The sequence below is a fragment of the Achromobacter sp. 1014246743 genome (assembly GCF_059760725.1).
The window spans coordinates 1-54,667 of record NZ_JCBANA010000004.1 but is presented as its reverse complement, the minus strand read 5'-3'; the positions used below and the strand labels follow the sequence as shown (position 1 = coordinate 54,667).

Sequence of the window (54,667 nt, the reverse complement as noted above, 5' to 3'; positions counted from 1 at the left end):
AAGATAATTACCCTGATTTTGCTAACATAATTTCATTTACTTTAATAATCGGGGCCGGGTATGGATCGCTTTCAGGAAATGCAGGTGTTCGTGCGCATTGCCGAGCGGCGCAGTTTTTCCCAGGCGTCGGAAGACCTGCAGATTCCCCGCGCCACGGTGACCAACCTGATCAAGCGCATGGAAAGGCGGCTGGGGGCGCGGCTGCTGGAACGCACCACCCGCCAGGTACGGCTGACGCACGACGGCGAGGCCTATTACCGCCGCTGCGTGCGCCTGCTGGCCGACCTGGAAGAGGCGGACGGGGCCTTTCTGAACACGGCGCCCAAGGGGCTGTTGCGGGTGAATGTGCAGGGCACGCTGGCGCGGGTGTTCGTGGTGCCGGCGCTGCCGGCTTTCCTGGCGCGCCACCCGGACATCGTGCTGCACCTGGGCGAAGACGATCGCCTGGTGGACCTGGTGCGCGAAGGGGTGGATTGCGTGCTGCGCGCGGGCACCTTGCAGGATTCGTCGCTGGTGGGACGGCAGATTGCGCTGATGCCGCAGGTGACGGTGGCCAGTCCCGCCTATCTGGCGCGCCATGGCGAACCGCGCAGCCTGGACGATCTGGAAGGCCACCAGGCGGTGGACTACCTGTCATCGGCCACGGGGCGCAGCCTGCCGCTGGATTTCATGGTGGATGGGCGCAATGTACTGGTGCGCCCGGCGGCGGTGGTCAGCGTGACGGGCGCCGAGCTTTATGCCAGCGCGGCGCTGGCCGGCCTGGGGCTGGCGCAGGTGCCGCGCTACCGCGTGGCCGATGAACTGGCCAGCGGGCGGCTGAAGGTGGTGCTGCCCGATTGCCCGCCCGCGCCGATGCCGGTGTCGGTGCTGTCCCCGCAGAACCGCCAGGTGTCGGCGCGGGTGCGGGTGTTCAGCCAGTGGCTGGCCGAGATTTTCGGCCAGGCGTTTGGTCAGACGATGCCGGTCAGGTAGTACACCGCAATCACCAGGAAGACGGACAGCGTCGAGATCAGGGTGATGGCGAAGATGTCGCCATACGACTGGCGGTGGGTCAGGCCGGTGACGGCCAGCAGGGTGATGACGGCGCCGTTGTGGGGCAGGGTGTCCATGCCGCCGCTGGCCATGGCGGCGACGCGGTGCAGCACCTCCATGGGGATGCCGGCGGCGTGGGCGCTGTCGATGAAGGTCTGCGCCATGGCCGCCAGCGCGATGCTCATGCCGCCCGAGGCCGACCCGGTGATGCCCGCCAGCGACGTGACCGCCACGGCTTCGCCCACCAGCGGGTCGGGAATGGCCTTGAGCGCACTGGCCACCATCAAAAAGCCGGGCAGCGCGGCGATGACGCCGCCAAAGCCGTATTCGGCGGCGGTGTTCATGGACGCCAGCAGGGCGCCCGACACGGCGCTTTTGCTGCCTTCGGCGAAATGCGCCTTGATGCTGGCAAACGAGAAAAGCAGGATGGTGACGATGCCGGCGATCAGCGCGCCCATCACCGCCCACAGCGCGACCTGGTCGTCGGCGTTGACGGGCATGGGCTGGGCCAGGCCGGGCAGGTCGACCTGCGAACCGGCGGGGTACCAGCCGGGAATCCAGCGCGTCAGCAGGTAGTTGGCCACGCCCACGACCACCAGCGGCAGCAGGGCGATCAGCGGGTGATGCTCGCGGCCGCCGGCCGGGGTGTCGGGCTCGTTGCGCAGATCGGTGCCGTAGGTTTCACCGGCGGCCGCGGCGCGCTTGCGGCGCCATTCCAGGTAGCTGATGCCGGCCGTCAGCGTGAAGAGTGCGCCGATCAGCCCCAGCCAGGGCGCGGCCCAGGTGGTGGTCTCGAAGAACGTGGTGGGGATGATGTTCTGGATCTGCGGCGTGCCGGGCAGCGCCGTCATGGTGAAGGTGAACGCGCCCAGCGCGATGGCGCCGGGCATCAGCCGCTTGGGGATGCCGCCCTGGCGGAACATCTCGGCCGCGAAGGGGTACACGGCGAACACCACGACGAACAGCGATACGCCGCCGTAGGTCAGCACGGCGCAGACCAGCACGATGGCCATGATGGCGCGCTCGGCGCCGATCAGGCGCAGCACGGCCTGCACGATGGCGCGCGAAAAGCCCGACAGTTCGATCAGCTTGCCGAACACGGCGCCCAGCAGGAAGACGGGGAAGTAGAGCTTGGCGAAGCCCGCCATGCGCTCCATGAAGATGCCCGAGAACACGGGCGCCAGCGCCGACGGGTCGGTCAACAGCACCGCGCCCATGGCTGCGATGGGCGCGCACAGAATCACGCTGTAGCCTCGATACGCCGCCAGCATCAGGAATGCCAACGCCGCCACCACGATAAACAATCCGGTCATCCGGTACTCCTGGAATGAGAGGTCAAGGGGTGTGGGGCTACACCTTAACAAATCGATCCCGGCAGCCGTTTGACAGCGGACAGGCCCGCGCCGCCGCGGGCCTGGGGCGCTCAGTAGGTGGCGCGCAGCGTCAGCATCACGTTGCGCGGTTCGCCATAGATGCCGTAGTAGCTGGACGGCACGCGGGCGTAGTAGCTGCGGTCAAAGACGTTGTTCAGCGTCAGCGAGGCGTCCAGGTTGCGGTTGATCTTGTAGCCGACCTGCGCGTCGACGACGGCGTAGCCGCCTTGCCACGAGACGTTGTTGCGGCTGGTGCGGCTTTGCGTGCGCACCCCGCCGCCCACGCGCCAGCCCGGCAGCACGTCGGGGGTGAAGCGGTAGGTGGTCCAGACCTTGAACAGGTGCTTGGGCGTTTCGGGGTCGACGATCTGGCCTTCCTGCGTGGGGTCCGACAGGTAGCGGGTCTGCAGGTAGGTGTAGCCGGCGTACAGGTCCCAGTTGGGCAGCAGGCGGCCGGTGATTTCGGCTTCCACCCCCTGGCTCTGGGCTTCGCCCTGGGCCAGGTAGCGGCCGGGGTTGGCATCGTCCGCCACGGCGCGGTTCTTGTCGCGGATGCGGAACAGCGCCAGCGAGGCGTTGGCGGCGCCGTCCAGGAATTCGCCTTTCAGGCCGACTTCGTACTGCTTGCCGGTGCGCGGCTTGAGCGGCTTGCCGTCGGCCGTCATCTGCCAGGCTTCCGAGAACGCGTAGACGTCCGAATAGCTGGCATAGGCGGACAGCCACGAATTCAGCTGCGCCACCGCGCCGTAGTAGGGCACGAACTTGCGCACCTCGGGGTCGCGCCGGGTGTCGCCCGGCGTGGGCAGCACCGCCTGCGTGGCATTGCGATACCAGCTCTGGCGCCCGCCCACGATCAGCGTCAGCGGGTCGGCGACGTTCAGGCTCAACTGGCCGTAGATGCCCATCTGGCTGGACTTGGACTTGTCGCCCGAGGTGTAGGGCAGGTCCGGGTGGGGCACGTCGATGTCGTCGATCGACACGTTGGTGTAGTTGGCGCCGCCCGAGCGGCTGTCCTGGTTGCGCTCGGCGTAGTTGGCGCCGATCATGGCCTGATGGGTGCGGCCGAAGAGTTCGAACGGGCCTGTGGCATGGGTGTCCATGCCCAGCCAGCGGATCTGGTCTTTCTGCACTTGCAGGCGGTAGCCGGCGCGGTCGTTGGCGGGGTTGACCGGGCCGTTGATGTAGCCGTAGCGGCTGTCCAGGTCGGTCGAGCGGTAGTTCATGGACACCTGGCCGGTCCAGCCATTGGCAAAGCGGTGGCTCAGTTCGGTATAGATTTCGGACAAGGTGGTGTCGCCGCGCGCCCAGTCGGTGCCGTAGAAGCCCTTGCGCGGCGAATCGACGAACTTGCCGTTCGAGTAGATCGACAGGCCGTAGTCGAACGGCGCCATGCGCTGGCGCTGGTAGGCGGCGGACAGGGTCAGCGTGGTGTTGGCCGTCAGGTCGAATTCCAGCGCGCCGTAGACCAGGCCCTGGCGGGTGTTGGCCTTGTCGAAGAAATAATCGCGGTCCTGTGCGGCGAAACCGGCGCGGGCGCGCACGCGGCCGTCCTCGGTGATCGGGCCGGTGGCATCCAGCTCGGTGCGATAGTTGTTCCAGGATCCCGCCATGACCGCGCCGGTCAGGCTGAAGGCGTCCTGCGGGCGCTTGCGCACCAGGTTGACGGTGCCGGCGGGGCTGCCAAAGCCTTGCAGCAGGCCGGCCGGGCCGCGCAGCACTTCCACGCGGTCGTACAGGGCCAGGTCGAACTGCGGCAGGTATTGCAGGGCGCCGTTGGCCGGGATGCCGTCGAACTGCACGTCGGCCTCGTAGCCGCGCGCGGTGAAGTAGGCGGTGCCGTCGCCGTAGGTCATGGCGCTGACGCCGGTGGTCTGGCGCAGGGCATCTTCCACGGTGACCATGTTCTGGTCGTCCATGCGCTGGCGCGTCACGATCGACACCGAATTGGGAATGTTGCGCACGTCGGCGCCGGTCTTGCTGACGGTGGCCTTGTTGGCGGTGTAGGACGGCACGCCTTCGGTCTGGCCGGGGTCCGACATCCTGTCAGCCGAACCGGTGACGCGCACCGGGCTCAGTTGCGGCACGGCGTCGTCGGCGCGGGCCAGGGCGGGCAGGCACGCCTGGGCCAGGAGGGCGGCGGCCACGGTCAGGCGCAGGCGGCGGGGTGCGGGTTGGGGGAAGGCAGCGGGGCGTGGGCCAAAAGCGACAGGGAGGCGTGCGGCGGGGGTCATTTTCTTTTGAAAACAATGGGAATCATTTGCATTAATGATAAAAAGCAAGTTCCCCGAACGCCGGACAGAAAATGTCGAAAAACGGACATAACTGTCTGCCTGCGCGTCGTTTGATCCATTGCTATCGAAAAACCGTCAATGCGAGAGTTTCCCGTCGAGGCGCCACCCGTGGTGGCACGCTCGTTTCACTATGAAGACGGCCAGCGCCAGGAGCCGCATTCGCACGAACGCATCCAGCTGATGTATTCGCCCACCGGCATCATGCGCGTCATGACCGAAGACGGCGCCTGGCTGCTGGCGCCGATGCGCGCGCTGTGGATTCCGCCGGGCGTGGCCCACGAGGTGCGCATGGTGGGCCAGGTCACCATGCGCTCGGCCTTCATCGCGCCGGACGCGGCGCCCTGGCTCTGGAAAGACACCTGCGCGCTGGACGTGGCGCCGCTGATGCGCGAACTGATCCTGGCGCTGAACCAGCCGGTCGCGCGTCACGGCCCGGTGCAGCGCCTGAGCGCCGAACTGCTGCTCAACCTGCTGGCCGGCACCGAGCGCCAGCACCGCCAGCTGCCGCTGCCGTTCGATCGCCGCCTGCGCAAGGTCTGCGCCGCCGTGCTGCAAACGCCGGGCAATGACGACACGCTGGAACAGTGGGGCGAGCGCATGGGGGCCAGCGCCCGCACGCTGGCACGCCGCATGAAGGACGAGACGGGCATGACGTTTCACCACTGGCGTTTGCAGGTGCGCATCGACGAAGGCATCTGCCGGCTGTTGCAGGGCCAGTCGGTGGTGAGCGTGGCGCGCGCGCTGGGCTATGCCAGCGCCAGCGCGTTCGTGTATATGTTCCGCAACCTGATGGGGGTGTCGCCCACGCGCTATCTGGAGCAGATTGCGCCAACATAGCGGGGTGGGCCGGGGCGTGGCTGGCCGGGGCCTGGCCTGCCGATCTTCGTGGCGCGAACCCGCTAGCCTTCCAGCAGCGCCAGCGCTTGCGCGGCGATGTTCAGGTCGATGGCCGCATCGTCGCCGTCGCCCAGGAACCACGCGGCCGACAGGCCGCACCAGGCCACCACCCATTGCAGCAGGCGGCGGCGGTCCAGGCCCGATTCGTCGACCATGATGTCCAGGCGCCGCTCGAAGCAGCCCGGCACGATGGCGACCGCCGGGTTCGGGTCGGCCAGGTCGGGGTTGCAGAACACGTTGGCGTAGTCGAACCCGCGTTCGCCATAGAGCCGCTTGGGGTCGATGACCAGCCAGCCGCGCTCGCCGAAATCCAGGATGTTGTCGTGATGCACGTCGCCGTGCAACACGACCTGGTCTTGCGGATCGTCGAGCAGCGCGCGGGCGTGGCGGGCACTGTGGGCCAGAAGGCCGCCACGCGCCTGCGCCATCGGCCACAGCTCGACGAACCATTCGCGCAGGGGCCGCAGCGGCGGCAGCGGCTTGGCGCGCGGCGCGTGCAGATCGCGCAGCACGCCGCAGATGATGCGGGTGGCGTCGTCGTCGCGCCCGGTGCGGGCATAGGCGGCCAGCGAACGCGTGCCGGTGGCGCGTTCGAGCAGGATGGCATCCGCGTCATGCGCCAGCACCCGGGCCGCGCCCTGGCCGTCCCACCAGGTCATCAGCACACCGCCCTGGCGCTCGTCTTCCTCGACCGACACCTTCAGCATGGCGGGCACGCCGGCCTGGCGTACCGGCAGCAGCCGCGCGGCGGGCGTGGTGATGGGCGCGCCGTCGGGCACGAGGTTCCAGCGGGACAGGTAGGGGTCGAACATGGGCGTGGATCGCTTGTTTGGCAGTAGGACGGGAAGGCCAGGATGGGGGCGCCAGCGCTAGCGCGCCTTGCCGGCCTGGGCCATCAGCGCCGCGGCCTTGTGCGCAATCGCCGCCACGCCGAAGCTGGTCGCCAGCGCCTGGCCGTCCAGGTCGGCCAGCGGCACCCAGCGCGCATCCTGCGCGTCGTCGGCTGCCACGGGTTCGCCGGACTGCCATTGGCACAGCACCGCAATCAGGATGTAGTGCCGGCGCAGCGCGCCGCGGTCGTCGTGGTCGAACACGTCGACGGCGTCGAACACCCTCAACGGCTTGGCGCGCACGCCGCATTCTTCGAACAGCTCGCGCGCGGCCGCGTCTTCCAGGCGTTCGCCGGCATCGATCTTGCCGCCGGGAAAAGCCCAGCGATGCTGGTCGGGCGGGTTGGCGCGCTGCACCAGCAGCACGTGGCCGTCGCGGATGACGGCGGCGATGGTGGCGGCGATGGGGCGTTGGGGGGAGGGTTGCATGGGAACTCCAGAATGCGTGGGGCGCGGGGGCGGCGACGGGCGGGTCGTTGGGGGGGGGCAGCCCGGGCAGGATCGTCGGGCAGGCCTAGCCCGGCGCCAGCCCGTCCAGCATCATCGCCAGGCCGAATTCGAAGGTGGCGTCGGGGCCTTGCTTGTCCAGCGCCTTCATGGCGCGGGCCAGGGCCGGCGGCGGGCTGGGCGGTTGGGCGCGATCGGGCGCGGCGGCGTCAAAGGCCTGCTGCTCCATCACCGAACCCACCACGTAGTGGCCGATCACCTGCAGCGCATTGGCCGCGCGCAGCGGTGTGAAGCCGGCATCGCACAACAGGTTCAGCTGGGCTTGCACGCGTTCGTACTGCGGTTCGGCGGGCCGGGTGCCGGCGTGAATGCGGGCGCCGTCGCGGTGGGCCAGCAGTGCGCGGCGAAAGCTGCGCGCGTTGGCCAGCAGGAATTCCTTCCAGGGGCCGCCGGGCGTCGGCATGGCTTGCATGTGGTCGCGCAGCATGGCCTCGGCCAGCGCGTCCAGCAGCGCCTGCTTGCTCTTGAAATGCCAATACAGCGCCGGCTGCTGCACCCCCAGGCGCTCGGCCAGCTTGCGGGTGGTGAGGCCATCCACGCCCACCTCGTCCAGCAGTTCCAGCGCGCTGGCGATGACGGCGTCACGTTGCAATTTGGCCATGCGGGGCTCCTTGTCGAGTCCGACAATTTATCACCGATCAATGGAAATCCCGATAGTGGCGCCGCGTGCCTTGGGGCACACTGTCAGCCGCGCCGTCTCGAGCGCAATCGATAAAGACGAGGCTTGCCGCAGGGCCTCGCAGGGGAAAGCATGGACCGCCAACTACGTTATTTCTTGCGGATCGCGGAATTGAAGTCGCTGTCGCGCGCGGCCGAAGACCTGGACCAGACGCAATCGGGCCTGAGCCGCCAGCTGGCCGCGCTGGAAGCGCACGTGGGCAAGCCGCTGTTCGTGCGCACGGGCCGCGGGGTCGAGCTGACCGAAGCCGGCACGCGCCTGCTGGACGGCATCGTGCCCGCCTATCGCAGCATCGACCAGACGCTGGAGGCCGTGCGCCAGCGCGAAGGCGTGACGCAGGGCTCGGTGCGGCTGGCCACGGTGCATACGCTCAGCTACTACTTCATGGCCGAGGTCGTGGCGCAGTTCGTCAGCAGCCGCGAGCACGTCAACCTGTCGGTCATGGGCCGCAGCTCGCCCGAGGTGGTGGCGCTGGTGGAAAGCGGCAAGGCCGACATCGGCTTTGTCTATGACGCCGCGGTGGCCTCCGATGCGCTGGCGTCCACGCCGCTGTTCGACGACGACATGTGCCTGATCGTGCGGCGTGGCGTGGACGTGGCCGACAGCGTCGACCTGGGCGCCATGGCCCTGCGGCTGGTGGGTTTTCCGCCGCACTATGCGCTGCGCAAGATGATCCACAGCGCCGGCCTGCAACCGGAATTCGTGGCCGAAGCCGAGACCATCGACGCCATGCTCAAGCTGGTGTCGTCGGGGGTGGGGGCCTGTATCCTGCCGTCGCGCATTCCCGAAAAACTGCTGGCCGACTATGAATTGCGCAAGGTGGCCATTGCCAGCCCGGTGCTGCGCCGCCGGGTGGTGGCCATCACCCTGGCCCAGCGCGAACCGTTGCCGCTGGTGGGTGAACTGCTGGCCTGCGCGCGCCGCATCGCGCGGGGGTAGGGTGGCGGGGGCAGACCCTGCCGCTGGCCGGCCCTCGACGGCCGCCGAATACCTGCTATGACCCACGCTGCATGGCTTGATGCCGCCAAGGTTTCCATACTGCTTCCCATGGCGCGGGGTCCGTCCGCGCCGTCCGCCATGACAGGAGACAGCATGGACAACGCCTTGCGCGAAAAAGCCTATTTCGACACCCGCGCCACCCAAGAGATGGCTCAGCACCTGCGCGCCGTGCCGCGCACCCCCCAGGAGACCATGGCCTACGCCTGCCGCATCCTGGCGATGACCGAGCAGGAAGCCGGCCTGGCCGGCCAGATCAGCGTGCGGTCCGAGCGCCCGGGCGCCTACTGGACGCTGCGCTTCGGCCTGGGGTTCGACGAGGCCACCCCCGCCGACTTCATCGAGGTCGACCGCGACCTGAATACGCTGACCGGCGATGGCATGGCCAATCCGGCCACGCGCTTTCACCTGTGGGTGTACGAGGCCCGGCCCGACGTGCGCTCGATCATCCACACGCATTCGCCGTGGGCCTCGGCGCTGGCGGCGGCGCGCCAGCCGCTGGTGATCTCGCAGATGGACATGACGCCGCTGCACGACGACTGCGCGTTCCTGGGCGAGTGGCCCGGGGTGCCCATCGCCGACCAGGAAGGCGTGATCATCTCGGCCGCGCTGGGCGCCAAGCGCGCCATCATCCTGGCGCACCACGGCTACCTGACGGCGGGCGCCAGCTGTGAGGAAGCGACCTATCTGTCGGTCTACCTGGAACGTGCGGCGCGCATGCAGATCCGGGCGCAGGCCTTCGGCCCGCTGACGCCGGTGGACGACGCCTTGGCGCGCGAAGCGCACGACTATCTGCTCAAACCGTCCATCGTGCGCGCCACGTTCGACTACTGGTGCCGCCAGACGCACGGCATTGCGCCGTTGCCGCTGCCCGGCCGTTAAGCGCTGTTTTCCATACGAACATTTCAAGGGGAGTCACGAAGATGACGTCCAAGACACCACGCGCGCGCTCACGCCGCGACTACGTCACGGCCGGCCTGGCCAGCATGATGGGCACCACCATCGAGTGGTACGACTTTTTCCTGTACGGCACGGCCGCCGCGCTGATCTTCAACAAGATCTTCTTTCCGTCGTTCGACCCGTTGACGGGCACGCTGGCGGCCTTTGCCACCTATTCGGTGGGCTTTTTCGCGCGGCCGCTGGGCGGCGTCATCTTTGGCCATTACGGCGACAGGATCGGGCGCAAGTCCATGCTGCTGATCACGCTGCTGCTGATGGGCGTGCCCACCATCCTGATCGGGCTGATTCCGTCGTACGAGCAGATCGGCTACTGGGCCGCGGTGCTGCTGGTGCTGATGCGTTTCCTGCAGGGCATCGCGGTGGGCGGCGAGTGGGGCGGGGCGGTGCTGATGGCCGTCGAGCATGCGCCCGAAGGCAAGAAGGGCTTTTTCGGCAGCCTGCCGCAGGCGGGCGTGGCGCCGGGGCTGATCCTGTCGTCGCTGGCGATGGGGGCGGTGGCCGCGCTGCCCGAAGCCGACATGCTGGCCTGGGGCTGGCGCCTGCCGTTCCTGGCCAGCGTGGTGCTGTTGCTGGTGGGCTGGTTCATCCGCGTCAAGGTGGCCGAGTCGCCGGACTTCGAGCAGATGCGCGAGCAGGGCGCCAAGGTGGAAGTGCCGGTGGCCGTGGTGCTCAAGCACCACCGGCGCGCGCTGCTGACGGTGGTGGGCGCCCGGCTGGCCGAAGTGACCTGGTTCTACACGGTGGTGACGTTTTCGCTGGCCTATGCCACGGGCACGCTGGGCATTGCACGTTCCGTGATGCTGGACGCCACCATCTGGGGGGCGGCGCTGGCGCTGTTCACCATGCCGTTGTTCGGCGTGCTGGGCGACAAGATCGGCCACAAATGGGTCTTCATGGCGGGCGCCGTGGGCATCCTGGCCTGCGCGCCGCTGTTCTTCCAGCTGCTGGCCACAGGCCAGACCGCCTGGATCATCACGGCGGTATGCCTGGCGGTGGGATTGGTCTACGCTTGCCTGTACGGCCCGGAGGGCACGCTGTTTTCCAGCCAGTTCCCGGCCGAGGTGCGCTACACGGGCATTTCGCTGGCGGTGCAGGTGTCGGGCGCCATCGGCGGGGGCCTGGCGCCCATCGTCGCGACCTGGCTGCTGGCCAAGGCGGGCGGCGATCCGAAGTACGTGGTGGCCTACCTGAGCGTGCTGGGGGTCATCGCCGTGTTCAGCGCCTGGCGCATGCGAGGCGATACGCCGGCGCGGCTGGCGCGGGCCGTTCCGACCGGCGTGCGAACCTGAGGACGACATGAAGACGATCGACTATTACTTCTGGATGAATTCCGACTGGGCCTACCTGGGTGCCGACCGGCTCGAAGCCCTGGCCGCGCGTCACCAGGCGCGCATCCGCTACCTGCCGGTGGACCTGCCCGACGTGTATTCGCGCACCGGCGGCGTGCTGCTGGGGCAGCGTTCGCCTGAACGCCAGGCCTACCGCGTGGCCGAACTGGCGCGCTGGTGCCGCAGGCTGGGCATTGCCGTCAACCCCAAGCCGGCGTTCATGTGCCCGGACGCGGGGCTGGCCTCGCGCATCGTCATCGCGGCGGATCGCGCCGGGTTGCCGGTGGCGGCGCTGTACAAGGCCATCCTGAAGGCCGAATGGTGTGATGAGCAGGACATTTCGTCGCCGGCCACGCTGCATGCGATCGTCGTGCAGCAGGGGCTGGATGCCGACGCGCTGCTGGCCGCGGCCGAGCGGCCCGACGCCGGGCAGATCTACCGCCAGAATACCGATGCCGCGGTGGCGGCGGGCGTGTTCGGCTCGCCGTCGTACGTGTATCGCGGCGAGCTGTTCTGGGGGCAGGACCGGCTGGACATGCTGGAAGAGGCGGTGGCCGCGCCGGCATGACGCGCTGCCTGATCGGGCCGGCCAGGCGTGACGCGCTGCGGTCCGGCCCGGCCCGCGCGACCGCGCGGACCGGGCCAACGCGCCGGCTACTTCGCCGCCGCCTTCACCAGCGGGCAGGTGGACTTGGACAGCGGCATGAAGGCCTCGTCGCCCGGCACCGTGGCCACCAGCTTGTAGTAGTCCCAGGGCCGTTTGGATTCAGACGGCTTTTTCACTTCGAACAGGTACATGTCGTGCACCATGCGGCCGTCTTCGCGGATGCGGCCGTTGGTGGCGAAGAAGTCGTTGATGGGCATGGCCTTCATCTGCTTCATCACGGCGTCCGGCGCGTCCGTGCCGGCGGCCTGCACCGCCTTCAGGTAGTGCATCACTGACGAATAAGTGCCGGCCTGGCTCATGTTGGGCATCTTCTTGAGCTTGTCGTAATAGCGCTGCGACCAGGCGCGGGTCTGGTCGTTCATGTCCCAGTAGAAGGCCTCGGTCAGCATCAGGCCGCTGGCCGCGTCCAGGCCGATGGCATGGATGTCGTTGATGTACAGCAGCAGGCCGGCCATCTTCTGGCCGCCCTGGGTCAGGCCGAATTCGCTGGCCGCCTTGATGGCGTTGACCGTGTCGCCGCCCGCGTTGGCCAGGCCCACCACCTGGGCGCGGCTGGACTGCGCCTGCAACAGGTACGAGGCAAAGTCGCTGGACCCCAGCGGATGCCGCGCGGCGCCCAGCACGGTGCCGCCGCGGGCCTTGACCACTTCGGTGGCCGAGGCCTGCAGCGTATGGCCGAAGGCGTAGTCCGCCGTCAGGAAGTACCAGCTCTTGCCGCCTCGGTCGACGATGGCGCGGGCCGTGGTGTTGGCCAGCGACCAGGTGTCGTAGGTGTAGTGCACCGAATACGGCGAGCACAGGTCGTTGGTGATGCGTTCGGTGCCGGGGCCGCTGAAGACCACGATCTTCTTTTTCTCGCGCGCCACTTCCAGCACCGCCAGCGCCGGTGCCGAGCCGGCCACGTCCAACACGGCGTCGACCTTCTGCGTGTCGTACCACTCGCGGGCGCGGGCCGCGGCGATGTCGGCCTTGTTCTGGTGGTCAGCCACCAGCAGGTCGATCTTCTTGCCCAGCACCGTGCCGCCGAAGTCGTCGATGGCCATCTGCGCGGCGGTGGCGCTGCCCTTGCCGGTCACGTCGGCGTAGACGCCGCTCATGTCCAGGATCAGGCCCAGCCGGACGATGTCGTCCGAGATGGCGGGGGCGGACGGGGCCTGGGCGGCAGTCGGTCCGGCCCAGGCCAGGGCCGCGGCCAGCAGGGCCGCTGAAGGGGCAAGCCGCGCCAACAGGCGGCGCGGCGGGGTGCTGCGTTGCTGCGAAATCCGGGGCATCGGGATCATGGTTGTCTCCATTTATGGTTATGCCGGATACGTGCGGGGGCTGGCAGGCGCTTGGGCTAAGCCGCGCCTTTTTGAATGGGGGGCGCGCGGCTAGCGCTGCGTCAGCAGGTCGAACTCCATTCGGACCTTGCGGAACGGAAACTCCAGCCGCGCGAAATACACCACGCGGCCGTCGATACAGGCGTAGCGGCGCAGTTCGGCGACGGGGGACGACACGGGAATCTGCAGCGATTCCGCCGATTCCTGGCCCGCCTCGATCACGTTCAGGACCTGGCGCGCCTCGCTGATGCGGGCGCCGTAGAACTGGTCCAGCACCGGTGCCACGGTGCTTTTCTGGATGCGGGCGCGGTGCTTGCGAAACAGGCTGCTTTCCAGGAACACCTCGCTGTAGCAGAAGGGGCCGGCATCGGTGGTATGCACGCGCCGCAGGTACTGGAAGCGGCCACCGCGGTCGGCCTCGCACGGCATGCCCAGGGTGTCCGGCAACGGCGAATCGGCGCTGGATTCCACCAGCGACACGGTGCCCAGCTGGTTGCTCAGTTCCACGGTTTCGGCCCAGGTCTTGGGAATCAGCAGCGTGGGGGTTTCGGGCAGCGCGGCATTGACGAAGGTGCCCGACCCGCGCGAACGCCGGATCAGGCCGTCCTGTTCCAGAAGGCCGAACGCCTGGCGGATGGTGGCCCGCGAAATGCCGTAGGTGTCCATCAGCGATTCCAGCGGCGGAATCTGCTGGCCGGGCCGCCAGGTGCGGTTCTGGATGTGGCTGCGAAATAGCGCGGCCGCCTGCAGGTACAGGGGCTGGGGACTGTGCGAGAAAAGCTTGCGCGCGGGCATGGGTCGGCGGAATCAAGGGGAAAGAGGGGCGGCGAGCAGGGCATCGGCCATGTCGCGCAATCGGTGTTTCTGGATTTTCACCGAATTGGCGCTTTCCACCGACGGAAAGGCGTCCAGGGCGGTAAAGCCCACGGGCACCTTGAAACCGGCCATTGCCTGCTTGCAGGCGGCAGTCCAGCCGGCCGCATCGGCCGCCGCGCCGGGGTGCAGCAGCACGAAGGCGTAGGGCACGGTCTTGCCGTCGCGGCTGGCGCCGACCACCTGGCAGGCGCGCACGCCCGGCAGCGTTTCCACGACCTGTTCGATTTCCACCGGGTTCACCAGAAAGCCCGACAGCCGCAGCGAGTCGCCCATGCGGGTCTGGAACACGAACTGGCGCGGATTCAGCGTGTAGCCCAGGTCGCCCGTCTTGAAGTAGCCGTCTTCGGTAGCGGCGCGGGCCGTGGCGGCGGGGTTGTCCAGGTAGCCCTGCATCAGGCTGGGCGACAGGATTTCCAGTTCGCCCGATTCGCCGTGCGGCAGCACCTTGCCGCTGGCCGGGTCGCGTGCCCGCACCCGGGCGTCGGGGTAGACCAGCGTGCCCCCGGGCTGGTGGCGGGCCGACACGTCGCCGTCGGCGGCCTCGCGCGGCTGGCCGGCCACCAGGGCGATCAGTTCGCTGGAGCCGTACAGGCCGGTCAAGGGCACGCCGGCCTCGCGGGCCAGGTCCAGCATGTGGTCCAGCGCGGGGGTGAAGCTGGCAAAGCCGAACAGCCGCGCCGAGGCGAAGCCGCCGGGCGCGGCGGCGCGCATCATGGCGACCAGCGCCTCGTTGTTGGCATAGGTATGCGTGACCTGGTGGCGCTGTACCGCGGCAGCGGATTCGGCGGCATCGAATACCGGTGCGCACACCACCGGCGCGCCTTGCGCCAGGCCGCCCACCAGGGTGGCAAAGCCGAAGGCGCCGCAGAACGGCGCGCTGGCCAGGATGCAGGTGCGGGCGTCGTAGCCGAAGGCGCGGGCCACCGCCGCGCCGTGGCGCAGCAGCGTCGTCTGGTCGTGCAGCACGAACTTGGGCTGCGAGGTGGTGCCGGACGTGGTGAAGCACAGCACGCCGGCATTGGGTTGGGCGGGCGGCGGGGTGTCGGGGCAGGCCAGGAGTTCGGCGTAGGCGTGGCGGGGCCGGCCGTCCAGGGGCGCCTGGTTGGATGCGTCGTCCGGCCCGGCGTCCTCGGCCACCGCCACCACGCCGCGCAGGCGGGCCAGGTGCTCGGGCGCGACGTCGTTCAGGATGCCCTGGAAGTCGATGCCCTTGAAGCCCGGCCAGAACACCAGCCAGTCGGCGCGGCCGCGGCCCAGGATGTCGGCCACTTCCAGCGCGCGAAAGCGTGTGTTCACCGCCAGCACCAGCGCCCCCAGGTGGGCGGCGGCCAGGAAGGTCTCGACCCAGGCGGCGCAATTGGGCAGCCAGACCGCCACGCGGTCGCCGGGCCGCACGCCGGCGCGCGCCAGGCCGGCGGCCAGGGCGCGGCTGCGGGCGAGCAGTTGCGCGTGGCTGACGGGCCGGTCGCGGTCGATCAGCGCGGGGGCATCGGGCTGGCGCGCGGCCAGGGCGTCCAGGTGCTGCGAAAACGTGGCGGAGAGCGGGGGCAGGCGCGGCGCGGCGGGTGTGACGATGGACTTGGCGGCGGACGGGGCTGTGAACGGGGCCGGGGCAACAGGCTGCGTCATGGCTTACACCGTGGCGATGGGAGTGACGGGCGAACCGACGGCGCCGGGCATGCGTAGCGGCGGCGCGGTCAAGAGAAAGCGGTTGCGGCCCTGCGTATGCAGCCAGTCGGCCAGCGCCTTCAGGTACCACAGCTCGGCCAGCGGCACGCCCAGCTTGAACAGGCAGTGATGGTGCAGCGGCAGGATCGAATGGCCGGGCCCCGAGGTGCGTGCCGGATAGGCTTCCACCGCGTAGTTGTCGGCGCAGATGGCCGCCACGCCGCTGTCGGTGATCCAGCCCAGCAGCGCCGGGTCGGCGCCGTCCAGCACCGCGCCGGTCTGCTCCAGCCGGTGCGGATCGGGCTGGCCGTTCATTTCCACCAGCGTCTCGGCAAAGCCGGTGCGCAGCACCAGCATGTCCCCCGGTTCGACCACCACCTGCTGTTCGCGCATCGCCGCCTGCAGCTGGGTGTGGCCGATGAGCGTACGGCCGGGGCCGAAGGCGCGCGCCAGGTCGACCAGCACGCCGCGACCCTGCATGCCTTTTTCGGCGTAGCGGTGGATGCCGAGCTTGCGCGCATACGAACCGCCGGGCGGGCAGCAGTCGCCCGGGGCGGCATCGTCGCCGCCGAACACGTCCACGCCGGCCGCGTAGCCGTTGTAGTAGACGCGGCGGGCCTCGCCATCGCCCTGGATGTCGAACTGCGCGCCGACGTGGCACAGGCCGTCCCATTGGGTCGAATACTGCATGCTGAGCGTGACCTGGTCGTCCGACAGCACATCCACGGCCTCGGGCTGCAGACGCGACATGGCGAAGTTCAGGTAGGGCGCGCCGTCGCGGAAGGTGGGCTTGAGCACCGGTGGGTGGCGGCGCGGGTTCAGCACGTTGCCGCCGGGCAGGTCCAGCGGCAGCGACAGGCAGAACACCTTGCCCGTGCGGACCTCGCGCACGGCTTGCAGCACCTTTTCCTCGGTCAGGAGGTTCAGCCGGCCGATCTCGTCGTCGGGGCCGAAATCGCCCCAGGTGGAACCTTCGGGCCGTTGCGTCCAGCGTTTCATGGGCATGTCTCCGGTCTGTTTTTCGTGTGCTTGTGAATATAGTCCGTATTTACGTACTATAGGAAGCACCTGTCGGCCGCGCGTGCCGCCCGTCATGCCGGACCGCAGGAAAAAAAGGCAATCCGCCGCCGGCGGAGCCAATAGAAATCCGCGATCAGCGGATTCGCGAGGAGACAGATCCATGACGCATTCCCTGCATCGCCGTGCCGGGCGGCGGGCGCTGGCTGCGGCCGCCCTGGCTGCGCTGGTCCTGTCCGCGGCGCACGCCGCGGGCTATCCGGAGCATCCCGTCACCGTGGTCGTGCCGTATCCACCGGGCGGCGGCGCGGACCTCTTCGGCCGCGCCATCGCCAACGCGCTGCAGCCGGGCCTGAAGCAGACGGTGCTGGTCGAGAACAAGCCCGGCGCCGGCGGCAACATCGGCATGGCCTACGTGGCCCGCGCCAAGCCCGACGGCTATACGCTGGGCCTGGGCACCATCGGCACGCAAAGCATCAACCCGTTCCTGTACGCCAACATGACGTTCGACCCCGAGCGCGACCTGGTGCCGATCGCGCTGGTGTCCACCACGCCCAACGTCATTGCCGTCAGCGCCAAGTCGCCCTACAAGACCGTGGCCGACGTGATCCAGGCGGCCCGGCAATCCAAAGACAGGAAGCTGACCTATGCCTCGCCCGGCATCGGCTCGTCGGTGCACCTGACGGGCGCCTATTTCGAGGCGATGGCGGGGGTGACGATGCTGCACGTGCCGTTCAAGGGCACGTCGGCGTCGCTGCCGGCGGTGGCGGGCGGACAGGTCGACCTGCTGTTCGACAACCTGCCGGGCGCGCTGGCGCAGATCAAGGACGGCAACCTGGTGCGCGGCGTGGCCGTCACCTCGGCCACGCGCGACCCGTCGCTGCCCGACCTGCCCACCGTGGCCGAGTCCGGCCTGCCGGGCTTTGACGTCACGGCCTGGTTCGCGCTGTATGCGCCGCGCGGCACGCCGGAAGCGGTCGTCAAGCAACTGATCGAGGCCGCGCGTACGGGCCTGGCCACACCAGCCATTGCCGCCAATTTCGCCACCCTGGGCGCCCGGCCGGGTACCCTGTTCGGCCCCGATCTGGCCGCCTTCGAGCGCGACGAGCGCAAGAAATGGGGCAGCCTCATCAAAGACAAAGGAATCACCGCGCAATGACCCCCCCTATTGCATTGGTCACCGGCGGCAGCCGGGGTATTGGCCGCGCCATCGTTGCGCGCTTGTTGCAGGACGGCTTTCGGGTCGTCAACTTCAGCCGCCGCGCACCCGACGAAACCCTGCCCGGCGAGACCTTCCAGTCCGTCGACCTGGGCGATGCCGCGGCCACCATCGCGGCGGCCGGCGCGCTGGTCGCCGCGCAGCCCGTGCTGCACCTGGTCAACAACGCCGGCATGATCCAGGTCGCCGATATCGAGGCCGTTACCCAGGAAGACCTGGCGCGCACCGTGGCGTTGAACCTGACCGCGCCGCTGCTGCTGATGCAGGCGCTGCTGCCGGGCATGCGCCAGGCGGGCTACGGCCGGGTGGTCAACATCGGCAGCCGTGCGGCGCTGGGCAAGCCGGGGCGCTCGGTCTATGGCGCGACCAAGTCCGGCCTGGTCGGCATGACCCGCACCTGGGCGCTGGAACTGGGCAAGGCCGGCGTCACCGTGAACACGGTGGCGCCCGGGCCCATCGCCACCGAGCTGTTCGATCAGTCCAACCCGCCGGGCGAGCCGAAGACCGTGGCGCTGGAAGCGTCCATTCCCGTAGGGCGGATCGGCCGGCCCGACGACGTGGCGCACGCAGTGGCCGGTTTCCTGGACCCGCGCGCGGGCTTCATCACCGGGCAGGTGCTGTACGTGTGCGGGGGGATGTCGGTGGGGTTGGCGGGGTAGGGGCCGGGCGGCGGCGGCCTGTCAGCCGGTGCCGTCGCTGCCGTCCAGCGGCCACGGAAAGTCCGGCGTGATGCGCAATTCCAACCCTGCCTGCGACAGCAATTGGTGCAGCCGGATCACTTCATGCGCCAGCTGGTCTTCGGCTACCGGCAGGTTTTGCGTGATCAGGTCGCGCGCCCGCTTGACGCCGATGCCCAGCGCCACCGACAGGCGGGCGATGGCGGTGGCCGTGCCCAGCGCGCCGGGCGTCGCCCACAGCGTGTAGGGCGTACGGTCGTGGAAGGGATGGTTGGGGTTGGTCGTGGCCACCATCCAGCCGCACGCCGTGCAACGCGCGATCAGGCTCAGGCCCTGTTCGGCCACGATTTGGGGCTGGCCGCATTCGGGGCAGGGCGATTGCGTGATGCGTTCGGTCATGGCGCCAGCCCCATGACGTGGCGCAGCGTCTTGCCGGACACCTTGCCCGAGGCCTGCAACGCCACGGCGCGTTCCTGCCGCAGCCGGCGCAGCACTTCGGCCGGCGTCACGCCGAAGTGGGCGGCGAACTTGCGCTGGAAGGTGCGGCGCGACATATGGCAGGCATCCGCCATGTCGTCCACCGACCAGCGCGCCGACAGGCTGGCTTCGATCTTTTCCACCAGGTCGCGAAACGGCGCGGCCATGCGGTCCTGCAGCCGCAATGACTGGCTGTACTGGCGCTGGTCGCCATTTCTGCGCATGAACACGACCAGGCGCCGCGCCACGTCTTGCGCCACCTGGGCGCCGACGTCGCGTTCGATCAGGGCCAGCGCCAGGTCGATGCCGGCGGTTACGCCTGCCGAGGTCCAGATGGCGCCGCTTTCGATGTAGATGCGGTCGTCTTCCACCCGCAGGCCGGGATGCAATTGGCGCAACCGGTCAGCCGAACGCCAGTGCGTGGTCACGCGGCGGCCCTCCAGCAGGCCGGCCGAGGCCAGCAGGAAGGCGCCGGTGCAGACGCTGCACGTGCGGCGCGCCTGCGGGCTGCGGCGGCGCAGCCAGGCCAGTGTTTCGCCGTGGGCGCTGGCCTGGTCGATGCCGGGGCCGCCGGGCACGAACAGCATGTCGATCGGCGAATCGTCATCATGGCCGAGGGTGGCGTCGGCCTGCATGCGCAGGCCCTGGTCCCAGGTGGATACCACCGGCGCGGCGGCCACGGTGGCCAATTGGTAATAGGGGGCGCCGCCTTCTTCGTTGGCGGCGCTGAAGGCCTGCCAGGGGCCGGCCAGGTCCAGCGGCTGGAAACCGTCGTACAGCAGGAACACAATGCGCTTTGGCGCGATCGCGGGTGCATTTGGCGCACGCTCGCCGGCGCGTCCGCCTACCCTGGCGTTTCCATTCTGCGAAGGAGCATCGTCATGCATGTGAATATTCTCTTGTTCGAAGGGCTGACCCAGCTGGATATGACGGGGCCGTACGAGGTGCTGGCCGCCGCGCCTGGCTTTACCGTGGATTTTGTCGCAAAAACGCTTGCGCCGGTGCGCAGTGATCGCGGCCTGCGGTTCGTGCCCACCCAGACGCTGGCATCCGCGCCGCCGTGCGACTTGCTGGTGGTGCCGGGCGGGCCGGGCACGGATGATGCCATCGTTGATCCGGACTGGGTAGCCTTTACCCGCCGCCAGGGGTTGGCGGCGGGGCACGTGTTCGGCATCTGCACGGGGTCGCTGCTGTTGGGCGCGGCGGGCCTGCTGCGCGGCAAGCACGCGTCCAGCCACTGGCGGGCGCGCGAGCTGCTGGCGCATTTCGGCGCGATCCCCACCGATGAGCGCCTGTGCGTGGACGGCAAGTTCTTCACGGCGGGCGGCGTCACGTCCGGCATCGACATGGCCCTGAAAGTGGTGGCCACGCTGTGCGGCGACGCCGTGGCCAAGCAGATCCAGCTGCAGATCGAATACGACCCCAAGCCGCCGTTTCCGGGCGGCACGCCCAAGACGTCGGAACCGGCCATCGTGCAGCGCTATCTGGACATGTCCCAGGCGCGTTTCGAGACGCGTCGCGCGGCGGTCGAGCGCGCCGCGGCGGCGATGCCGCGGGATTAGGGCCTGTGCGAGGTTTCTTTTAGTGTTGCAGGCCCTGGGCGGCTTGTGGCGCCAGCGGGCGCTTGAGGCCCGCCAGCAGGTGCGGCCGAGGCGGTTGTGCGCCTAGCGCCCCAGATGATCCAGCGGCAACGGGCCGTGCGGCTTGACGGTCTGGATCGCGAAGTTGCTGCGGATGTCCTTCACGCCGGTCAGTTTCAGCAAGGTGCCCAGCAGGAAGGTCTCGTAGGCGCGCAGGTCCGGCACCACCACCTGCAACAGGAAGTCGGACTCGCCCGACACCAGGTGCGCGGCCACCACTTCGGGCAAGGCGCTGACTTCCTTGCGGAACTGGGCGGCATCGCGCTCGTGATGGCGCTCGACCTTGACGCCCACGAACACGGTCAGGCCCAGGCCCACCTCGTCGGGCGCCAGCCGCGCCTCGTAGCCCTGGATCACGCCGGCTTCTTCCATCAGGCGCACCCGCCGCAGGCAAGGCGACGGCGACAGGCCGATCTGCTCGGCCAGCTCCACGTTGGTCAGGCGGCCGTTCTTCTGCAAGGCTTCCAGAATGCGGCGGTCGAAGGCGTCCAATTCGCGTTTTGGCATGGAATTTATGTACGTTGATATTTATTGGTGAAATATGCCAATAATGCTACTCCAAGTGGCATGAATAGAAGGCACATGCCGATGCCTATTCCCTAGAATGACCGCATTCCAAGTCGTTGAAATGAGGGTGGTCATGGCCGATATGGCGTTGTTCCTGGGGGCGTTGCTGGTGGTCTATGTGGTGCCCGGGCCGGACATGATCCTGCTGCTCGAAACCGGCGCCTTGCGCGGCCGGGCACCGGCCCTGGCCGTGGCAGTGGGCCTGGCGATAGCCCGCGCCGCCCACGTGACGCTGGCCGCGCTGGGGTTGGCGGCGCTGTTCAAGACGCATCCGTGGGCGTTCGACGCGGCGCGCACGGTGGGCGGCTGCTACCTGGTGTGGCTGGGCGTGCGTCTGCTGCGCGCCGGGCCGCTGTCGTATGACGTGGCGACCCAGGCGCAGGCCGCCGCGCGCGGCAAGGGCCTGGCCGCGGCGCTGCTGAGCGGCGTGCTGACCAATGTGCTCAATCCCAAGGCGTTGCTGTTCTGCTCGGTGCTGCTGCCGCAGTTCGTGTCGCCGGCCCAAGGCAGCATCGGCCAGCAGTTCGCGGTGCTGGGCGTGGTGCTGGTGAGCCTGGGGCTGACCTTCGACGTGCTGTGCGCGCTGGCCGGCGGCGCGCTGGGCCGCTGGCTGGCGGCGCGGCCGCGGGTCCGCAAGTGGCAGGGCGCGGTGTTCGGCACCGCGCTGATCGGGTTCGGCTTGAAGCTGACCTTGAGCCGGTAGGCGCAGGGGGCGGCTCGGCCAAATAAAACGGACCAGACGAATGGGCTTGATGAATAGGCCAAAAAAAGCCTGAAACTCAGGCCAAAAAAATGGGCCTGACATACGTCAGGCCCATTTGTCATCTGCGGCGTTGCCGGCGCATTACTTGCCGAAGGCAAAGGACGTTTCGTCCTGGTCCTCGGCCTCGCCATCCGTTTTCACGGGCGTGGGCTGGGCGCCATCGGCCAGCATTTCCGCCTGCGTCAGGCCCTTGGTCAGTTCCAGGGCCTGGCGCTCGAACAGGCGCCGGTACAAGCCGCCCTTCAAACGGATCAGCTGGTCATGGCTGCCTTCTTCGATGATGCGGCCACGGTCCATCACCAGCAGGCGATCCAGCGCGCGCACGGTCGACAGGCGGTGCGCGACCACCAGCGTGGTGCGGCCGACCATCAGGCGTTCCATGGCCTGCTGGATGAGCACTTCGCTTTCGCTGTCCAGGCTTGAGGTGGCCTCGTCCAGGATCAGGATGGGCGCGTCCGCCAGGAACGCCCGCGCAATCGCCACGCGCTGGCGCTCGCCGCCCGACAGCTTCACGCCGCGTTCGCCGACCAGCGTTTCGTAGCCTTTGGGCAGCGCCATGATGAAGTCATGCGCGCTGGCCAGCCGTGCGGCCTTTTCGATATCGGCCTGCGTGGCGCCGGGACGGGCGTAGGCGATGTTCTCGGCCAGGGTGCGGTGGAACAGCACCGGTTCCTGCTGCACGATCGCGATCTGGCTGCGCAGCGACGACTGCTTCACCTGGGCGATGTCCTGCCCGTCGATGGTGATGCGGCCGCCATTGACGTCATACAGGCGCTGGATCAGCTTGATGAAGGTGGTCTTGCCCGAGCCGGAATGGCCGACCAGCCCGACGCGTTCGCCCGGGGCGATGCGCGCCGAAAAATGGTCGTACAGCGCGGTGTCGTGCCGGCCGTAGCGGAACGTGACGTCTTCGAAGCGGATCTCGCCCGCGCCGATGCGGATCGCGCCCGCGCCAGGACGATCGTCCACCCCCAGGGGGTGCCTGTCCATCGCCACCAGTTCTTCCATGTCGTTGACCGAGCGCTGCAGGTTGCGGATGTGCATGCCGACGTCGCGCAGATGGCCCTGCAGCATGAAGAACATGGTCAGCGCGAAGGTGATGTCACCGACGCTGGCCTGGTTGCGCGACCACAGGAACAGCGATGCGCCCAGGATGCCGGCCTGCATTGCCACGAGCATCGCGCCCTGGACTCCACCGTTGATAGTGGCGCGGACCCAGGTGCGGCGCGTGCGGCGGCGCCACTTGTCGACGACGCGGCCCAGCCGGGTTTCTTCGCGCGTTTCGGCGCCGAAGGCCTTGACGACCGGGTTGCAACTGACGGCATCGGCCAGGGCGCCGCCCATGCGCGTATCCCAGGCGTTGCCCAGCCGCGCGGCCGGCGCGACGTAGCCCAGGGACAGCGTGGCGGTGACGGCGATGTACAGCACCGACCCCAGGCCGACGACCAGGCCCATGATGGGCCAGTGCACGCCGAGCAGGGCGGTGGCGCCGACGAGCATGACGACGGACGGCAGCAGGGCCACCAGCAAGGTGTCGTTCAGGACGTCGACGGCCCACATGCCGCGAGTGATCTTGCGCACGGTCGAGCCGGCAAAGCTGTTGGCATGCCAGTCGGTGGAAAAGCGCTGGACCCGGTAGAAGGCGTTGGACACCATTTCATTCATCATCTTCAGGGTGAAGGTGATGATGTTCTGGAAGACACCCTGGCGCAGCAGGGTGCCGCCGATGCCCAGGGCGATCAGCAACCAGAACGAGGTGATGGCCGCGCCCCAGATCATGTCGTCGGCCGCGGCGCCGGAGGCGACGGCGTCGACCAGGCGGCCGGCGTACAGCGGGGTGAGGACGTCGGCCAATGCGGAGAGCAATGCCAGGCCGATGATGACGGCGGTGCGCCAGGGCTGGGCGCGCCAATAGCGGAAGGTAAAGCCGAGGACGTCCTTGAAGGCTTGTCCTCGCAGATCGATTTTTGTTCGATTCATTGCGATTGGCCGGCAACGCGGGGATGCCGGATTCCTTTTGGGAAAGGGGGTGATACGACCTGCGCAGCGAGGCGCGGGCATTGCGTTCAAGGGTTTGGGGCGGGCACGGAGGACCAGTCGCCAAATAGCATGGCGATGGGTCCGCGCGGGCGACGACTACTTAATGGCGTCGCGGAGATACGCGCGGGATGGCGGTATGCGGATTTGTCATCTTGCGCCTCCCAGGTGTAGGTGAAGGGGAAAAACATGGGCGTAGGCCCGGATTGATGATTCTATAGAAATGGTGTAGGGGAATCAACCCGGGGGCTGGCGGCCTGTGGGGTTTTTCTAACGGTTGCCGGTAACGGTTGCCGGTGTTTGCTGGCCGGGGCCGCGTTCTGAAGACGCCCGTCGCGGCGGGGATGGGGGAGCGCGGGGCTACGATTGCGGGCGTTGGGGCGGGTGGTTTGCCTGGCGTTTTGTTGAGGGGCTTGCCCGTCTTCTGAGGGTCTTGCGGGGTCGCCCAAATCGGCCGCGCGGGCGGCCTTCTTGGGCGCAGGGGTGTCGGTGCGTCGGGAGGGGGACGCACTGTCTTGGTGGTGGTGAGTTACGTTGGTATCGACGCCGCGTTGCCCGTGTTGCGATCCTGCGCGTACGCGCCCTGGTGGCTGGCGAGTTTGGCGTAGGCGCCTTGTCTGCGCAGCAGTTGGTCGTGGGTGCCGGCTTCGGCGAGGGTGCCGTTTTCCAGGACCAGGATCAGGTCGGCGTCGCGGATGGTGGAGAGACGGTGGGCGATGACCAGGGTGGTGCGGTGGCGCATCAGGAGGTCGAGGGCGCCGCGGACCTGCATTTCGGACAGGGTGTCCAGGTGCGAGGTGGCTTCGTCCAGGATCAGGACGGGGGCGTTTTTCAGGAAGGCGCGGGCGATGGAGATGCGTTGGCGTTGGCCGCCGGACAGTTGCATGCCGCGTTCGCCGACGCGGGTGGCCAGGCCGTCGGGCAGGGTGGCGACGAAGGACGTGAGCGCGGCCTGGTCCAGGGCGCGGGCAAGGTCTTCGCGGCTGGCGTCGGGGCGGGCCAGGCGGATGTTGCCTTCGAGGGTGTCGTTGAAGAGGTAGGTGTCTTGGGTCACCAGGGCGACGCGTTCGCGCAGGCCGTCGAGGTTGAGCTGGCGGACGTCGACGCCGTCGAGTCTGACGGTGCCCTGGCGTGGGTCCCAGAAACGCAGGAGCAGGCTGGCGACGGTGCTTTTGCCGGCGCCGGAGGCGCCGACGATGGCGACGGTGGCGCCGGCGGGGACGGTGAAGGTCAGGTCGCGCAGGGTGTCCTGTTGCTTGCCGGGGTAGGCGAAGTGGACGTGGTCGAAGGCGAGGGACAGGCCGTGGGGGGCGATGGGCGGAGGCAGGGGGCCGTCGGTGACGGGCTCGGGTTCGTTGTTGACGACGTGCAGGCGGCGCGTGGCGGCGATGGTGTCGGCCAGCTGGCGGCTGACCTGCGAGATTTCGGAGACGGGCAGGAAGGTGGCCAGGGCAATGAGGACCAGCAGGGGCAGCATGCTGGCGGACAGGGCGCCGGCGGACACTTGCAGGGCGCCGACGACGGCGACGGCCAGGCCGCCCAGGCCCATGGCGACTTCGAACCAGGCGGTCTGGCGCGAGAGGTCGCGCAGGATGTCCAGGCGGCGGCCGCGGTATTGGTGGGCGACCTTGAGGAATTCGTCGCGGCGCCGGCCGGTGGCCTGGAAGGCGGTGAGGTCGGCCAGGCCCTGGATGGTGTCGGTGGTGTGGGCGCTCATTTCGCCCAGGGCGTGGCGGGCGCGGTCGCCCAGGGCGTCGACCTTGCGGCGGCCGCTGATGGGCGAGACCAGGGCGTAGGCCAGGAAGGGCAGCAGGGCCAGGGCAACGGGCCAGCTGTAGACGGCCAGGAAACCCAGGACGGACAGGGGCACCAGGACCGAGACGATGGCGGGCGCAATGGTGTGGGCGTAGAAGTACTCGACCATTTCGACATCTTGCGTGGCCAGGGCGACGAGGTCGCCGGAGCGCCGTTGCAGCAGGTAGGCGGGGGCCAGGCGTTCGAGCTTGTCGTAGAGCTTGACGCGCATGTCGGCCAGCAGTTGATAGGCCATGGCATGGGCGAGCCAGGATTCGAGCCAATGGAACAGGGCGGCGAGCGGGGCGGCGATGAGCAGGCCGGTGATGAGGGCGCCGGTGTCGCGGCCGTCGCGGATGGCGGCGACGACGAGGGCGCTCAGCACGCCTACGCCGATGAAGGCGGCCACGCGCGCCACGCCCAGGAGGATGGTGGCGATGAGGGTGCCGCGCCACGGGCGCACCACGGACAGCAGGGTGCCGAGCGTGGCGCGCCAGCCGACCTGTTCGGCGTCGGCGTCCAGCGGGCGCAGGGCGGGGCCCTGGCCGCCGCCGCTGTCATTGCCTGCGTTGTCGCCGGCATCGGCGGGTGTCCGGGCGCGGGCGATGTCGGTGGGGGCGAGCCGGGAATCGCTGGCGGCGGCCGGCGGGGCGGCCAGGGCGACGGCCTGTTCGTGCATCAGGCGGTAGTACAGGCCATGCTGCTGCATCAGGTCGGCGTGGGGGCCTTGTTCGACGACGCGGCCCTGGTCGAGCACCAGGCAGCGGTCGGCGCCGATGACGCTGGCCAGGCGGTGCGCCAGGATGAGGGTGGTGCGGCCGGCCATGAGGCGGTCCAGGGCCTGTTGGATCAGGGCTTCGTTTTCGGTGTCGACGGACGAGAGCGCTTCGTCCAGGATCAGGATGGGGGCGTCGCGCAGCAGGGCGCGGGCGATGGCTACGCGCTGGCGCTGGCCGCCCGACAGCTGCAGGCCGCGTTCGCCGATGCGGGTGGCGTAGCCTTGCGGCAGCGCCATGATGAAGTCGTCGATGTTGGCGGCACGCGCAGCGGCGCGCACCTGTTCGTGGGTGGCGTCGGGGCGGCCCAGGCGCAGGTTGTCGTCGATGGTGCCGTGGAACAGCGTGATGTCCTGGCTGACCAGGGCCATGTGGCTGAGCAGCGTCTGGGTATCGATCTGGTTGACGTCGCGGCCGCCGACGCGGATGGCGCCGGCCTGGGGCACGCATTCGCGCAGCAACAGGCGCACGATGGTGGACTTGCCGGCGCCGCTGGGGCCGACGATGCCGACGCGTTCACCGGCCGCGATGCGCAAGGACAGGCCCTGGTGGGCGTGGCGTTCCGGGGTGTACGAGAAGGCGACGTTGTCGAATTCGATGGTGGGGTCCAGCCGCGCGGGGGCGGTGGCCGCGTGGACCTGGGGCGCGGCGGTCAGGGGGCGGGCGTCCATCAACGCATGGATGCTGAGTGCGGCGGACTGGCCGAGCATGCCGCGGTGCAGGACCGAGCGCAGGTCGCGCAGCGGGCGGAAGATTTCGGTGCCGGCCATCAGCACGATCAACAGGGCTTCGACGCTCATGTCGCCAGCCGCCACGCGCCAGGCGCCGACGGTCAGCGCCAGCGCGGCGCCCAGCGCCACGCCCAGGTCGCTGATGCCGCGGGTGAGCAGGCTGACGGACAGGACCCAGAAGGTGTTGTCGGACAGCTTGCGGGCGCGGGCAGCCAGGCGTTCGCCCCAGGCCTTGCCCTGGCCGTAGGATTTGAGGGTGGGCAGGCCCTGCACGGCGTCCAGGAATTCCTCGCCGAATTCATTCAGCGAACGGGTGCGCGCCAGGCTGGCGCGGCGGTCGAGCATGTGCACGGCCATCGGGCCGAACAGCGCGAACAGCGCGGCCACGAGGAACACCGACGCGGTGGGCACGTCCCAGAAGGCGATGACGGCGAAGATGGCGAACGGCGCGGCCGCGGCGATGGCCACCTGAGGCAGGTACTGGCCGAAGAAGGTCTGCAACTGCTCGACACCGTCCACGACGGTGAGCATGACGCCGCCGGTGCGCTGGTTGGCGAACCAGGCCGGGCCCAGCGCCACGATGCGGTCGTACAGCCGCGCGCGCAGCGCCTGCTGCACGTCGGCCGAGCAGCGGTTGGCCTGCACCGTGCGCAGGTGGTCGAACAGGGCGCGCAGCAGCACCATGGCGCCAGCGCACAGGGCGGGCGTCAGCCATTGCTGCCACGGGGCGCCGTCGAACACGCGCGCCAGAAGCTGGCCCAGGAAGACGTAGCGGGCGATGCCTGCGGCCAAGGCCAGCAGGCCCAGGAAAATGCCGCCCGCCATGGCGGCGCGCAAGCCTTCGGTCAATCGCCAAAGCCTGGAATCGAAATACATATCAATGCTCCCTCAGAAGCCTGAATGGTCACGCATCCGGCAGCGGCGGAAAAGCGATAGTTATTCAATCATGGGTTGAGATAAACTCAACCCCTATGCCTGATCTGCCTACCCACACGCCGCCGCTGGCCGCCCTGCGCGCCTTTGAAACCGTTGCCCGCCTGGGCAGCCTGAGTCGGGCAGCGGTTGAACTGCACGTGACCAAAAGCGCCGTCAGCCACCAGTTGCGGGCGCTGGAAGCCGACCTGGGCGTCAGCCTGCTGCGGCGCGGGGGCACGGTGCGGCGCGCGGAAACCACCGAGGCGGGCGCTGCGTTGCTGGCGTCGGTACAACAAGCCTTGACCCTGCTGGAGACCGCCTGCCGCAATGCGCGGGCCAGCGCGCGGGGCAAGCGCCGCTACAACCTGAACGTGTCGGCCAACCCGTCGCTGGCGGCGCTGTGGCTGGCGCCGCGCATTGGCCGGTTCATCGCATTGCACCCGGACATCGACATCCAGGTGTTCCTGCACGCCAGCCAGGACCCGGCCTGGAAGGCGCAGGACATCGACCTGGCCTTTCTGCACGTGCGCGCCCTGGGCCCGCACCTGGCCGCGCCGGGCGACATTCCACTGATGACCGAAACCGTGGTGCCGGTGTGCAGCCCGGCGCTGGTGGCGCCGCAGGATCGCGACGACCCCGGGGTCTTCGCGCGCCATCGCTGGCTGGAAGAAAAGCATATCGACAGCCCCGAAACCGACTGGCGCACCTGGCGGCCGCGCCTGGGCCTGCCGGAAAGCGCCGGCCAGGACCCGCTGGTGCTGTCGGGCCTGAGCACGGTGGTGGCGGCCGCCGCGGCGGGCGTGGGCATCGCGCTGGGCCGCGCGCCGCTGATCGACGAAGAACTGGCAAGCGGCCGGCTGGTGGCGCTGACGCCGCGCCTGCGCATGCCGGGGTCGTGGGGCTATGTGATGCGCATCCATGCCAACCGGCCGATGGACGCGTCGCTGCCGGCGCTGGTGGAATTCCTGGCCGAAGAGGGGCGCGCCGCCGCGGCGTGGCAGAATCCGGTGGCGGCGCGTGCGTAGCGCGCCGACCCGCGGCGCCCTCTGGCGAAAAGGCAAGTGTCCGCGGCCCGTTCCTGTCGAGGCGTCCTTGAATCCCCTGGTCGAATTGCTGTTGCGTCCGTTGCGCGTTGTGTTGCTGCCACTGGCCTTGCTGGCATGGCCGTGCCTGGTGTTGCCAGCGTTGTGGCTGCCATCGCCCGCCCTGGCGCAGGCCGCCCCTACGCCGGGCTGCGAGGATTTCCTGGCCGCGTTGGGCGACAAGCCCGACTTCATCGAATACCAGGGTTGCCGCCTGGAAATGCGTGTGCAGGGCAAGCCGCTGGTGGCGCGCTACCGGGTGGACGGCGCCGCAGCCGCGCTGGCCGAAAGCTATCTGCGGCGTCAGTTCGGCATGCCGCCGCTGCAATTCCAGTGCTGCGGTTGGCAGACACCGCCGCAGTTCTGGCGCGATTTGCGCACGGGGGAGGGCTACACGATTGGTTTCGGTTCCGAAGAAACCCTGCTGTCGTCCCGTTCGCAATGGAGCCAGATTCCCAGCTTTCATATCCGGGTCGAGCGCTACACGGAAGAGCCCTGACGGGCGGGCACGGCCTGGGCCGCGCCCGCCGGCGTTGCCGCCCTAGCCGTCGGCCAGTTCCATGCCGCGCGTCACTTCTTCCTGCACCCGTTCCCAGATGGCGCGCTTGAGTTCCACGAAGCGCGGCGACAGCTGCACGTCCGCGCTGCGCGGGTGCGGCAGGTCGTTCTGGATATCCTGCACGATGCGACCGGGCTTGGACCCCATGACCGCCATGCGGGTGGACAGCGTCAGGGCCTCGTCGATGGAATGGGTGATGAAGACAATGGTCTTGCCGCTCTGCTCGTAGATCGACAGCAGCTGTTCCTGCAGCACCTGCCGCGTCATGGCGTCCAGCGCGGCAAACGGCTCGTCGAACAGCATCACGTCCGGGTCGTTGGCCAGCACCCGCGCGATGGACACGCGCTGCTTCATGCCGCCGGACAGCGCATGCGGGTATTTGTCGGCCGCCTGCTTCAGGCCCACCATCTCGATGTATTTGCGGGCGATGGGGGCGCGCTCCGCGCGGGACAGGCCGCGCATCTTCAGGCCGAATTCCACGTTTTCCTGCACCGTGCGCCAGGGGAACAGGGCGTATTGCTGGAACACCATGCCGCAGGCCGCGGTGACGTCCGTGACCGGCTTGCCGTTCACCGTCACCGTGCCCGTGTTGGGGGTGATGAAGCCGGCCATCAGGTTCAGCAAGGTGGACTTGCCGCAGCCCGAGGCGCCCAGCAGCACCAGGAATTCGCCGCGCTTGACCGACAGGTCCACCTTGTCCAGCACGGTGATGTCGCCATACGCCTTGGACACGTCCTGCAGGCGGATCATCGTGTCGTTGCTTATCGTTGCCATGCCAGTACCCATCGTTCAAGTAGACGCAGACAGAGGTCCGTGACCAGCACGGTGAAGCTGATCAGCACCATGCCCAGCACCACGGTGTCGGTCTGGAAGAATTCCTTGCCGTTCATGATCATGAAGCCCAGGCCTTCCTTGGACGCGACCAGTTCGGCCGAGATGACGCAGGTCCAGGACAGGCCCAGGATGATCTTCATGCCCGACAGGATCTGCGGCAGGCAGCCGGGAAACAGCACTTCGCGCATCACCTGCCAGCGGTTGGCGCCCAGGTTGCGCGCGGCCCGCACCAGCACGGGGTCGATGCTGCGCGAGGCTTCCATCACGTAGAGCAGGGCGGGCACGAACGAACCCATGAAGACGATGCTGTACTTCTGCGTTTCGGTGATGCCGAACCACAGCAGCGACAGCGGAATCCAGCTCATGGACGGCAGCGGGCGCAGGAACGAGATGATGGGGTCGAACACGGCGCGCGCCACCTTGGACGTGCCCAGCAGGATGCCCAGCGGAATGGCTACTGCCACGGCCGCCAGAAAGCCCACCATCACGCGCCGGGTCGAGGCCAGCACGTTGTAGAACAAGGTGCCCTGGTCGGACATCGACAGGGCGCGGGCCAGCACCTGCGACGGCGCGGGCAGGAAGATCGGGTCGACCGCGCCGGCGCGGCACAGGCCTTCCCACAACAGCAGGAAACACAGCAGGGACACCACGCTGACCCAGATCAGCGTGGTATCGCGGGGAGCGGTACGCGTGGACATGAGGCGACGGCTCCGGGCTTACAGGTACGAGGCCTGGACCCAGTCCTTGACCGTGGGCGCGCGGTCGATCTGCTTCAGGGACACCAGCATCTCGGCCAGCTTCTGCATGCCGCTGACGAAATTGCCCGGGTCCACCATCAGCGCCTTCTGGTCGGCCGCGCTGTACCACTGGGTCTGCTTGATGACGCCCAACTGGTCCTCACGCGACAGGCCGGTCAGTTCCAGCAGCACGCCGGCCGCTTCCTGCGGCTGTTCGGTCAGCATCGTATTGGCCTGGAACACGGCCGCCAGGAACTTGCGCACGGCCTCGGGGTTGTCCTGGCCCAGCTTGGCGCGGGTCAGCAGCACGTCCGGGCCGGGCGTGATGGCGAATTGCTTGTAGAGCGAGAAGGCGGTGTCGTCCAGCAGCACGCGGGTGCCGGGCACGGCCTTGATGCGGTCGAAGGCCGGCGTCCAGGCCACCGCCGCATCGATCTGCTTGCCCTGGTAGGCCGACAGGATGTTGGTGGCGGGCAGGTTGATGATGGACACGTCGCGGTCCGGGTCCAGCCCGGCCTGGCGCAACACGTCCAGCAGCAGCACGTGGGCGCTCGACGCGTAGGTGACGCCGATCTTCTTGCCCTTCAGGTCGGCGATCGACTTGACGTCGTCGCGCATCAGCACGCCTTCGGCGCGGCCGAAATTGTTGGGCGTGGCGATCACCTGGAACTGGCGGGCGCCCGCGGCCATCAGGGCCAGCGACGAGACCACGCCGGTGCCGGCCAGGTCGATGTTGCCGGCCATCACGGCGCTCATCCGGTCGGACGAGGTGGCAAAGCTCTGCCACTTGATGTCCAGGCCCTGCTTGGCGAACAGGCCCGTCTTCAGGGCGATGTAGGCCGAGTAATGGCCCAGCCAGGCCGAGCCGCCGTAGGTGCAGGACGCCCCGGTGGCGCGGCCGATCATCGGAAAGCCCAAGGCGCTGGCCCCGGCCAGCGCGGCGGTGCGGACCAGCATGGCGCGGCGATTCATGTTCATGCGATTTCCCCTGCTTGAATGGTGATGGACTGAACGACTGATGTCGCCGGCACTCTGCGGTGCGGCTGCCCAGACTTTCGCCCGCCGCCGGAGCGCCGGCCTGTATATAAGCAATGCCGATGCTCTAAATCCAACGCGCTTATATTTCGATGGCCCGGGAAACGCGGGTTCACACTCCGGCCACTTGTTCTTGGAGCCAAGTCGTGAAAAGTTATGACGTGATCGTGATCGGGGCGGGCGTGATCGGCAGTTCGGTGGCCTTCCACCTGGCCGCGTTGGGGGCGAAGGATGTGCTGGTGCTGGATCGCGCGACGATCGGCGCGGGCACCACCTCGCAATCGTCCGGCATTCTGCGCACCCACTATTCGGTGCGCGAGAACGTGGAACTGGCCCAGCGCTCATGGGGCGTGTTCAACGATTTCGCCAACTATCTGGGCGACGACGAAGCCTCGTGCGGCCTGGTCAAGTGCGGCTACCTGATCAGCGCGGCCGACAACGACAAGCTGGAACCGCTGCGCAGTGCGCTGGCGCAGCAGCAGGCCCAGGGCATCGCGCTTGAATTGCTGAACGCCGCGCAGGCGCGTGAGCTGTTGCCGATCGCCACCTTCGACGACGCCGCATTGATCGGCTTCGAACCGGACGCCGGCTTTGCCGATGCTTATCTAGTGGCCACCAGCTTTGCGCGCGGCGCCCGCCGCCGCGGCGTCACCATCCGCGAAAACGTCGACGTGCAGCGCCTGCTGGTCGAGAACGGCCGGGTCACCGGCGTGTCCACGTCCGAAGGCGATTTCGCCAGCCCGCTCGTCATCAGCACGCAGAACATCTGGACTTCGGAACTGGCCGCCTGGACGGGCGTGGCCATGCCCGTCATGCCCGAACGCCACGCCGTTCTGGCGCTGGAATGCGAGGCCGCGCCCTACACCTATTCGATGCCGGTCTACAAGGACCTGGCCTCTCCCGGCATGCTGTATTGCCGCAGCTATGGCGGCAACCAGATGCTGGTGAGCGAGGGCGTGGTGGGCGAAACCCTGCAGCACAGCGACGCCGAGCAAGGCGACATTGCGCTGGATTACGTGGCCGAGGTCGGCGCGCAGGTGGCCGAACGCTTTCCGGCCTATGAAACCGCCGGCCTGGCGTCGTCGTGGACGGGCGTGTACGACGTGACGCCGGACTGGAACCCGGTGCTGGGCCGGGTGCCTGGCGTCCAGGGGCTGGTGGTGGGGTTTGGCTTTTCGGGGCACGGTTTCAAGCTGTCGCCCACCGTGGGCCGGGTGCTGGCGCAGGAAGCGCTGGGCCTGGCCACCGACGTGTCGCTGGCGCCGTACGCGCTGAGCCGCTTTCAGCGCGGCGCGCTGCTGACCGGGAAGTACGGCCTTGGCGCAGTCTCCTGAGACCGGCGGCGCACGGCGGGGCTCTTGGCAGGCGCTGCCGCCCGAACCGTGGAAGAACGGCGGCGGCGTGACGCGCACGCTGGCCGCGGACACGGCCGAAGGCGCGGCGCCCCGATGGCGCCTCAGCGTCGCGGATATCACGCAGGACGGCCCGTATTCGCGCTTTGCGGGCGATGACCGCGTGTCGGTGGTGCTGTCCGGTGCAGGGGTGGTCCTGCGTGATGCAGGCGTCCCGCAGCGGGAGGGCAACGCGCAGATCCTGTTGCCGCCCGGCCAGCCCGTCGCCTTCGCGGGCGACGCGGCCTGGCACGGCACGCTGGTCGACGGCCCGGTGCAGGTGTTGAACCTGTTCGTGCGCCGCGGAGCGGCGCGGGCCTGGGTGCGCGGCGTGGGCCAGGGGCCCCAAGCCGGGCGGGCCGGGGTGGCCGCCGGCGCGCTGGCGGCTTGCGGCGCCGCGCGGCACCTGACGCTGTGCGTGGCGCACGTCGCGGGCGGCTGGCACACCCCGGAGGGCGTGACCGAGTTGGCCGCGGGCGAGTTCCTGCTGCGGCCGGCGGCGTGTACCGGCCACCCGGCGAATCCGGGTGGCCCCCGTGCCGCCGAAGGCCAGGCGGAAGACACCTATACGCCCATCCGCGGCGCGTCACCGCCGCCCCCCGGCCTGGCCGCCGTATTGCTGGACATTTTCTACTGACCCAGGAGTCTTTTCATGAAGGTAATTGCCGCGGTCAAGCGCGTGGTGGACTACAACGTCAACGTACGCGTCAAGGCCGATCAGACGGGTGTCGACATCGGCAACGTCAAGATGTCGATGAATCCGTTCGACGAGATCGCCGTCGAGGCCGCCGTGCGCCTGAAAGAGCAGGGCGTGGCCACCGAGGTGGTCGCGGTGACCTGCGGCGTCGCGGCCGCACAGGAAACGCTGCGCACGGCCTTGGCCATCGGCGCGGACCGGGGCGTGCTGGTGCAGACCGACGTTGCTTTGCAGCCCCTGGCGGTGGCCAAGCTGCTGCGCGCCGTGGTGGCGGCCGAGCAGCCGGCGCTGGTGATCCTGGGCAAGCAGGCCATCGACGACGACGCCTGCCAGACGGGCCAGATGCTGGCCGCGCTGCTGGGCTGGCCGCAAGCCACCCAGGCCAGCGCCATCCAGATCGAAGGCGGGCGCGCCCGCGTCACCCGCGAGGTCGACGGCGGCCTGGAAGTGGTGGACCTGGCGCTGCCGGCCGTCGTCACGGCCGACCTGCGCCTGAACGAACCGCGCTACGTCACGCTGCCCAACATCATGAAGGCCAAGAAAAAGCCCGTGGACGTGACCTCGCCCGAGGTGCTGGGGGTGGACCCGGCCTCGCGCCTGGAGACCCTGCGGGTGGAGCCGCCCGCAGCCCGCGCGCCCGGTATCAAGGTGGCCGACGTGGCCGCGCTGGTCGACAAACTCAAGCATGAAGCAAAGGTGATCTGATGACCGTCCTGGTAATTGCCGAACACGACGGGCGCACGCTGCACGGCGCCACCCTCAATGCCATCGCCGCCGCGGCCCGGCTGGCGCGGCCCATCCATGTGCTGGTGGCCGGCGACGGCGTGCAGGAGGTGGCCGATGCCGCCGCGCGCGTCGCGGGCGTGGCGCAGGTGCTGCTGGCCCAGGCGCCGCAGCTGGCCGACGGCCTGCCCGAGAACCTGGCTGCGCAGGCGGTGGCGCTGGCGGGCGGATACACGCACGTCTTCCTGGCCGCCACCGCGCAGGGCAAGAGCGTCGCGCCGCGCATTGCCGCGCTGCTGGACGTGGCGCAGGTCTCGGACGTGATCGACGTGCTGGGCGCCGATACCTTCAAGCGCCCCATCTACGCGGGCAACGCCATCGCCACGGTGCGCAGTGCGTACCCGGTGGTGGTGGCCACCATCCGCCCCACGGCCTTTGACGCGGCCGCCGGCGGCGGCAACGCGCCGGTGCAAAACGTGGCCGCCGTGGCCGATGCGGGCCTGGCGCGGGTCGTGAGTCGCGAGATCGTCACGTCCGAACGCCCCGACCTGGGCGGCGCGCGGACCGTGGTGTCGGGCGGGCGGGGCCTGGGCAGCGCGCAGCACTTCAAGCTGCTCGATCCGTTGGCGGAAAAGCTGGGGGCCGCACTGGGCGCCTCACGTGCCGCCGTGGATGCGGGCTACGCGCCCAACGACTGGCAAGTGGGGCAGACGGGCAAGATCGTCGCGCCCGAACTGTACGTGGCGGTGGGCATCTCGGGCGCCATCCAGCACCTGGCCGGCATGAAGGATTCCAAGACCATCGTCGCCATCAACAAGGACGGCGATGCACCGATCTTCGGCGTGGCCGATTACGGGCTGGTGGCGGATCTGTTCGAGGCCGTGCCGGCGCTGACCGCGGCGCTGTGAGGGGCGCACGCCCGTCGTCGACGGTGGGGCCGGTTCGCCAGCGGCCCAGGCCAGCGGATCGGCGCGCCGCCGGGCCGGCCCGCACAGGGCCTGGCGGGATCAACGCCGCAGGCTGCGCCAGAGCGTGGCCGGCGGCAAGCCGAGCGCGGGCGCGATGTCTTTGTGCACCAGCCGTTCCATGGCCACCAGGATGACGTCGCGCGCCTCGGTCGGCAGCTTGCCGACCTCCTGGGGGCGCGCCGCCAGGTAGAAGCTGCGCGACAGGCTGGCGTCGTCGCTGCGTCCCATGCCCAGGAACGGCGCCAGCGGCAGCACGCGCAACTGGTCGACGAAGTGGCGCGACTGCCAGACGCACAGCGGCGTGCTGATGCCGAAGCCCAGTCCGGCCGTGACCAGGCTGAGCAGCGGGTCGGTGTTGTCGAATTCAAAGGTGCGTTCGATCATCACGTCGTGCGCCTCGACCAGCCGGTCGATCTCGGCGCCGATGAACGAGCGGGCGCTGTAGCGGATGAACTGCGCGCGCTTGCCCAGCTCTTTCAGCGTGGTGATGCGGCCCATGTCCAGGGTGCGCGGCACGACCAGCACGTAGGGCTCGCTGAACAGGCTGGTCTTGCGGATGCCGGGTTTGCCGGTGGCGGCGCTGGTGGTGACCACCAGGTCCAGCTGCCGGTCTTCCAGCTGTTTGTCCAGCACGGGCGTGATGCCCGACCACAGGCGGATCTGGCGCGAGGCGCCCGACAGCCCATGGATCAGCGTCGGGCCCAGGGTGCCGGCAAACGAGTCCACGCAGCCGAAGCGCACGATGTTGCGTTTGGCGCGGCTGAGGTTGCGCACGCTTTCCGTCATGTCGCCGGCCTGTGCCAGCAGCCGGGCGGCGTGGTCGAACAGCAGTTCGCCGGCCGGCGTGGGACGCGCTGGCCGCGTGCTGCGGTCCAGCAGCTCGGTGGACATGGCCGTTTCCAGCTGCTTGATGCGCTGCGATACCGCCGCCTGGGACAGGTCCAGCAGCCGCGCCGCGCCGGACACCGACGCCGCTTCCACCACCGCCACCCAGGTGAGCAGCAGGCTCCACTCGGGATAGTTCTCGGTGGTGCTGACCGAAAAGCGGTTCATGGGAGGCGGCATCCAGCGGGGCGGGCTCAGCGCTTGCGGGCCAGCGTCTGCGCCAGCGCGGCCCGCACCAGGCCCTCTACCACGGGAATGACCTGGTTCGCGGCCTGCGCCTGGTAGCCGTAGGGGTAGGACTCGTCCATGTAGGTGGACTGGCACATTTCCAGCTGCACGGCGTGGATGTCTTCGGCCGGCGCACCGTACTGGCGCGTGATGTAGCCGCCCTTGAAGCGGCCGTTCACGGCCGAGGTGTAGCCGCAGCCCGGCAGGCGTTCGCCGATGGCGGCCAGGATGTCGGGCGCGCAGCTGGCGCCGTCGGCGGTGCCCAGGTTCAGGTCGGGCAGCTTGCCTTCGAACAGGCGCGGCAGCACGCTGGCGATGGAATGGGCTTCCCACAGCAGCACCGTGCCGTGTTCGGCGCGGATGCGGTCCAGTTCTTCGCGCAGCTTGGCGTGATAGGGCTGCCAGTAATGCTGCACGCGGTGCGCGCGTTCGTCGTCGGTCAGGGCGGCATCGCTCAGGTACAGCGGTTCGCCGCGGAAGGTGTGGGTCGGGCACAGGCCCGTCTTGGTCTGGCCGGGGTACAGGCTTGCGTCGTCGGGCGAGCGGTTCAGGTCCACCACGTAGCGCGAATAGCGCGCACCCAGCACCGAGGCGCCCAGCGCGTCGGCAAACTGGTATAGCGTGTCCAGGTGCCAGTCGGTGTCCCCGGACTGCTGGCCGACGGGCGTCATCCGGGCGCGCTGCGCGTCGGGAATCTGGCTGCCGAGATGGGGAATGGAGATCAGCAGCGGCGCGGACCCGCGGCTGAAGTGATAGATGTCGCTCAACGAAAACTCCGGGGTGTAAGGCGGTAAGGCAGGCGGCGCTGCGCCGGCTGGCTGCCGCTATGCTAGGCAGACGAATCGGCTGCGGGCATTTGCATCGTCAATGACGATGCTGAACATCATGATAGCTGATTCAAATAGCGAGCTACCCAGGGAAAGGCGGTAGACGATGACCACGCGGATCAGCGCTCCAGCGAGGTCAACTCAGCTTGGCTGGCAGCCTTCAAAGCCGCCCAATCATCCGGGGGGTGACCCCGGCCCAGCATTCTTTCGAACAACGCATAGGGGTCGGATTTGCTGCCGGCCGCGCGCAGGGATTGTTCATCGTTGACCCAGGCGTAAATAATGACCTTCGACGTCGAGTCGTAGCGAAAGAACAGCCGGAACCGACGTCCGATCTTTGCTCTGCGCCAATGCCGATAATCAGGCCCCAGCGTATTGCCTTGTCGGAAATCGTCGCGCGAAGGGTCGCCGGGAACGACGTCCAACATCAGATGGCTCAAGGCGCGGAACAATTTCACGTTGGCATTGCTGTCGACATGCGCTGGCTCGTTCTGTTCGGCACGTCGCATGGCGCCATGCAACTTGCGCATTTGCTCGATCACGCCTTCATGGAACAGCAGCGTCCAGCCGTGGCGTTGCATCAGAGCGCCACGTCGCCGTCGATGTCTTCGTCCAAGGGGCGAGCGCGGCCGGCATTGTCCAGCATTGCCTGCGCAAGATCTGGAGGCAGCACTTGCAGGTGCTGTCCCGATCGGATGTCAGCCTCCAGCAAACGCAAGAATGCGCCAATCGCAGGGTCGGCGTGCTCGGCGTCTGCACGGGTGACGACGACCTCGCCGTCGCGTAGGTCAAAGGCAACCTTTCCGCCTACGTCAACACCGAGTGCCTGGCGGATGGATTTGGGCAGGGTCAGCTGTCCTTTGGCGGTCAGGGTCGCCACTTCGTGGATGTCGTGCATTGGACTCTCCCATAGGGATGTTCCATTGTAAGGAAAATTCCTTACCAGATCAAAATGGCTGTCCACACACAACATACGACGCTCCCGGTTTCAAGGAAGTATTGCATCTGGGGGCCTGCCTGCCATTGCGTACAGACCGCAGAAAGCTGCCAATCAGACCAATCCCGGCTATTCCCGTGTTCCTTGCAGACTGCGGGCCGCGATGGCGCTTTCGACTTCGGGCGACAACTGCGTGGCGCGCTTCACTGCTGACAGCGCGCCTCGCGTCACAACAAAATCGGCCTCGGGCAAGCGTTTGTCTTTGGGGGCGCCGTTGGCATTGGCCAGCATGAAAACGTAGCCTTTGCTGCTGCCCGCGACGGGAAATGCGATCGCAGTGGCTTCGGAACCCAATGCGTTCGGCACGATGAGGTACGGCTCGCGATGGTCGAGATCGCGATACTGGTATTCAAGCGCTTGAAGGATGGAGTACTCGTGCAGGTTGGCGGCTTCGTTTTTCTGCGCATCGCAGCCGCCGAGCAACGCGAGCGATAGCGCAAACAACGTCTTGGTTGATCTGGTTTTCATGTGGTCTGTGGGAGATGTCTTTCGGTCGGCCAGTTCATCCGGATCGGATGGCGCATTCAGCCTACGTGCGGCGCAGCCACGCGTATATGCGATCTTTCTGAAAAATTCGAGGAGACGTCGGTCATTTCCCCCAGGGCGCACCGAGCGCCCAGCGCGCCGCGATCTCGTCGATCAAGCGCCTCACCTTGGGCGCCAGGTGCCGCCGGTGCGGATACACCGCGCAGACCGGCGCACCGGGCGGGGCGTAGCTTTCCAGCAGTGCTACCAGTCGGCCCTGCCGCAGGTCGTCGCCTACCAGAAAGGCGCCCAGCTGCACGATGCCGGCGCCGGCCAGGGCGGCGTCGCGCAGGGCTTCGGTGTTGTCCAGCCGCATGCGGCCGGCGATTTGCACGTTGCGGTCCCGGTCGTGATGGGCATAGCGCCACGGCACCAGCGCGCCCATGTGAGTAAAGGCCAGCGTCTGGTGGCGCGGCAGGTCGTCGGGCGAGGCGGGCGCGCCATGGCGGTCCAGGTAGGCGGGGGCGGCGCAGGTGATCAAGCGGTGCGGCGCCAGCACGCGGCGTACCAGTCGGCTGTCGGCTTCGCCGCCGATGCGGATGGCGACGTCGATGCCGTCGCGCACCAGGTCGGTGTAGTCGTCCGAGAAGCTGACGTCGGCGTCGACCTCGGGCCATTGCGCCAGGTAGTCGTGCAGCAGCGGCATGAGGTGCAGCCGTCCCAGCGCCACCGGCAGGTCGATGCGCAGGCGGCCGCGCGGCGCTTCCTGGCGGCTGGCCATGGCGTCGGTGGCGTTGTCGACTTCGGCCAGGATGCGCTGCGCATGCTCGTAGAACACCCGGCCTTCGTCGCTTAAGCTGACGCTGCGGGTACTGCGGTGCAGCAGCCGTGCGCCCAGGCTTTGTTCGAGTCGAGCAATGCACTTGCCGATGGCCGAGCGCGACAAGCCAAGTTTTTCTGAGGCCAGCGTGAAGCTCTGCGCGTCGGCCACGCGCACGAAGGCGAGCACGTCGCCGAGATGGTCGATGCCGGGGATAGTCATGGAAAGCGCTCCGGAGTTCGCATTGCTGCCTGAATTCTGATTGTCGACGATTTGTCCCTTGTGTTGCTAAATAAGCCTGCTTTATCTGGAATGTGGAATCAGTAGACTGCCTGGAAGAACCCGCTGCTCGGGCTTGTTGCCTAACGAGACACTTCCCCATGACACGCACGAACCACGACGCCGCCGCTGGCGGATCCGGCTTTCACATCGACCCCGCCGCCCGCCCCGACGACTGGGGCGCGGTCGCCGCGGCCGGCCTGGCGACCTTCTGCGTCGTCACCACCGAGATGCTGCCGGTGGGCTTGCTGGTGCCGATCACCGACAGCCTGGGCGTGTCGGTGGGCCTGGGCGGGTTGCTGATGTTCGTGCCCGGCATTCTGGCGGCCCTGTGCGCGCCGCTGGTGGTGGTGGGCGCGCGCGGCATCGACCGGCGGCGCATTCTCTGCGGCCTGCTGTTGTTGCTGGCCGGCGCCAATCTGGCCAGCGCGCTGGCGCCGGGCCTGGCGTGGTTTCTGGCGGCGCGGGTGCTGGTGGGCGTGTGCATCGGTGGCATCTGGGCGGTGGCGGGCGGCTTGGCTGGCCGGCTGGTGGCGCCCGCGTCCGTCGGCCTGGCCACCGCCGTGATTTTTGGCGGCGTGGCGGTGGCGTCGGTGCTGGGCGTACCGCTGGGGGCGCTGGTTGGCGACCTGGCAGGATGGCGCAGCGCGTTCGGCGCGATGGCCGGGTTGAGCGCCGCGGTGCTGCTGTGGGCCGCGCTGTCGCTGCCGTCGTTGCCGGTGGCACGGTCTATCACCGGGCATGAACTGTTGGGCCAGCTGCGCAATCCGGCGTTGCGGCGCGGGCTGTTCATCACGTTGTTTTTGGTGGCTGGTCATTTCATGGCCTATACCTTTGTACGGCCGCTGCTGCAGTCCCAGGCGGGCTTTGCGCAAAGCTGGATCGGGCCGCTGCTGTTCGCTTATGGCGTGGCCGGCATCGCCGGCAATTTCCTGGCCGGCGGGGCGGCGGCGCGGCGCTTGCGTCCGACCTTGCTGGCCATTGTGCTGGGACTGTTGGTCACGTTGACGTTGTTGCCGTGGCTGGGGGGCCTGCGTCCTGGCGCGGTGGCGCTATTGCTGCTGTGGGGCCTGTCCTATGGCGGCGTGTCGGTTGCCTTGCAGACCTGGATGATGCAGGCCGCCCGCGACGCGGTCGAGGCGGCGACCTCGCTGTTCGTGGGCGTGTTCAACCTGGCGATTGCCTTGGGGGCGCTCGCGGGCGGGGCCAGCGTGGACCGCTGGGGCCTGTCCGCCACGCTGCTGATCGCCGCGGCCTGCATGCTGGCGCCGCTGGCGGCAATCGCGTGGCGGGGCGGACCTGGCGGCGGGCCGTCCCGCAGGCCGGCAGCCGATATGCCCAAGGGCCTGCGCGAGGCTTCTTTTTGCGCTGACAGGCCCTAGGCCCGATGCCCCGCCCGAAAGCCATGCCCGCGCGCCTGCCACGCCGCCAGCAGCGCAATACCGGCCACCGCCGCGACCGTCCAGGTAAACGACCCCGCGCCCGCTGTGTCCAGCAGCACCCCGCCCAGCACCCCGCCGCAGGCGATGGCCAGGTTGAAGATGGTGACCAGCATCGATTGCGCCACGTCGGAATGTTCGCCGGCGGTATCGGCGATGGCCGTCTGCAACAGGGTCGGCGCACCGCCGAAACTCAGGCCCCACAGTGCCACGCCAGTCAGCACCGCAGCCGGATGGTTGCCGGCGATGCCCAGCGCGCAGGCCGTCAGGGCGAACAGCGCCAGCGAGCCCAGCGTCATGGCGCGCAGCCGGCGATCCACCTGCAGGCCGATCAGCCACAGGCCCGCGACGGCGCTGGCGCCGAACACCAGCAGCACCGCATCCACCTGTACCGGCTGGCCGTGGTGTGCCAGGTAGGGTGCGATATACGTATAGAGCACGTTGTGCGCCAGGATCCAGGTGAACAGCACGAACAGGATCGGGCGGATGCCGGGCATGAGAAAGGTGCGCGCGATGGACTGGCGCTGGCGCGCGGCCTGGCCGGCGAAATCAGGCACGGCCGCGCGTACCCACACCACCAGCGCCAGCGACACGCTGGCCATGATCCAGAACACGCCGCGCCAGTCCATCATGCTGCCGAGCCAGGCGCCGGCCGGCACGCCCAGGCACAGGGCCAGGGGCTGGCCCGCGCCCCCCACCGCCAGCGCCCGGCCTTGCTGGCGGGGCGGCACCAGGCGCCGGGCATAGCCCGCCAACAGGCCCCACAGCAGGCCGGCGGCCATGCCGCCGATGAAGCGCGCCGCCAGCGTCAACCCGTAGTGGCTGGACAAGGCGGTGACGACGTTGAAGACGCACAGGCACGCCAGGGCCAGCAGCAGCAATGGCCGGCGGTTCCAGCTGCGGGTGGCGGCGATGATGGGAATGGCCGTCAGCACCGAGCCGGTGGCAAACAGGGTGACCAGTTGCCCGGCAAGGGATTCCGAGACGCCCAGGCCGTGGCCGATCTGCGGCAGCAGGCCGGCGGGCACGGTCTCGGTCATGATGGTGATGAAGCCGGCCAGCGCCATGGCCAGCAGTTTGCCCAGCGGCAGGCTTTCAGGGGTGTCGGGCAGGCTGGCGCTGGCGGGCAGCGCGGAGGAAGAGGAGGGGGGTGTCATGGTTCGCGGGGATTGAAACACAGGTTAAATTGGAACGATCATTCCAATATGGGGTAAAAAAATGCGGGCACCACAGGGCGACCGCGGGGATTGAGAACGGGTGCTACAGCGCGCCCAGCGCCACCGCCATCACGTCCGCCAGCCACTGGCGGCGTTCGCGGGCGTTGTTGCCCTTGCTGACCACGCGCAGGCCCTGGATGGTGGTGACGATGAAGCGGGCCAGCGCGCGCGGCGACTTGCCGGCGTCGATCTCGCCGGATGCCTGCGCGTCGGCCAGGATTTTCTCCAGTGCTTTTTCCAGGCGCTGGAAATTGCGCCGCACCAGCTCGGCCACGGCTTCGTCCTGGCCGGCCATTTCCAGCGAGGCGTTGGCCACCAGGCAGCCGCGCCGGGTGGCTTCGCGCAGTTCGTCGTCGGCAATGAAGTCGAGCAGGCGGCCGATGCGTTCGCGCGCGGTGCCGGGCCGCGCCAACAGTTCCAGGTTGGCGACGGTCAGTTCGTGGTAGCGGCGCAGCGCGGCCTCGTACAGGCCCTGCTTGCTGCCGAAGGCGTTGTACAGGCTGCCGCGGCCCAGGCCGGTGCCGTCGACCAGGTCCTGCACCGACGTGGCGGCATAGCCGCGTTGCCAGAACACGTGCATGGCGGCGTCGGCGACGTCGTCGGGTTCGAAGTCCTTGGTGCGCATGGCGGCCTTTGTGGAATGTTCGTTCAAATAAGAATACGGGCGGTGGCGAGCCCGGTCAAGCGAGACCCTGCGCCCCGCAGGGGCTTGCCAGTGTCGCCGTGCCCTCAGTGTTTTCCCTGAATTTGCCGTCTTTTTGCGTATCAGTACTAACCACTAGGCGTGCCGGGCGTCACGGGCGACGGGGCGCACGCAACCGCCTTCGTATAACCCTGGAGAATAGGGTCTGCAGGGATAGGACTTTGACGCCATGGGCTTGCCGCTTCTAGTCTGCCAGCACGCTGTACCGCTGACTGCAGACCACGACAAGCCGCCTCCGTGCGGCGCACAAGGGAAGTCATGAAACGTCCTGCCTCTTTCGTCTTTGCCGCCGCGCTGGCCGCGGCCTGTAGCGCCGGCCTGACCGCGCCCGCCCACGCCCAGGATCGCCCGCTGCTGCGCATCAGCTCGGGCGCCGCCGACAACGCCTCGCTGGACCCGCACCGCGCCACGTCCACGGCCGACAAGGGCGTGGCCGCGCAGATGTTCGACGCGCTGGTGCGCTTTCCGGCCGGCAGCGCCGACCCCAAGGCGCTGGAGCCGGACCTGGCCGAACGCTGGGAAGCCTCGCCGGACAGCAAGACCTGGACGTTCCACCTGCGCCATGGCGTGCCGTTCCACGCCGGCTATGGCGAACTGAAGGCCGACGACGTGGTCTATTCGATCCAGCGCGCCGCCGACCCCAACCGGTCCAGCTTCGCCGCCACGTTCGCGCTGATCGACAGCGTCGAGGCGCTGGACGACTACACCGTGCGCTTCACGTTGAAGTATCCGGATGCCGCATTCCTGGGCCGCGTGTCGAATTATCACGGCGGCAATATCGTCAGCAAGAAAGCCGCCGAAAAGCTGGGCGACAAGTTCGGCGCCTCGCCGGTGGGCACCGGGCCGTTCGCCTTTGGCGAACACGTCACGCAGCAATATGTGAAGCTGGTGGCCAACGATGCCTACTTTCGCGGCAAGCCCAAGTTGGGCGGCATCATGTACCGCATGATCCCGTCGGACAGCGCCCGCGAACTGGCGTTCACGTCCAACGAAATCGACATCATGCAGGGCAAGCGCGAACAGCGCTGGGTCGAACGCTCGGCCAAGCGCGGCATGCAGGTCGACATCTTCGAACCCGCGGAATTTCGCACGCTGCACATCAACCGCAACATCAAGCCGCTGGACAACCTGAAGGTGCGCCAGGCCATTGCCGCCGCCATCAACGTCGACGAGATCGTGCGCTATGCCGGCAAGGACGTGGCCGAAAAGGGCTGCTCGGTGGTGCCCAACGGCTACCTGGGCCAGGACTGCGGCGCGGGCGGCTATGCCTACGACCCGGACCGCGCCCGCAAGCTGCTGGCCGAGGCGGGCTTTCCGAACGGCATCGAGATCAAGTCGATCGTGTCGAACATCTCGGCACAGCAGCCCATCATGGAAATCGTGCAGGCGCAGCTGGCCAAGGCCGGCATCAAGCTCAACATGGAAGTGGTGGATCACGCCACCTACCAGGCCAAGAGCCGCCAGGACCTGAGCGGCCTGGTGTTCTACGGCGCGGCGCGCTTTCCCAACGCCGATACCTACCTGACCGAGTTCTACGACTCGGCCGCCGCCATCGGCGCGCCGGCCGCGATGTCGAATTTTTCGCACTGCTCGGTGGCCGACGATGCCATCCGCCAGGCCCGCGTCGAACCCGACGCCGCCCGCCAGCTGGCGCTGTGGAAAGCGGCCCAGGCCAGGATCCACGACGACGTCTGCGCGGTGCCGCTGTTCGGGCTCAAGCAGGTCTGGGTGCACAGCGACCGGGTGAACTACGGCTATGCGCTCAAGGGCGCGCTGAACCTGCAGCCGCCCATCACCGAGCTGACCACGGTGAAGGCGCCTTGATGGCCGACGTCCGGCACGCGGGCTGGCCGCGTCACCGGGCGCCATCAATTGCCCTTGAGCACTTCCCGGGACACCTGCGCGGCCACGTCGCGGGCCGCCTGGACAAAGGCCTCGACCAACGCCGCATTGCGTGAAGCCTGCGTGCGGCAGAGCTGGAAATGGAAATTCAATTCCGGATCGAACCGCCGCAGCACCAGGCGGCTTTGAAACCCTTCGGCAAATAGCGGATGAATCAACGACACTCCCAGGCCCGCGGCGACGAACTCGCACACCGTTGGCGCCGTGCTGGTATCGAGCACGACGTTCAGCCGGGCGTCCGACGCCTCGAACGCCTGCAACACCAGCGCCTGCGTCTGGCTGTCGGCGCCGAACGACACGAACGGCAGGCCGTCCAGGTCGCGCGGCCGGATCACACGCTTGCGCGTGAGCTCGTGATTGACGGGCAGGGCGCACACCAGCGGAAAGCGGAACAGGGCCTCGCGTTCGATATACGGGTTGTCGACCCGGCTGCCCACCAGCGCCACGTCGATGTGGCGGGTGGCCAGCCAGTCGGCCAGGAACAGCGACCCGCGGATCTGGATCGACACCCGCACGTCGGGCTGGCTTTCCAGGAACCGCATGGTGGCGCGGCGGATGAACGAGCCCGCCAAGGCCGGCAGCACGCCCACCGTCAAGGTGCGCTGCTCGTCGCGACGGATCGAATCCACCGCCTGTTCCACCTGCCGCAGGCCGCTGAAAACGCGGTCGATTTCCTGGTACAGGCGCATGCCCTGGGCGGTCAGCGCCAGCTTGCCGCGCACGCGGTCGAACAGCGCCAGCCCTGTGTCGGCTTCCAGGTGCGACAGCAGCTTGCTCACCGCGGGCTGCGACACGCCCAGCACGACGGCGGCCTGGCTGACGGTGCCGTGTTCCACCACCGCCTTGAAGGCTTCGATCTGCCGCAGGTTCAGGGTCTCTTTCATGCCATAACCTCACAGGGCTGTGGCCCGGTTGCCAGTCGCAAAGGTTATAGCGTGGCGGGTGGCCATGCAAGGATGCGCGACGCCGCCGCAACCTCTCTTGCCAGGACCCCGCACCATGGCGCATGACTACGACGTGATCGTGGCCGGCGCCGGCATGGTCGGCGCCGCGGTGGCCTACGGCCTGGCCTGCGCGGGGCAGCGCGTGCTGCTGCTGGACGGCGGCGATACCGACTACCGCGCCGCCAAGGCCAACTTCGGCCTGGTCTGGCTGCAGGGCAAGGGCCATGGCTACCCCGCCTACCAGCGGCTGTCGCACCAGGCCGTAGAGGCGTGGCCGGATTTCGCCCGCCAGTTGCAAGACGACAGCGGCATCGCGCTGGACTACGAGCAGCGCGGCGGCCTGCATTTCTGCATGAGTGACGATGAGCTGGCCCGCCGCGCCGCCCGCCTGGACGCCTGGCACGGGCAGGCGCCGGACCTGCCGTCCTGTACCCGGATACTGGATCGCGCCGAGCTGCGGCGCCGCTTTCCCACGCTGCTACTGGGCGACGCGGTGGCCGGCGCCAGCCTGGGCGAGCAGGACGGCCATGTCAATCCGCTGCGCCTGCTGGCGGCGCTGCAGGCCGCGTTTCTGCGGCGCGGCGGTCACTTGCGCAACCGCCACGCGGTAACGGCCATCACCCATGCCACCGGCGGCGGCGTGCAGGTCAGCGCCGGCGCCTTGCAAGCCCGCGCGTCGCGCCTGCTCATCGCCGCCGGCCTGGGTTCCGCCGCGCTGGGCGCGATGGTCGGGCTGGACGTGCCGCTGCGGCCGCAACGCGGCCAGATCCTGGTCACCGAGCGCCTGGCGCCCTTGCTGCCAGTGCCCGCCAGCGGCATGCGCCAGACGGGCGAGGGCACCGTCATGGTGGGCCTGACGCAGGAAGACGTCGGCTACGACCTGGGCACCACCTCGGTCGCCGCGGCGCGCATGAGCCGCAACGCCCTGCGCATCCTGCCGGGGCTGGCCGCCGCGCGGCTGGTGCGGCACTGGTCGTGCCTGCGGATCATGACGCCCGACGGCGGTCCGGTCTACGCGCAGTCTCCCACCCACGATGGCGTGTCCATCGCGCTTTGCCATTCCGGCGTGACGCTGGCCTCGTTCCATGCCGGGCCGTACGCCCGCGCGCTGGCCCACGGCACGCCCCTTGAAACCCTGGATGCCTTTCACCATGAGCGCTTCAATGTTCAGAAAGTTGCCTGAGTCCGGCGCGCCCGCGCTGACGCTCACCATCGACGGCGAACCGGTAGCCGCGACCCCCGGCGAGACCGTGGCCGCGGTGCTGCTGCGCCAGGAATCCCCCGCCAGCCGCACCACCCCCGTGAACGAAAGCCCGCGCGCCCCGTTCTGCATGATGGGCGTGTGCTTTGACTGCCTTGCCGTCGTCGACGGCGTGGCGTCCACCCAGACCTGCCTGGTCACCGTGCGCGAAGGCATGCAGGTGCAGCGCCAGTTCGGCAAGCGGAGCGTGCTGCCATGAAACGCGAATTCGATGTGGTGGTGATCGGCGCCGGCCCCGCCGGCATGAGCGCGGCCATCGGCCTGCGGGCCCAAGGCCTGTCGGTGCTGGTGGTGGACGAACAGCCGGCCCCGGGCGGCCAGATCTGGCGCGCGGTCGAAGCGGTGGCGGCCACGCCCACCGGCCGGCTGCTGGGCGACGAATACCGCGCCGGCGCAAGCCTGGCCGAGCGCTTCCGTACCTGTGGCGCGTTCTACGAACCCGATACCCAGGTCTGGCAGATCGAACCTGACTGGCATGTCTACATGACCCGCAAGGGCCGTGCCGAAGTGGTTCGGGCGGCCCGCGTGGTGCTGGCGCTGGGCGCCCAGGAGCGGCCCGCGCCGTTCCCCGGCTGGACCTTGCCCGGCGTGCTGACCGTGGGCGCCGCGCAGATCCTGCTCAAGACCTCGCGCCAGGTGCCGGCCGGCCCTGTCTGGGTGGCCGGCAGCGGCCCCTTGCCCTTGCTGTACATGGCGCAGTTGCTGCGCGCAGGCGGCCAGATCGCCGGCTGGCTGGACACCTCGCCGCCCGGCGGCTGGCGCCGGGCGCTGCCTTGGGCGGGCGACGCGCTGGCCGCCTGGGGCGAGGTGCGCAAGGGCCTGGCCTGGCTGCGCGAAATCCGCGCGGCCGGCGTCAAGCGCGTGCGGGGGGTGACCACGCTGCGCGCGCTGGGCGACGGGCAATTGCGCGAAATCGAATACAGCACGGCCGACGGCCGCGCGGTGCGGGCGCCGGCCAGCGTGCTGCTGTCCCATGAAGGCGTGGTGCCGTCCATCCACATGACCCGCGCGCTGGAATGCACGCACAGCTGGAACGCCCAGCAGGCCTGCCTGGCGCCGGACCTGGACGACTGGGGCCAGGCCAGCCGGTCCGGCATCTTTGTCGCCGGCGACGGCGCCGGCATCGGCGGCGCGCAGGCCGCGTGCGTGCGCGGCGAACTGACGGCGCTGGGCATTGCGCTGCACGCCGGCAAGCTGACGCCGCAGGCCGCGGCCGAGGCGGCAGCGCCCCTGCGCAGCAAGCTGGCCGCGCTGCTGCGGCTGCGTCCCATGCTGGACGCGCTGTATCCGCCGCGCGCCGGCATCTTCGCGCCGCCCGACGACACCATCGTCTGCCGCTGCGAGGAACTGACGGCGGGCGACATCCGCCGCGCCGCCGCCATCGGCCAGCCCGGGCCCAACCAGATCAAGTCCTACACCCGCGCCGGCATGGGTCCGTGCCAGGGCCGCCAGTGCGGCTACACCATCGCCCATATCGTGGCGGCCGAGCAGAAGCGGCCGGTGGCCGAGGTGGGCTTTTACCGCATCCGCCCGCCGCTCAAGCCCTTGACGCTGGGCGAGTTGGCGTCGCTGGACATCGAGGAAGAACAGGCATGAGCGCACGGCATTGCGATGTGATCGTGATCGGCGGCGGCCTGCATGGCCTGTCGGCGGCGCTGCACGTGGCGCGCGAAGGCAAGCGCGTCATCGTCATCGAAAAACACTGGGTCGGCCGCCATGCGTCCGGCGCCACGGCCGCCGGGGTGCGCACGCTGAACCGCGACCTGGGCGAACTGGACCTGTCGCTGGAAGCCATGGACATGTGGCACGCCATGGCGTCGCTGGTGGGCGATGACTGCGGCTTTCATGCCCATGGCCAGATCTGCGTGGCCGAAACGCCCGCGGCGCTGGCCAAGCTGGAGGCGCGCGTGGCGGGCCTGCGCGCCGCCGGCTATACCCACGAGGAAATCATCGGGCCGGACGAGCTGCGTCGCCTGTTGCCCGAACTGAGTCCGCACTGCCTGGGCGCGTCGATCGCACGGCGCGACGGCGCGGCGGATCCACACCGGGCGCTGCGCGCGTTCCGGCGCAGCGCCGAGGCGGCCGGGGTGAGCATCATCGAACATTGCGGCGTGAACGGCCTGGAACAGCAAGGCCAGGACTGGCAGGTGCAGACCGACGCCGGCGGCTACACCGCGCCTTGCGTCATCAACGCCGCAGGCGCCTGGTCGGCGCGCATCGCCGCGATGGCCGGCGACCAGATTCCGCTGTCGGCCAAGTCGTCGATGATGATGGTCAGCGAACGGCTGCGGCCCTTCATCAAGCCGGTGGTGGCCATCATGGGCCGCTCGCTGTCGTTCAAGCAGTCCGACCAGGGCACCCTGGTCATCGGCGGCGGCCTGCAGGGCATTCCCGACCTGGACCGCGAGACGTCCACGGCGCGCATGCGCGTGCTGGCCAAGGGCGCGCGTGCCGCCACCGACCTGTTCCCGGCGGTGCGCGACATCCGCATCGTGCGGGTCTGGGCGGGGCTGGAAGCCAAGACGGACGACATGCTGCCGGTGGTGGGCCCGTCGCCCAACGCGCCCGGCGTGCTGCATGCCTTCGGTTTCTCGGGCCACGGTTTCGAACTGGTGCCGGTGGTGGGCGCCGCGCTGGCCGACCTGGCGCTGCGCGGGCAGACCGCCCGCGCCATCGGCAACCTGCAGGCGGCGCGCTTGATGCAGCCGCCCGCGAAGGAGCAAGCATCATGATGCGTTACGCCATCAAGCGGCTGCTGCTGGCCATCCCCACGCTGCTGGCGATGCTGACCGCGGTCTTCATCCTGGTGCGACTGGTGCCGGGCGACCCGGCCGCCGTCATGCTGGGCGACCAGGCCAGCGCCGAGGCCCTGGCCGCGTTGCGCCTGCGGCTGGGCCTGGATTTGCCCACCTACGTGCAGTACGGCCGCTTCCTGGGCGACATGCTGACGGGCAACTTCGGCGTGTCCATGGCCAGCGGCCGCACCGTGCTGCAAGAGGTGGCGCTGGTGCTGCCCTGGACCTTGCAACTGACCGCCGCCGCCATCCTGATCGGCGTGGTCTTCGGCCTGCCGCTGGGCATCTGGGCGGCGCTGCGCCGCAACGCCTGGCCCGACTACCTGGGCCGCCTGCTGTCCCTGACCGGCCTGTCGTTTCCCGCTTTCGTCTCGGCCATCCTGATGCTGCTGGTGTTCGCCATCCAGCTGCGCTGGTTTCCGGTGATCGGCAGCGGCGGGGCGGGCGACTGGGCTTCGCAGCTGCGCAACCTGGTGCTGCCGGCCTTCAACCTGGGGCTGATCATGATGGCGTACGTCATGCGCGTGACGCGTTCGTCGATGCTGGGCGTCATGGGCGAAGACTACGTCCGCACCGCCCGCGCCAAGGGCGTGCGGCCGGCGCGGCTGATCGTGCGCCACGGCCTGCGCAACGCACTGATTCCCATCGTCACCGTGGTGGGCCTGTATTTCGGCACGCTGATCGGCAACTCGGTGCTGACCGAGATCGTCTTCAACCGCCCCGGCCTGGGCAAGCTGATCCTGGGCGCCCTGAACAGCCGCGACTACACGCTGCTGCAAGGGCTGATGGTGGTGTTCGCGTCCTGCGTGATTGTCGTCAACCTCTTGACCGACCTGGTGTACGGGCTGGTCGATCCCCGGGTGAAATACCAATGAGCGCCGTCGCCACCGCCCCGTCCGCCCGCCCCAACGCCTTGTGGCAGGCCCTGTCCCGCAACCGCCTGTCCTGGGTCGGCATCGGCTTGTTGCTCGTCATCGTGCTGGCCGCCGTGCTGGCGCCCTGGCTGGCGCCGCACGACCCGCTGCAGCAGAACATTGCCTATCGCCTCGAACCGCCGTCGGCCGAATTCTGGCTGGGCACCGACAGCTATGGCCGCGACGTGCTGTCGCGCCTGATCTACGGCGCCCGCGTGTCGCTGCTGGTGGGCTTCGTGGCCATCCTGATCGCCATGTGCATCGGCTCTGCGCTGGGCATCCTGGCCGGCTACGTCGGCGGGCTGGTGGACCAGCTGATCATGGGCCTGGTCGACGTGCTGCTGTCGTTTCCCACGCTGTTGCTGGGCCTGATGGTGGCCGCGATGCTGGGCGCCAGCCTGGAAAACCTGATCATCGCCATCGCCATCACAGAGATCGCGCCGTTCGTGCGGGTGGCGCGGGCCCCCACCATCGCGCTCAAGCAGCGCGACTTCGTCGAAGCGGGCAGGGCGCTGGGCTACGGCCCGCTGCGCCTGATGGGCGCGCACATCCTGCCCAACATGGTGTCCGACGTCGTGGTGCTGGGTTCGCTGTGGATGGCATCCGCCATCCGCACCGAAGCCTCGCTCAGCTTCATCGGGCTGGGCGTGCCGCCGCCTGCGGCCACCTGGGGCAGCATGATCCGCGAAGGCTTCGAGAACATCCTGGACGCCTGGTGGCTGACGGTGTTTCCCAGCGTCGCCATCCTCTTGACCGTGCTGGCGCTCAACCTCTTGGGCGACGCCTTGCGCGACGCCATTGACCCCAAGCTGCGTTCGGAGCGTTCATGACTGCAGAAGCCCCCGTATTGGAACTGCGCGCGCTGCGCACGGAATTCCGCGCTGGCGGCGCCTGGCACGCGGCGGTGCGCGATGTCTCGCTGCAAGTGGGCCGCAACGAAACGCTGGCCGTGGTCGGCGAATCCGGCAGCGGCAAGAGCGTGACCGCGCTGTCGGTGCTGCGCCTGTTGCCCGCTTCCGGCGCCCGCCATGGCGGCGGCCAGGTGCTGCTGGACGGCCAGGACCTCACGGCCCTGTCCGAAAAGCAGATGAGCCGGCTGCGCGGCGAGGCCATCGCCATGATCTTCCAGGAACCGATGACGTCCCTGAACCCCACCATGACGGTGGGCGACCAGATCGCCGAGGCCATCCGGCTGCATCGCAAGCTGTCGTGGAAAGAGGCGCGGCGGCTGGCGCTGGAGGTGCTCGAAGAGGTCAGGATTCCCGCTGCCGCGCGGCGCTTCGACGACTATCCGCACCAGTTCTCGGGCGGCATGCGCCAGCGCGTCATGATCGCGATGGCGCTGGCCTGCAAGCCGCGGGTGCTGCTGGCCGACGAACCCACCACGGCGCTGGACGTCACCATCCAGGCGCAGATCCTGAACCTGCTGTCCGAACTGAAGGCGGCGCACGGCATGGCCGTGCTGTTCATCACCCACAACCTGGGCGTGGTGGCGCAGATCGCCGACCGCGTCGCCGTCATGTATGCGGGCGAAGTGGTCGAGACGGCCGACGTGCAGACGCTGTTCGCGCGGCCCACCCATCCCTATACCGAAGCGCTGCTGCGCGCCATGCCGCGCGTGGACGCCGACAGCCAGGTGCTGGAATCGATTCCGGGCGGCGTACCGGCCATTACGGCGATGCCGGCCGGCTGTGCCTTCGCGCCGCGCTGCCGCCTCAAAGAGGCGCGCTGCGAGGCCCGTCGGCCGGACCTGGCCGGCATCGGCCCGGGTCACCAGGTGCGCTGCGTGGTGCGCGCCGAACCGTACGAGGACAAGGCATGAGCGAGCTGTTGCAGGTGCGCAATCTGGTCAAGCGTTTCGAAAGCGGCGGCGGCTGGCTGGGCGGGCCGCGCCAGACCGTCCGGGCCGTCAACGACGTGTCGTTCAGCGTCGCTCGCGGCCAGTCGCTGGGGCTGGTGGGCGAATCGGGCTGCGGCAAGTCCACCGTGGCGCGCACGCTTTTGCGCCTGATCGAGCCCGACGAAGGCAGCATCGTGTTCGACGGCCACGACATCCGCCAGGCCAGCGCCTCGGCGCTGCGGGCGTTGCGCCAGCGCATCCAGATCGTGTTCCAGGACCCGTACGCCTCGCTCAACCCGCGCCGCACGGTGCGCCAGGCGCTGTCCGAACCCCTGCGCGTGCATCGTCGCGGCACGGCCGCGCAGATCGACGCCAAGATCGAACAGACGATCCAGGAAGTGGGGCTGCCGCTGTCCGCGCTGGACCGCTATCCGCACGAGTTTTCCGGCGGCCAGCGCCAGCGCATCGGCATCGCCCGCGCCCTGGTGCTGGATCCGGAACTGATCGTGGCCGACGAACCCGTGTCGGCGCTGGACGTATCGGTGCAGGCGCAGATCCTGCAATTGCTGGAGCGCCTGAAGCGCGACCGCGGCTTGTCGTTCGTGTTCGTCTCGCACGACCTGGGCGTGGTGCGGCATTTCTGCGATACGGTCTGCGTCATGTACCTGGGCCGCATCATCGAGCGCGGTCCCACCGCGCAGGTGCTGGACCAGCCGCGGCATCCGTACAGCAGGGTGTTGCGCGATTCGTCGCCCGTGCCCGACCCGCAGGCGCGCATCCGGCTGGCCAAAATCGAAGGCGAGATTCCCGCGCCCACCCATCTGCCGCCGGGCTGCACCTTTCATCCGCGCTGCGCGCGGGTCCAGGCGGATTGCAAGCAACGGGTGCCGGCGCTGGCGCAGGACGGCGATCGCGCCGCCGCCTGTTTCCATCCCTTGGCGCCGGGCGACACGGTGGCGTAGGGCAGGGCGGCGCCACCCGTCGGCCCCGACTGCCGCACTCCGTGTGACGCGGCCTTGCGTCACACGG

At 68.8% G+C, this 54,667-nt stretch carries 52 protein-coding genes; 26 read left to right on the top strand and 26 right to left on the bottom strand.

The window, feature by feature from the left end:
• The first annotated feature begins 60 nt into the window (after window positions 1–60).
• The gene (locus AC6LJ2_RS02970; protein ID WP_498150723.1) at window positions 61–972 is read left to right on the top strand and encodes a LysR family transcriptional regulator; all 912 of its coding nucleotides are present in this window, start codon (window positions 61–63) and stop codon (window positions 970–972) included.
• On the opposite strand, the gene AC6LJ2_RS02965 is transcribed toward AC6LJ2_RS02970, so the two are convergent.
• Together AC6LJ2_RS02965 and AC6LJ2_RS02960 are read right to left on the bottom strand one after the other, a co-directional pair.
• Window positions 951–2,345, bottom strand: coding sequence for a GntP family permease (locus AC6LJ2_RS02965; protein ID WP_498150722.1), 1,395 nt, complete (start codon window positions 2,343–2,345; stop codon window positions 951–953). The two genes, AC6LJ2_RS02970 and AC6LJ2_RS02965, sit on opposite strands and share 22 nt — an antisense overlap.
• A 110-nt stretch (window positions 2,346–2,455) precedes the next feature.
• Window positions 2,456–4,549, bottom strand: a complete 2,094-nt coding sequence (locus AC6LJ2_RS02960; protein WP_498150721.1) for a TonB-dependent siderophore receptor — start codon at window positions 4,547–4,549, stop codon at window positions 2,456–2,458.
• A 225-nt stretch (window positions 4,550–4,774) separates the two neighbouring features.
• On the opposite strand from AC6LJ2_RS02960, the gene AC6LJ2_RS02955 reads away from it, so the two are divergent.
• Complete coding sequence (locus AC6LJ2_RS02955; protein ID WP_263911817.1) at window positions 4,775–5,533, top strand: AraC family transcriptional regulator; 759 nt, start codon at window positions 4,775–4,777, stop codon at window positions 5,531–5,533.
• A gap of 62 nt (window positions 5,534–5,595) precedes the next feature.
• Here AC6LJ2_RS02955 and AC6LJ2_RS02950 read toward each other — a convergent pair whose 3' ends face one another.
• The 3 genes from AC6LJ2_RS02950 to tetR form a co-directional block, all read right to left on the bottom strand.
• Window positions 5,596–6,405 (bottom strand): aminoglycoside phosphotransferase family protein, encoded by an 810-nt coding sequence (locus tag AC6LJ2_RS02950; RefSeq protein WP_498150720.1) that lies wholly within the window; start codon window positions 6,403–6,405, stop codon window positions 5,596–5,598.
• Between the two features lie 57 nt (window positions 6,406–6,462).
• Window positions 6,463–6,912, bottom strand: a complete 450-nt coding sequence (locus AC6LJ2_RS02945; protein ID WP_498150719.1) for an NUDIX hydrolase — start codon at window positions 6,910–6,912, stop codon at window positions 6,463–6,465.
• Window positions 6,913–6,997: 85 nt separating this feature from the next.
• A complete protein-coding gene (tetR, locus tag AC6LJ2_RS02940) occupies window positions 6,998–7,591 on the bottom strand; it encodes a tetracycline resistance transcriptional repressor TetR (protein WP_263911822.1) in 594 nt (197 codons plus the stop codon).
• A gap of 150 nt (window positions 7,592–7,741) precedes the next feature.
• Here tetR and AC6LJ2_RS02935 point away from each other — a divergent pair, with 150 nt between their 5' ends.
• The 4 genes from AC6LJ2_RS02935 (at window position 7,742) to AC6LJ2_RS02920 (ending at window position 11,521) form a co-directional block, all read left to right on the top strand.
• The gene (locus AC6LJ2_RS02935; RefSeq protein WP_263911823.1) at window positions 7,742–8,608 is read left to right on the top strand and encodes a LysR substrate-binding domain-containing protein; all 867 of its coding nucleotides are present in this window, start codon (window positions 7,742–7,744) and stop codon (window positions 8,606–8,608) included.
• Window positions 8,609–8,761: 153 nt separating this feature from the next.
• Window positions 8,762–9,547, top strand: a complete 786-nt coding sequence (locus AC6LJ2_RS02930; RefSeq protein ID WP_263911824.1) for an aldolase — start codon at window positions 8,762–8,764, stop codon at window positions 9,545–9,547.
• Between the two features lie 41 nt (window positions 9,548–9,588).
• Window positions 9,589–10,914: an MFS transporter gene (locus AC6LJ2_RS02925; protein WP_498150718.1), complete on the top strand. Its 1,326-nt coding sequence runs from the start codon at window positions 9,589–9,591 to the stop codon at window positions 10,912–10,914.
• 7 nt (window positions 10,915–10,921) lie between these two features.
• A complete protein-coding gene (locus AC6LJ2_RS02920) occupies window positions 10,922–11,521 on the top strand; it encodes a 2-hydroxychromene-2-carboxylate isomerase (RefSeq protein ID WP_498150717.1) in 600 nt (199 codons plus the stop codon).
• A gap of 86 nt (window positions 11,522–11,607) precedes the next feature.
• On the opposite strand, the gene AC6LJ2_RS02915 is transcribed toward AC6LJ2_RS02920, so the two are convergent.
• From AC6LJ2_RS02915 to AC6LJ2_RS02900, 4 genes are all read right to left on the bottom strand, one after another.
• Entirely contained in the window at window positions 11,608–12,891 is a 1,284-nt protein-coding gene (locus AC6LJ2_RS02915; protein ID WP_498150760.1) for an ABC transporter substrate-binding protein, read from the bottom strand.
• A 99-nt stretch (window positions 12,892–12,990) separates the two neighbouring features.
• The gene (locus AC6LJ2_RS02910; RefSeq protein ID WP_025140991.1) at window positions 12,991–13,734 is read right to left on the bottom strand and encodes a GntR family transcriptional regulator; all 744 of its coding nucleotides are present in this window, start codon (window positions 13,732–13,734) and stop codon (window positions 12,991–12,993) included.
• A 12-nt stretch (window positions 13,735–13,746) separates the two neighbouring features.
• Window positions 13,747–15,444, bottom strand: coding sequence for an AMP-binding protein (locus AC6LJ2_RS02905; protein ID WP_263911831.1), 1,698 nt, complete (start codon window positions 15,442–15,444; stop codon window positions 13,747–13,749).
• A 3-nt stretch (window positions 15,445–15,447) separates the two neighbouring features.
• Window positions 15,448–16,482 (bottom strand): cyclase family protein, encoded by a 1,035-nt coding sequence (locus AC6LJ2_RS02900; protein WP_445658745.1) that lies wholly within the window; start codon window positions 16,480–16,482, stop codon window positions 15,448–15,450.
• Between the two features lie 181 nt (window positions 16,483–16,663).
• On the opposite strand from AC6LJ2_RS02900, the gene AC6LJ2_RS02895 reads away from it, so the two are divergent.
• Complete coding sequence (locus tag AC6LJ2_RS02895) at window positions 16,664–17,659, top strand: tripartite tricarboxylate transporter substrate-binding protein (RefSeq protein ID WP_263911835.1); 996 nt, start codon at window positions 16,664–16,666, stop codon at window positions 17,657–17,659.
• Window positions 17,656–18,378: an SDR family NAD(P)-dependent oxidoreductase gene (locus AC6LJ2_RS02890; RefSeq protein ID WP_498150716.1), complete on the top strand. Its 723-nt coding sequence runs from the start codon at window positions 17,656–17,658 to the stop codon at window positions 18,376–18,378. The genes AC6LJ2_RS02895 and AC6LJ2_RS02890 overlap by 4 nt, the downstream gene beginning before the upstream one ends.
• A 21-nt stretch (window positions 18,379–18,399) precedes the next feature.
• On the opposite strand, the gene AC6LJ2_RS02885 is transcribed toward AC6LJ2_RS02890, so the two are convergent.
• Complete coding sequence (locus AC6LJ2_RS02885; protein WP_263911838.1) at window positions 18,400–18,795, bottom strand: hypothetical protein; 396 nt, start codon at window positions 18,793–18,795, stop codon at window positions 18,400–18,402.
• A complete protein-coding gene (locus AC6LJ2_RS02880; RefSeq protein WP_498150759.1) occupies window positions 18,792–19,664 on the bottom strand; it encodes a GlxA family transcriptional regulator in 873 nt (290 codons plus the stop codon). Before AC6LJ2_RS02880 ends, AC6LJ2_RS02885 begins: the two co-directional genes overlap by 4 nt.
• Window positions 19,665–19,754: 90 nt before the next feature.
• Between AC6LJ2_RS02880 and AC6LJ2_RS02875 the strand changes: the two genes are divergently transcribed.
• Complete coding sequence (locus tag AC6LJ2_RS02875) at window positions 19,755–20,435, top strand: DJ-1/PfpI family protein (RefSeq protein WP_263911839.1); 681 nt, start codon at window positions 19,755–19,757, stop codon at window positions 20,433–20,435.
• Window positions 20,436–20,537: 102 nt separating this feature from the next.
• Here AC6LJ2_RS02875 and AC6LJ2_RS02870 read toward each other — a convergent pair whose 3' ends face one another.
• The gene (locus tag AC6LJ2_RS02870) at window positions 20,538–21,020 is read right to left on the bottom strand and encodes an Lrp/AsnC family transcriptional regulator (RefSeq protein WP_263911841.1); all 483 of its coding nucleotides are present in this window, start codon (window positions 21,018–21,020) and stop codon (window positions 20,538–20,540) included.
• Between the two features lie 97 nt (window positions 21,021–21,117).
• Between AC6LJ2_RS02870 and AC6LJ2_RS02865 the strand changes: the two genes are divergently transcribed.
• Entirely contained in the window at window positions 21,118–21,783 is a 666-nt protein-coding gene (locus AC6LJ2_RS02865; protein ID WP_498150715.1) for a LysE family translocator, read from the top strand.
• Window positions 21,784–21,924: 141 nt separating this feature from the next.
• On the opposite strand, the gene AC6LJ2_RS02860 is transcribed toward AC6LJ2_RS02865, so the two are convergent.
• A complete protein-coding gene (locus AC6LJ2_RS02860; protein WP_263911844.1) occupies window positions 21,925–23,823 on the bottom strand; it encodes an ABC transporter ATP-binding protein in 1,899 nt (632 codons plus the stop codon).
• Window positions 23,824–24,409: 586 nt separating this feature from the next.
• Window positions 24,410–28,057: an ABC transporter ATP-binding protein/permease gene (locus AC6LJ2_RS02855; RefSeq protein ID WP_498150714.1), complete on the bottom strand. Its 3,648-nt coding sequence runs from the start codon at window positions 28,055–28,057 to the stop codon at window positions 24,410–24,412.
• 95 nt (window positions 28,058–28,152) lie between these two features.
• Between AC6LJ2_RS02855 and AC6LJ2_RS02850 the strand changes: the two genes are divergently transcribed.
• Entirely contained in the window at window positions 28,153–29,121 is a 969-nt protein-coding gene (locus AC6LJ2_RS02850) for a LysR substrate-binding domain-containing protein (RefSeq protein WP_498150713.1), read from the top strand.
• 67 nt (window positions 29,122–29,188) lie between these two features.
• Window positions 29,189–29,677 (top strand): DUF4952 domain-containing protein, encoded by a 489-nt coding sequence (locus AC6LJ2_RS02845; RefSeq protein ID WP_263911849.1) that lies wholly within the window; start codon window positions 29,189–29,191, stop codon window positions 29,675–29,677.
• A 42-nt stretch (window positions 29,678–29,719) separates the two neighbouring features.
• Here the strand turns inward: AC6LJ2_RS02845 and AC6LJ2_RS02840 are convergent, their stop codons facing one another.
• The 3 genes from AC6LJ2_RS02840 to AC6LJ2_RS02830 are packed head-to-tail and all read right to left on the bottom strand — an operon-like array spanning window position 29,720 to window position 32,286.
• Entirely contained in the window at window positions 29,720–30,511 is a 792-nt protein-coding gene (locus AC6LJ2_RS02840) for an ABC transporter ATP-binding protein (RefSeq protein ID WP_498150712.1), read from the bottom strand.
• Window positions 30,499–31,269 carry an ABC transporter permease gene (locus AC6LJ2_RS02835; protein WP_175194941.1) on the bottom strand — a complete coding sequence of 257 codons (771 nt, stop codon included), beginning with the start codon at window positions 31,267–31,269 and terminating at the stop codon, window positions 30,499–30,501. The genes AC6LJ2_RS02840 and AC6LJ2_RS02835 overlap by 13 nt, the downstream gene beginning before the upstream one ends.
• Window positions 31,270–31,287: 18 nt before the next feature.
• The gene (locus AC6LJ2_RS02830) at window positions 31,288–32,286 is read right to left on the bottom strand and encodes an aliphatic sulfonate ABC transporter substrate-binding protein (RefSeq protein ID WP_498150711.1); all 999 of its coding nucleotides are present in this window, start codon (window positions 32,284–32,286) and stop codon (window positions 31,288–31,290) included.
• Between the two features lie 203 nt (window positions 32,287–32,489).
• Here AC6LJ2_RS02830 and AC6LJ2_RS02825 point away from each other — a divergent pair, with 203 nt between their 5' ends.
• Genes AC6LJ2_RS02825 through AC6LJ2_RS02810 form a run of 4 tightly spaced genes read left to right on the top strand, consistent with a single transcriptional unit; the run spans window position 32,490 to window position 36,062 of the window.
• Window positions 32,490–33,677, top strand: a complete 1,188-nt coding sequence (locus AC6LJ2_RS02825) for an NAD(P)/FAD-dependent oxidoreductase (protein ID WP_445658750.1) — start codon at window positions 32,490–32,492, stop codon at window positions 33,675–33,677.
• Entirely contained in the window at window positions 33,661–34,371 is a 711-nt protein-coding gene (locus AC6LJ2_RS02820; protein ID WP_498150710.1) for a HutD/Ves family protein, read from the top strand. The genes AC6LJ2_RS02825 and AC6LJ2_RS02820 overlap by 17 nt, the downstream gene beginning before the upstream one ends.
• Window positions 34,372–34,386: 15 nt before the next feature.
• Window positions 34,387–35,136 carry an electron transfer flavoprotein subunit beta/FixA family protein gene (locus AC6LJ2_RS02815; RefSeq protein ID WP_445658752.1) on the top strand — a complete coding sequence of 250 codons (750 nt, stop codon included), beginning with the start codon at window positions 34,387–34,389 and terminating at the stop codon, window positions 35,134–35,136.
• Window positions 35,136–36,062, top strand: coding sequence for an electron transfer flavoprotein subunit alpha/FixB family protein (locus AC6LJ2_RS02810; protein WP_498150709.1), 927 nt, complete (start codon window positions 35,136–35,138; stop codon window positions 36,060–36,062). The genes AC6LJ2_RS02815 and AC6LJ2_RS02810 overlap by 1 nt, the downstream gene beginning before the upstream one ends.
• 99 nt (window positions 36,063–36,161) lie before the next feature.
• Here the strand turns inward: AC6LJ2_RS02810 and AC6LJ2_RS02805 are convergent, their stop codons facing one another.
• The 6 genes from AC6LJ2_RS02805 to AC6LJ2_RS02780 all read right to left on the bottom strand — a co-directional run bounded on the left by AC6LJ2_RS02805 (window position 36,162) and on the right by AC6LJ2_RS02780 (window position 40,566).
• Complete coding sequence (locus AC6LJ2_RS02805) at window positions 36,162–37,175, bottom strand: LysR family transcriptional regulator (RefSeq protein ID WP_445658754.1); 1,014 nt, start codon at window positions 37,173–37,175, stop codon at window positions 36,162–36,164.
• A gap of 26 nt (window positions 37,176–37,201) precedes the next feature.
• Window positions 37,202–38,002, bottom strand: a complete 801-nt coding sequence (hutG, locus tag AC6LJ2_RS02800) for an N-formylglutamate deformylase (RefSeq protein ID WP_263911858.1) — start codon at window positions 38,000–38,002, stop codon at window positions 37,202–37,204.
• Window positions 38,003–38,181: 179 nt separating this feature from the next.
• Window positions 38,182–38,643 (bottom strand): type II toxin-antitoxin system YhaV family toxin, encoded by a 462-nt coding sequence (locus tag AC6LJ2_RS02795; RefSeq protein WP_445658755.1) that lies wholly within the window; start codon window positions 38,641–38,643, stop codon window positions 38,182–38,184.
• Window positions 38,643–38,960, bottom strand: coding sequence for a type II toxin-antitoxin system PrlF family antitoxin (locus tag AC6LJ2_RS02790; RefSeq protein WP_263911862.1), 318 nt, complete (start codon window positions 38,958–38,960; stop codon window positions 38,643–38,645). The genes AC6LJ2_RS02795 and AC6LJ2_RS02790 overlap by 1 nt, the downstream gene beginning before the upstream one ends.
• Window positions 38,961–39,128: 168 nt before the next feature.
• A complete protein-coding gene (locus tag AC6LJ2_RS02785) occupies window positions 39,129–39,527 on the bottom strand; it encodes a hypothetical protein (RefSeq protein ID WP_498150708.1) in 399 nt (132 codons plus the stop codon).
• A gap of 121 nt (window positions 39,528–39,648) precedes the next feature.
• Window positions 39,649–40,566 carry a LysR family transcriptional regulator gene (locus AC6LJ2_RS02780; RefSeq protein WP_263911864.1) on the bottom strand — a complete coding sequence of 306 codons (918 nt, stop codon included), beginning with the start codon at window positions 40,564–40,566 and terminating at the stop codon, window positions 39,649–39,651.
• A 158-nt stretch (window positions 40,567–40,724) separates the two neighbouring features.
• Here AC6LJ2_RS02780 and AC6LJ2_RS02775 point away from each other — a divergent pair, with 158 nt between their 5' ends.
• Window positions 40,725–42,005, top strand: coding sequence for an MFS transporter (locus AC6LJ2_RS02775; protein WP_445658757.1), 1,281 nt, complete (start codon window positions 40,725–40,727; stop codon window positions 42,003–42,005).
• Here the strand turns inward: AC6LJ2_RS02775 and AC6LJ2_RS02770 are convergent.
• The gene (locus AC6LJ2_RS02770) at window positions 42,002–43,219 is read right to left on the bottom strand and encodes an MFS transporter (RefSeq protein ID WP_498150707.1); all 1,218 of its coding nucleotides are present in this window, start codon (window positions 43,217–43,219) and stop codon (window positions 42,002–42,004) included. The two genes, AC6LJ2_RS02775 and AC6LJ2_RS02770, sit on opposite strands and share 4 nt — an antisense overlap.
• A 103-nt stretch (window positions 43,220–43,322) precedes the next feature.
• Complete coding sequence (locus AC6LJ2_RS02765; RefSeq protein ID WP_498150706.1) at window positions 43,323–43,904, bottom strand: TetR/AcrR family transcriptional regulator; 582 nt, start codon at window positions 43,902–43,904, stop codon at window positions 43,323–43,325.
• Window positions 43,905–44,240: 336 nt separating this feature from the next.
• Here AC6LJ2_RS02765 and AC6LJ2_RS02760 point away from each other — a divergent pair, with 336 nt between their 5' ends.
• On the top strand, window positions 44,241–45,806 hold the full coding sequence (locus AC6LJ2_RS02760; RefSeq protein ID WP_445658760.1) for an ABC transporter substrate-binding protein: 1,566 nt from the start codon (window positions 44,241–44,243) through the stop codon (window positions 45,804–45,806).
• A 44-nt stretch (window positions 45,807–45,850) separates the two neighbouring features.
• On the opposite strand, the gene AC6LJ2_RS02755 is transcribed toward AC6LJ2_RS02760, so the two are convergent.
• Entirely contained in the window at window positions 45,851–46,768 is a 918-nt protein-coding gene (locus AC6LJ2_RS02755) for a LysR family transcriptional regulator (RefSeq protein ID WP_263911869.1), read from the bottom strand.
• Between the two features lie 115 nt (window positions 46,769–46,883).
• Here AC6LJ2_RS02755 and AC6LJ2_RS02750 point away from each other — a divergent pair, with 115 nt between their 5' ends.
• From AC6LJ2_RS02750 to AC6LJ2_RS02715, 8 genes are read left to right on the top strand one after another with little or no spacing between them, the layout of a single operon-like run.
• Window positions 46,884–48,011 carry an NAD(P)/FAD-dependent oxidoreductase gene (locus AC6LJ2_RS02750; protein ID WP_498150705.1) on the top strand — a complete coding sequence of 376 codons (1,128 nt, stop codon included), beginning with the start codon at window positions 46,884–46,886 and terminating at the stop codon, window positions 48,009–48,011.
• On the top strand, window positions 47,992–48,288 hold the full coding sequence (locus AC6LJ2_RS02745) for a (2Fe-2S)-binding protein (RefSeq protein ID WP_263911871.1): 297 nt from the start codon (window positions 47,992–47,994) through the stop codon (window positions 48,286–48,288). The genes AC6LJ2_RS02750 and AC6LJ2_RS02745 overlap by 20 nt, the downstream gene beginning before the upstream one ends.
• A complete protein-coding gene (locus tag AC6LJ2_RS02740) occupies window positions 48,285–49,685 on the top strand; it encodes an FAD-dependent oxidoreductase (RefSeq protein ID WP_445658764.1) in 1,401 nt (466 codons plus the stop codon). The genes AC6LJ2_RS02745 and AC6LJ2_RS02740 overlap by 4 nt, the downstream gene beginning before the upstream one ends.
• Complete coding sequence (locus tag AC6LJ2_RS02735) at window positions 49,682–50,821, top strand: FAD-dependent oxidoreductase (RefSeq protein WP_263911875.1); 1,140 nt, start codon at window positions 49,682–49,684, stop codon at window positions 50,819–50,821. The genes AC6LJ2_RS02740 and AC6LJ2_RS02735 overlap by 4 nt, the downstream gene beginning before the upstream one ends.
• A complete protein-coding gene (locus AC6LJ2_RS02730; RefSeq protein ID WP_263911876.1) occupies window positions 50,818–51,759 on the top strand; it encodes an ABC transporter permease in 942 nt (313 codons plus the stop codon). The genes AC6LJ2_RS02735 and AC6LJ2_RS02730 overlap by 4 nt, the downstream gene beginning before the upstream one ends.
• On the top strand, window positions 51,756–52,628 hold the full coding sequence (locus AC6LJ2_RS02725) for an ABC transporter permease subunit (protein WP_263911878.1): 873 nt from the start codon (window positions 51,756–51,758) through the stop codon (window positions 52,626–52,628). The genes AC6LJ2_RS02730 and AC6LJ2_RS02725 overlap by 4 nt, the downstream gene beginning before the upstream one ends.
• Entirely contained in the window at window positions 52,625–53,620 is a 996-nt protein-coding gene (locus AC6LJ2_RS02720) for an ABC transporter ATP-binding protein (protein WP_263911879.1), read from the top strand. The genes AC6LJ2_RS02725 and AC6LJ2_RS02720 overlap by 4 nt, the downstream gene beginning before the upstream one ends.
• The gene (locus AC6LJ2_RS02715) at window positions 53,617–54,600 is read left to right on the top strand and encodes an ABC transporter ATP-binding protein (RefSeq protein ID WP_445658767.1); all 984 of its coding nucleotides are present in this window, start codon (window positions 53,617–53,619) and stop codon (window positions 54,598–54,600) included. The genes AC6LJ2_RS02720 and AC6LJ2_RS02715 overlap by 4 nt, the downstream gene beginning before the upstream one ends.
• Window positions 54,601–54,667 lie beyond the last annotated feature (67 nt).

Excerpts from the sequence above, each read along its gene's own strand:
- AC6LJ2_RS02970 (WP_498150723.1), top strand. The coding sequence starts at position 61 with ATGGATCGCTTTCAGGAAATGCAGGTGTTCGTGCGCATTGCCGAGCGG.
- AC6LJ2_RS02965 (WP_498150722.1), bottom strand. The coding sequence starts at position 2,345 with ATGACCGGATTGTTTATCGTGGTGGCGGCGTTGGCATTCCTGATGCTG.
- AC6LJ2_RS02955 (WP_263911817.1), top strand. The coding sequence starts at position 4,775 with ATGCGAGAGTTTCCCGTCGAGGCGCCACCCGTGGTGGCACGCTCGTTT.
- AC6LJ2_RS02950 (WP_498150720.1), bottom strand. The coding sequence starts at position 6,405 with ATGTTCGACCCCTACCTGTCCCGCTGGAACCTCGTGCCCGACGGCGCG.
- AC6LJ2_RS02945 (WP_498150719.1), bottom strand. The coding sequence starts at position 6,912 with ATGCAACCCTCCCCCCAACGCCCCATCGCCGCCACCATCGCCGCCGTC.
- tetR (WP_263911822.1), bottom strand. The coding sequence starts at position 7,591 with ATGGCCAAATTGCAACGTGACGCCGTCATCGCCAGCGCGCTGGAACTG.
- AC6LJ2_RS02935 (WP_263911823.1), top strand. The coding sequence starts at position 7,742 with ATGGACCGCCAACTACGTTATTTCTTGCGGATCGCGGAATTGAAGTCG.
- AC6LJ2_RS02930 (WP_263911824.1), top strand. The coding sequence starts at position 8,762 with ATGGACAACGCCTTGCGCGAAAAAGCCTATTTCGACACCCGCGCCACC.
- AC6LJ2_RS02925 (WP_498150718.1), top strand. The coding sequence starts at position 9,589 with ATGACGTCCAAGACACCACGCGCGCGCTCACGCCGCGACTACGTCACG.
- AC6LJ2_RS02920 (WP_498150717.1), top strand. The coding sequence starts at position 10,922 with ATGAAGACGATCGACTATTACTTCTGGATGAATTCCGACTGGGCCTAC.
- AC6LJ2_RS02915 (WP_498150760.1), bottom strand. The coding sequence starts at position 12,891 with ATGCCCCGGATTTCGCAGCAACGCAGCACCCCGCCGCGCCGCCTGTTG.
- AC6LJ2_RS02910 (WP_025140991.1), bottom strand. The coding sequence starts at position 13,734 with ATGCCCGCGCGCAAGCTTTTCTCGCACAGTCCCCAGCCCCTGTACCTG.
- AC6LJ2_RS02905 (WP_263911831.1), bottom strand. The coding sequence starts at position 15,444 with ATGACGCAGCCTGTTGCCCCGGCCCCGTTCACAGCCCCGTCCGCCGCC.
- AC6LJ2_RS02900 (WP_445658745.1), bottom strand. The coding sequence starts at position 16,482 with ATGAAACGCTGGACGCAACGGCCCGAAGGTTCCACCTGGGGCGATTTC.
- AC6LJ2_RS02895 (WP_263911835.1), top strand. The coding sequence starts at position 16,664 with ATGACGCATTCCCTGCATCGCCGTGCCGGGCGGCGGGCGCTGGCTGCG.
- AC6LJ2_RS02890 (WP_498150716.1), top strand. The coding sequence starts at position 17,656 with ATGACCCCCCCTATTGCATTGGTCACCGGCGGCAGCCGGGGTATTGGC.
- AC6LJ2_RS02885 (WP_263911838.1), bottom strand. The coding sequence starts at position 18,795 with ATGACCGAACGCATCACGCAATCGCCCTGCCCCGAATGCGGCCAGCCC.
- AC6LJ2_RS02875 (WP_263911839.1), top strand. The coding sequence starts at position 19,755 with ATGCATGTGAATATTCTCTTGTTCGAAGGGCTGACCCAGCTGGATATG.
- AC6LJ2_RS02870 (WP_263911841.1), bottom strand. The coding sequence starts at position 21,020 with ATGCCAAAACGCGAATTGGACGCCTTCGACCGCCGCATTCTGGAAGCC.
- AC6LJ2_RS02865 (WP_498150715.1), top strand. The coding sequence starts at position 21,118 with ATGACCGCATTCCAAGTCGTTGAAATGAGGGTGGTCATGGCCGATATG.
- AC6LJ2_RS02860 (WP_263911844.1), bottom strand. The coding sequence starts at position 23,823 with ATGAATCGAACAAAAATCGATCTGCGAGGACAAGCCTTCAAGGACGTC.
- AC6LJ2_RS02855 (WP_498150714.1), bottom strand. The coding sequence starts at position 28,057 with ATGTATTTCGATTCCAGGCTTTGGCGATTGACCGAAGGCTTGCGCGCC.
- AC6LJ2_RS02850 (WP_498150713.1), top strand. The coding sequence starts at position 28,153 with ATGCCTGATCTGCCTACCCACACGCCGCCGCTGGCCGCCCTGCGCGCC.
- AC6LJ2_RS02840 (WP_498150712.1), bottom strand. The coding sequence starts at position 30,511 with ATGGCAACGATAAGCAACGACACGATGATCCGCCTGCAGGACGTGTCC.
- AC6LJ2_RS02835 (WP_175194941.1), bottom strand. The coding sequence starts at position 31,269 with ATGTCCACGCGTACCGCTCCCCGCGATACCACGCTGATCTGGGTCAGC.
- AC6LJ2_RS02830 (WP_498150711.1), bottom strand. The coding sequence starts at position 32,286 with ATGAACATGAATCGCCGCGCCATGCTGGTCCGCACCGCCGCGCTGGCC.
- AC6LJ2_RS02815 (WP_445658752.1), top strand. The coding sequence starts at position 34,387 with ATGAAGGTAATTGCCGCGGTCAAGCGCGTGGTGGACTACAACGTCAAC.
- AC6LJ2_RS02810 (WP_498150709.1), top strand. The coding sequence starts at position 35,136 with ATGACCGTCCTGGTAATTGCCGAACACGACGGGCGCACGCTGCACGGC.
- AC6LJ2_RS02805 (WP_445658754.1), bottom strand. The coding sequence starts at position 37,175 with ATGAACCGCTTTTCGGTCAGCACCACCGAGAACTATCCCGAGTGGAGC.
- AC6LJ2_RS02795 (WP_445658755.1), bottom strand. The coding sequence starts at position 38,643 with ATGCAACGCCACGGCTGGACGCTGCTGTTCCATGAAGGCGTGATCGAG.
- AC6LJ2_RS02790 (WP_263911862.1), bottom strand. The coding sequence starts at position 38,960 with ATGCACGACATCCACGAAGTGGCGACCCTGACCGCCAAAGGACAGCTG.
- AC6LJ2_RS02785 (WP_498150708.1), bottom strand. The coding sequence starts at position 39,527 with ATGAAAACCAGATCAACCAAGACGTTGTTTGCGCTATCGCTCGCGTTG.
- AC6LJ2_RS02780 (WP_263911864.1), bottom strand. The coding sequence starts at position 40,566 with ATGACTATCCCCGGCATCGACCATCTCGGCGACGTGCTCGCCTTCGTG.
- AC6LJ2_RS02775 (WP_445658757.1), top strand. The coding sequence starts at position 40,725 with ATGACACGCACGAACCACGACGCCGCCGCTGGCGGATCCGGCTTTCAC.
- AC6LJ2_RS02770 (WP_498150707.1), bottom strand. The coding sequence starts at position 43,219 with ATGACACCCCCCTCCTCTTCCTCCGCGCTGCCCGCCAGCGCCAGCCTG.
- AC6LJ2_RS02765 (WP_498150706.1), bottom strand. The coding sequence starts at position 43,904 with ATGCGCACCAAGGACTTCGAACCCGACGACGTCGCCGACGCCGCCATG.
- AC6LJ2_RS02760 (WP_445658760.1), top strand. The coding sequence starts at position 44,241 with ATGAAACGTCCTGCCTCTTTCGTCTTTGCCGCCGCGCTGGCCGCGGCC.
- AC6LJ2_RS02755 (WP_263911869.1), bottom strand. The coding sequence starts at position 46,768 with ATGAAAGAGACCCTGAACCTGCGGCAGATCGAAGCCTTCAAGGCGGTG.
- AC6LJ2_RS02750 (WP_498150705.1), top strand. The coding sequence starts at position 46,884 with ATGGCGCATGACTACGACGTGATCGTGGCCGGCGCCGGCATGGTCGGC.
- AC6LJ2_RS02745 (WP_263911871.1), top strand. The coding sequence starts at position 47,992 with ATGTTCAGAAAGTTGCCTGAGTCCGGCGCGCCCGCGCTGACGCTCACC.
- AC6LJ2_RS02740 (WP_445658764.1), top strand. The coding sequence starts at position 48,285 with ATGAAACGCGAATTCGATGTGGTGGTGATCGGCGCCGGCCCCGCCGGC.
- AC6LJ2_RS02735 (WP_263911875.1), top strand. The coding sequence starts at position 49,682 with ATGAGCGCACGGCATTGCGATGTGATCGTGATCGGCGGCGGCCTGCAT.
- AC6LJ2_RS02730 (WP_263911876.1), top strand. The coding sequence starts at position 50,818 with ATGATGCGTTACGCCATCAAGCGGCTGCTGCTGGCCATCCCCACGCTG.
- AC6LJ2_RS02725 (WP_263911878.1), top strand. The coding sequence starts at position 51,756 with ATGAGCGCCGTCGCCACCGCCCCGTCCGCCCGCCCCAACGCCTTGTGG.
- AC6LJ2_RS02720 (WP_263911879.1), top strand. The coding sequence starts at position 52,625 with ATGACTGCAGAAGCCCCCGTATTGGAACTGCGCGCGCTGCGCACGGAA.
- AC6LJ2_RS02715 (WP_445658767.1), top strand. The coding sequence starts at position 53,617 with ATGAGCGAGCTGTTGCAGGTGCGCAATCTGGTCAAGCGTTTCGAAAGC.